We start from the raw sequence: 56,291 nt of genomic DNA, 5'->3' as shown, positions 1-56,291 counted from the left end.
GAGCATTTGGGGTCTTTTTGCAGATTGTGGGTGTGCTGGGCGATCCGGCTGATCAGGATCAGCGGCCGGCCCTGCTCGTCCAGGCAATAAGGAACCACTGAGCCGAACGGGAAACCGGGCATCGCCTTGGAGTGCGTCGAGAGCACTCCGCGGTATTCCTTGAGCAACAATTCTCGGGCATGCTTGGCAGCTTCAACGCTCAATTTATGACTCCTTATATAGAATCCGTCAAAAAAACGGACAGGCACCTGGATCAAAGTTCCAGCAACGCCATCGGGGCAGTTCTCATGTGCAGCCAGGCCACATCAGGTGCAGATCGAGAGGCTCTCTAAAAGGAAACCACTCTGACCTGCCACTGGGGGCATGCGAATGAAACTCACTGACAAAGTAATCATTATCACCGGCGGTTGCCAGGGTTTAGGCCGTTCGATGGCCGAGTATTTCGCCGCCAAGGGCGCAAAACTGGCACTGGTCGATCTCAACCAGGAAAAGCTGGACCAGGCCGTCGCCGCCTGCAAAGCCGCCGGTGTCGAGGCTCGCGCTTACCTGTGCAACGTCGCCAATGAAGAACAGGTGACTCACATGGTCGCCCAGGTTGCCGAAGACTTCGGCGCGATCCATGGTTTGATCAACAACGCCGGGATCCTGCGCGATGGCCTGCTGATCAAGGTCAAGGACGGCGAAATGACCAAAATGAGCCTGGCCCAGTGGCAGGCCGTGATCGACGTCAACCTGACCGGCGTGTTCCTGTGCACCCGTGAAGTGGCGGCGAAAATGATCGAGCTGAAGACCAGCGGCGCGATCGTCAACATCTCCTCGATCTCCCGCGCCGGCAACGTCGGCCAGACCAACTACTCCGCCGCCAAGGCCGGGGTTGCTGCGGCCACCGTGACCTGGGCCAAGGAACTGGCGCGCTACGGCATTCGCGTGGCCGGCATTGCGCCGGGCTTCATCGAAACCGAAATGACCCTGAGCATGAAGCCTGAAGCGCTGGAGAAAATGACCTCCGGGATTCCGCTCAAGCGCATGGGCAAGCCCGAAGAGATCGCCCACTCGGCGGCGTACATCTTCGAGAACGACTATTACACCGGCAGGATCCTGGAGATGGATGGCGGTTTGCGCATTTAAGGTTGGCATAAAGCTAATGTGGGAGCGGGCTTGCTCGCGAAGACTGGTTAACATTCAGCAAAGATGCTGGCAGTTAGACCGCATTCGCGAGCAAGCCCGCACACATTAAATTGCATTTCAAATGAGCGGCTTTGATAGCCGTTCATTGGTTTCACCTCATCAATCGTCGCTGACGGTGATGTTCGGCATCGCTGGCGTGGCGGCTTCCTGCAAGACAATCCGCGCCCCCACGTGACGGGCCAGTTCCTGGTAGACCATGGCGATCTGGCTGTCCGGTTCGGCAATCACTGTTGGCTTGCCGCCGTCAGCCTGCTCGCGGATCAACATCGACAGCGGCAGCGATGCCAGCAGTTCGACGCCATATTGGCTGGCCAGCTTCTCGCCGCCGCCTTCACCGAACAGGTGCTCGGCATGACCGCAGTTGGAGCAGATGTGCACAGCCATGTTTTCCACCACGCCAAGCACTGGAATGTTGACCTTGCGGAACATCTCCACGCCTTTGCGGGCGTCCAGCAATGCCAGATCCTGCGGCGTGGTGACGATCACCGCACCGGCCACCGGGACTTTTTGCGCCAGGGTCAACTGAATGTCGCCGGTGCCCGGCGGCATGTCGATCACCAGATAATCCAGCTCGCTCCAGGCCGTCTGCGTTACCAGTTGCAGCAAGGCGCCGGAAACCATCGGGCCACGCCAGACCATCGGCGTGTTGTCGTCGGTCAAAAACGCCATGGACATGACTTCAACGCCATGCGACTCGATCGGCACGAACCACTTCTGGTCCTTGATTTTAGGTCGGGTGCCTTCCGGGATGCCGAACATGATGCCCTGGCTCGGACCATAGATATCGGCATCGAGGATCCCGACCTTTGCGCCTTCACGGGCCAGCGCCAACGCGAGGTTGGCGGCGGTAGTGGATTTGCCCACACCGCCCTTGCCGGACGCCACGGCGACCACGTTCTTGACGTTGGCCAGGCCCGGGATCTGCGCCTGTGCCTTGTGCGCGGCAATCACGGTGCTGATGTCGACTTTGGCCGAGGTCACGCCCTCCAGGCCTTCGATCGCCATTTGCAGCATTTGCGCCCAACCACTCTTGAACAGGCCGGCGGCGTAGCCCAGTTCCAGCTGAACGCTGACGCGGTCGCCCTGAATGTCGATGCTGCGCAGGCAACCGGCGCTGACCGGATCCTGGTTCAAGTAAGGGTCGGTGTACTGACGAAGGACGGCTTCCACCGCTGCGCGATTGACGGCGCTCATGGGCAACTCCGATAACAAGGCTGGAAAATCAGACGGGTATCCTACGCCGGACACTCATTTGTGGCGAGGGAGCTTGCTCCCGCTCGGGTGCGCAGCAGCCGTAACTTTATCGACGCGGTGATACTGCCAGCTCGGTGTCGCCTGATTTGGGGCGGCTTCGCCACCCAGCGGGAGCAAGCTCCCTCGCCACAGGTTTTCGCAGCCGATGTATCCGGAAACAGGCCTGAAGGGTGAAAAATATGCGCCGGCGCTTTATAGTGGCCGACCTCCGTTTCATCAAGTAGCCGAGCCCCATGTCCGAGCCACGCAAGATCCTCGTCACCAGCGCCCTGCCCTATGCCAATGGTTCAATCCACCTTGGCCATATGCTTGAGTACATCCAGACCGATATGTGGGTGCGCTTCCAGAAGCATCGCGGCAATCAATGCACGTATGTCTGCGCGGACGACGCCCACGGTTCGGCCATCATGCTGCGCGCAGAAAAAGAAGGCATCACCCCGGAACAACTGATCGCCAACGTCCAGGCTGAACACAGCGCCGACTTTGCCGAGTTCCTGGTGGACTTCGACAACTTCCACTCCACTCACGCCGAAGAAAACCGTGAGCTGTCGAGTCAGATCTACCTGAAGCTGCGTGACGCCGGGCACATCGCCACGCGTTCGATCACCCAGTATTTCGACCCGGAAAAGAAAATGTTCCTGGCCGACCGCTTCATCAAGGGCACCTGCCCGAAGTGCGGCACTGAAGACCAGTACGGCGATAACTGCGAAAAATGCGGTGCCACTTATGCACCGACCGACCTGAAAGATCCGAAGTCGGCGATCTCGGGCGCCACGCCGGTGCTCAAGGATTCCCAACACTTCTTCTTCAAGCTGCCGGACTTCCAGCAGATGCTGCAGGAATGGACCCGCAGCGGCACCCTGCAAGACGCAGTCGCGAACAAAATCGCCGAATGGCTGGATGTCGGCCTGCAACAGTGGGATATCTCCCGCGATGCGCCGTATTTCGGTTTCGAAATCCCGGACGAGCCAGGCAAGTACTTCTATGTCTGGCTGGACGCGCCAATCGGCTACATGGCGAGCTTCAAGAACCTCTGCGCACGTCGTCCTGAACTGGACTTCGACGCGTACTGGGCCAAGGACTCCACCGCCGAGCTGTACCACTTCATCGGCAAGGACATCGTCAATTTCCACGCGCTGTTCTGGCCAGCCATGCTCGAAGGCGCGGGCTACCGCAAGCCGACCGGTATCAACGTACACGGCTACCTGACCGTCAATGGCCAGAAAATGTCCAAGTCCCGCGGCACCTTTATCAAGGCCCGGACCTACCTGGACCACCTGTCGCCGGAATACCTGCGTTACTACTACGCTTCCAAACTCGGCCGTGGCGTCGACGACCTGGACCTGAACCTCGAAGACTTCGTGCAGAAGGTCAATTCCGACCTGGTCGGTAAAGTCGTCAACATCGCCAGCCGCTGCGCAGGCTTCATTCACAAAGGCAACGCCGGCGTGCTGGTGGCCGGGAATGCCGCGCCAGAATTGACCGAAGCGTTCCTGGCCGCCGCGCCAAGCATCGCCGAGGCTTACGAGGCTCGCGACTTCGCCCGTGCCATGCGTGAAATCATGGGCCTGGCCGACTGCGCCAACGCCTGGATCGCCGACAAGGCGCCATGGTCGCTGAACAAACAGGAAGGCAAGCAAGACGAAGTCCAGGCGATCTGCGCACTGGGCGTCAACCTGTTCCGCCAACTGGTGATCTTCCTCAAGCCTGTGCTGCCGTTGCTGGCCGCCGACGCCGAGGCGTTCCTCAACGTCGCACCGCTGACCTGGAACGATCACGCGACCCTGCTCAGCAACCATCAGCTGAACGAGTTCAAACCGCTGATGACCCGTATCGACCCGGTCAAGGTGCAAGCCATGACCGACGCTTCGAAAGAAGACCTGGCCGCCAGCCAGACCGACACCGGTGATGCCGCCCCACAAGGGAATGGCGAACTGGCCAAGGATCCGCTGTCGCCAGAGATCGAGTTCGATACCTTTGCCGCAGTTGACCTGCGGGTGGCGCTGATTCTCAAGGCCGAAGCCGTGGAAGGCGCGGACAAGCTGCTGCGCCTGACCCTGGATATCGGTGACGAGCAACGCAACGTGTTCTCCGGCATCAAGAGCGCATATCCAGACCCGGCCAAGCTTGAAGGTCGTCTGACGATGATGATCGCCAACCTCAAGCCACGCAAAATGCGTTTCGGGATCTCCGAAGGCATGGTCATGGCGGCAGGCCCTGGCGGCGAAGAAATCTACCTGTTGAGCCCGGACAGCGGCGCCAAGCCGGGTCAGCGCATCAAGTAAGTTGCCTGACTGAACCGATCCCACCGTCGCGTTGACTCGCGGCGGTGGGATTTTCATATCTGCTTGCCGGATAATGCCTAATCTTTATGCACAGGCCCGTTCGCTCAACCCGGCACGCCCATGACCGATATTCTGCTCACGCTCATCAGCACCGCCCTGATCAATAACTTCATCGTGCACTGGCCGCTGGGTGTCGATCCGTTGATGCAATCGACGCGTGAGCCTGCCATCGAGCGTCGTCAGGTTCATGCCCTGGGCATTGCAACCACCTGCCTGATGTTGCTCAGCGGCGTTCTGGGTTACGCGGCCTATCACTGGTTGCTGATACCGCTTGGGCTGAGGTCCTTGTACCTGTTTGTGTTTTTGCCCTTGAGCGTACTGCTGATTACCCCGGTGCTGAATCTGCTGACGCGTGCCCTGCCGCAGGTACCATTCAACGGCTTGTGGCCGTTGCTGCTGGGCAACGCTGGCGTGTTGGGACTGAGCCTGTTCGGTATGCAGAGCGACAAAGGTTTTGGCTATCACGTAGCGCTGTGTCTCGGCGCCGGGCTGGGTTTCTGGCTGGTGCTGAGTCTGTTCAGCGACCTGCGCCAGCGCACCCTCAATAACGATGTGCCCCTGCCCTTTCGTGGCCTGCCGATCGACCTGATCAGCGCCGGACTGATCGCAGTGGCCTTTCTCGGCTTCAGCGGACTGATCAAAACATGAGTCTGATTCAACGTATCGACGCACTCCTGCCGCAGACCCAATGCGGCAAATGCGGCCACCCCGGATGCAAGCCCTACGCTGAAGGCATCGCCAATGGCGAGGCAATCAACAAGTGCCCGCCGGGCGGCAACGAGACCATTTCAGCGTTGGCCGAACTGCTGAAAATCCCGGTGTTGGAACTGGACACCAGCCGTGGCTCGGCACCGGCGCAAATTGCATTTATCCGTGAAGCCGAATGCATCGGCTGCACCAAGTGCATTCAGGCCTGCCCGATAGACGCGATTGTCGGTGCGGCAAAACTGATGCACACAGTGCTTATCGACGAATGCACCGGCTGCGATCTTTGTGTAGCGCCCTGCCCGGTGGATTGCATCGAAATGCATCCATTGCCCTCGGACAAAGTGCTGCCGATTGTCGGTGGTCTGGCGTTCACGCCCGAAGAACTGCAAGCACGCACCGCCAAACGCGATCACGCAAGGCAGCGCTTCGAACAGCGCAATGCACGCCTGCGTCGTGAGGAAGAGCAAAAGCACGCCGAACGACTGGCCCGCGCGCAAAAAGCCGCACAGCACAGCGATGCCAGCAATACCCCGCTGCAGGACGCCATTGCCCGGGTTCAGGCACAAAAAGCCGCAGCCGCCGATGCCGCGCTGAAAAAAGCCAAGATCGATGTGGCGATGAGCCGCGCACAACTGAACAAATCGCTGAAGGCTTTTGGGCATCCTCCGACCTTCGAACAGCAGTCGCAGCTGATCATTTTGCAGCAGCAATTCGAAGCCGCCGAGCAGGTCCTGGCGCAGCTCGAAAGCACGGTGCCGCCAGCACCTGTGCAACCGACGGCGCCGGCCAACGATGCCGAACTCAAACGCGCGAAAATCCAGCTGGCGATGCGTCGCGCCGAGCTGAAAAAAGCCCAGGCCAGCGAAGCCCCGGCCGAGCAACTGGAAGCGCTCAGCGCAGCCCTGGCTCAAGCGGAGCAGGCGCTGCACGCTGCCGAAGGCGCCAGCGAAAAACCGGCACCCGATCTGGTACGTGTCGAAAAACGTCCCATCGACACTCAACTGCGGCAACTGAAAACCGAACTGGCTTATGCTCGCGCCGATGTCAGCAAGCTCGAGCGGCATCCTGATACACCGGCGGGGCTGCTGGCCAAGGCCCGCGAAAGGCTCTGCGAAGCCGAGCGCCAGGTAAACGCCTATGTCGCCCCTTGAACCGGTCGATGATCGCCTGCAACAGGCGATGAAGCGGGTGTTACTGGCCACCGTGCCAGGCATGCTGGTGTTGTTCTGGTTATCTGGCTGGGGCGTTCTGATCAATCTGCTGCTGGCCTGCGGCAGCGCGTTAGCGGTTGAAGCTCTGGTGTTGCGCCTGCGCAAGTACCCGCTCAAGCCTGCGTTAAGCGACGGCAGCGCATTGGTCAGCGCCACCTTGCTGGCACTGGCGTTACCACCTTACTGTCCATGGTGGCTGACGGTCAGCGCTGCGGCATTCGCGATGTTTTTCGGCAAGCACCTTTATGGTGGCGTTGGCAAAAACCCGTTCAATCCGGCCATGCTCGGTTTTGCGCTGGTGCTGGTGTGTTTCCCGCGACAGATGACCCACTGGCCGACGTCCCACGGGATGAATCTGCTCGCCGGCCTGCAACAGGTTTTCGGTTTCAATTTCAGCGGTGCCGAGCAGCCCGACGCCTGGGTGACGGCCACGGCGCTGGATAGCCTGCGAATCAACAAAAGCCTGACCATGGACGAACTCTTCGCCGGCAACCCGGCGTTTGGCAACGTGGGTGGTAAAGGTATCGAATGGGTGAATCTGGCTTTTCTCGCGGGCGGCGCGTTCCTGTTACAGCAGCGGGTGTTCAGCTGGCATGCGCCGGTCGGCATGCTTGGCAGTCTGTTCGTCATCAGCCTGCTGTGCTGGAACGGCTCGGGTTCGGACTCCCACGGCTCGCCGCTCTTTCACCTGCTGACGGGCGCGAGCATGCTCGGGGCATTCTTTATCGTGACCGAACCGGTGTCCGGAGCGAAGAGCCCCAAAGCCCGCCTGATGTTCGGCGCGGGCGTCGGCCTGCTGACCTACCTGATTCGAACCTGGGGCGGCTATCCCGACGGGGTGGCCTTTGCGGTGCTGCTGATGAATCTCTGCGTACCGGCCCTGGAACGCCTAGCTGCTGCACAACCAGAGCCTCGTACGCCATGAACCGGAATTTCAGTGTGCTGATGCTGGTGGTCGTGGCCGGATTGGGCGCAGGCGCTACATTTTTCCTGCAACACGCCACCGCACCGCAGGTCTCGGCTGAACAGCGCTTGATCGAAAGCCGCAAGCTGTTCGACATGCTGCCCGCCGGCAGCTACGACAATCAGCCATTGGACCAGCCACTCGAACTCAAGGATATCGCGCTGAGCAACAGCACCTTGCTGGGCGGTTACCTGGCCACAGCAGGCGGAAAACCCAGTGCAGTGATATTACGCAGCCAGGTGACGGGTTACGAAAATGCGATCGAACTGCTGATCGTGATCGACATCAACGGCAAGTTGCTGGGGGTCAAAACCCTCAAGCAATCGGAAACACCCGGGCTGGGAGGGAAAATCGCCGACCAGCCCAACCCCTGGCTTCAGGGCTTTTTCGGCAAGTCGCGCAACGACCCTGGTGACAGTGGTTGGGCGCTGAAAAAAGATCAGGGGCAATTCGACCAGTTGATCGGCGCAACCGTCACGTCCAGGGCGGTGATCAGCGCGATCCATGATGCGTTACGCTATTTCGACGAGCATCAGCCACAACTGATCGGGAGCGGACAATGAACCAGTCCTCGATGCTGCAGAACTCGCTGATATTGACCCCGTTGATCGGCGCCAGCGACTCCCTGGTGAACGCCTTGAGCCTGTCGCTGCTGTCGTTGCTGGTCATTGGTGTTTACGGCCTGAAGATGAGCGTATTGCGACTGCGCATCGTCCCGTCCATGCAGTTGATCATCAGCATTGCGCTCGCCGCCACATTGACCAGCCTGGCCACATTGGCATTGCAGGCCTGGGCCTTTGAACTGCACCGGCAACTGGGAATGTATGCCGGACTTATTGCCCTGCAGTGCATTGCGCTGGAGCACAACGGCTTTTTTACCCAGGCAAGCATGAGCGACCGGATTCGCCTGTCCAGCCTGTTTTTCGGGCTGATGGTTGTTCTGGGCGTGTTGCGAGAAGCTCTTGGCAATGGGTCATTCGCCAGCCATGTGTCCTGGTTGAGCGGAATGATTGATTCCACCGGGCAAGGCTGGCTGTTTACCGCTGATGGCGGCATACGACTGGCCGTCCTCGCCCCCGGCGGGTTTATCCTGCTGGGACTGCTCATAGCCGCCAAACAAGCCTGGCCTGGTGCCTCAACCTCACACTGACCGCCTTCAAGGAACTGCTCTACTCATGAATGCCGCAAAACGCCTGGAAATTTTCCGCCGGCTTCACGAAGACAATCCAGAACCGAAAACCGAACTGGCCTACTCGTCGCCCTTCGAATTACTGATCGCCGTGATCCTTTCCGCGCAGTCCACCGACGTGGGCGTCAACAAGGCCACCGCCAAGCTGTTTCCGGTAGCCAATACTCCGGCCGCGATTTATGCGCTGGGTGTAGAAGGATTGTCCGAGTACATCAAGACCATCGGCCTGTACAACAGCAAGGCAAAAAACGTCATCGAAACCTGCCGAATGCTGGTAGAGCTTCATGGCGGTGAAGTACCGCAAACCCGCGAGGAGCTGGAAGCGCTGCCCGGGGTCGGTAGAAAGACCGCGAACGTGGTGCTCAACACGGCTTTTCGTCAGCTGACCATGGCCGTTGACACGCATATTTTCCGGGTCAGCAACCGCACAGGGTTAGCGCCAGGCAAGAATGTCGTCGAGGTGGAAAAGAAACTGATGAAGTTTGTGCCCAAGGAGTATCTGCTCGACTCCCACCACTGGCTGATCCTCCATGGGCGCTACGTTTGCCTGGCTCGCAAGCCCCGCTGTGGCAGCTGCCGTATCGAAGACCTGTGCGAATACAAGCAAAAGACCTCCGACGATTGAGGTTCTATTAACTTTATTGATTTACCGATTGAAAAAATCTTTTTTACCCGCCGGGAGAATGTCGATATAAGAAGCGCCAATGGCAGTCTTAGCCTGGAGTTAACCTTATGAGCACTGGCAAAGAACAACTGGACACAGAAGACGACTTCATCTCCGTTGAGGCCGATGATGCCGAGCCTGTGGTAGAGGTAGCGAAGACCAACCTGAGCAAACGTCGCACCATCGATAATCTCCTGGAGGAGCGCCGCTTGCAAAAGCAACTGGCCGATTACGACTTTGACCTTTAACACCTGAAAGCCTCCCGAAACGGAGGCTTTTCAGCACGCCCTCAACCGCTGGGCAATGCCCTCTGATTCAATGAACCCAGAGCGCCCGGACATAAGGGCAAGCCAACCGGCGACTCAAAATCCAACCAGATGCTGCTTACCTTCAAGCGTCTCCATGCGCAAAACACTGCGCCCCCCCCGAAAAACTCAAACCAGACCATTACGCTGCGCAAGCTCGATCAGGTCTACCAGCGAACGAGCATTGAGCTTTAATAGCAGACGCGTTTTGTAAGTACTGACGGTTTTATTGCTGAGGAACATGCCATCGGCAATTTCCTTGTTGGTCTTGCCTCGGGCCAACTGTTGTAAAACCATCATCTCCCTTCCCGACAGACGATCCACCATGTCTGCTTCACTTGCGTTCCCCAAACTTGAGCGAACCGAGTGCAACGCCTGATTCGGAAAGTAGCTATATCCTGACAATACAGCCTTGATTGCACTGAGCAACTCGGTGAGGTCCTGCTGTTTGCAGACATACCCGGCAGCCCCTGCCTGCATGCAACGCATTGAAAAGTGACCGGGGGCCTGCGATGTCAAGACCAACACTTTCAAAGGCATGGTGGTCGAGGTCAAGCGTGCAATAACTTCCAGGCCATCCAGTTTCGGAATACCGATATCCAGTATCACGATATCCGGCATCTGTTCACGGGCAAGTTGCAAGGCATCGACACCATTGTCCGTTTCGGCAATGACTTCGTAGCCATGACGCTCCATTAGCATACGTACAGCAAGACGAATGACGGGGTGATCATCCACGATCAGCACTTTATTCATGGGCAAGTCCAATTTCGCTGTTCGAATTTTTAGAGCCCGCACAATAGCGTAGTCGTTTCGACCTTGGGATGCTGCCCAGCCCAACCACCTACACCGAGAGACAATCCCTACAAACAACAAGGATTTTCCCTACAGGATTTCATAGAAAACAATGTCGCTTAAAGTTTATTCGAAGCTTTACCCTCCCCCGGTCATCTGTATTTTTTCTGCGGACATCAAAAAAAAAAAAACAGCTGACAATACACACGCCACCCCGGCCATTCATGAAACATGAGTCTATTATCAAAACACCCCGTTTTCACCCGTCTACATTAATCACACTAAAACAAGGCTATTGATCCGTTAAAAATAGTGATAAAACTGCAAAGCAGACCGGCCTACGAAACCTTTACAAAAAGTAATAAATCAATACCCGACAACCACTACCATTTAATATTTTCACCCACAAGGAATTCACTATAGATCACTATTCAACGAGTAATCAAAATGACAAAAACTCAAAAAAAATATCCAACCCAATGACCATAATTGCAATATTCGCGACGCTCTCCGAAACGTCGGCAGCCGTATCGTTGCCTTTTCTTGACAACGAGGAGCGCCAGACTTACATCTGGTTTCTGATCAGTTTCCCTTTTTACCTGATCTTTTTATTTTTTATCACACTCAACTTTAACTACAAATCGCTGTATGCGCCTTCTGATTTTCAAAAGAGCAAGCAGTTTGTAAAAGTCATCGACGATGCTACTCGACCAGAAAAAAACAGAGACACCCCCATCAACGACCCTGTTGAAGAGGACAATCAACCCTACTCAATCAAAGGACGTAAACCCGACTATCTGCTTCAGAGCGCGCCCGCTCCACCCGCCTATATAACCTTCATCGCGAACCTTTCGACCCAACACCCGGTGTCTTTACCTGCGTCAATACACAGCATACGGATCATTGATGCACGATGGATTCGCAAAAAGAAAGATATCGACAGTTTGATGAGCTTGCTCTATTCAAGGAAACACCACCACCGTGAAGTGATCGTCTTTCTAACGAGCGGCGAGTCGGAACATTTGATTAACGAAAGAGCACTCAAAAAATCAGATGCAAAAGCGTTGGAATCCAAAGAGTCTTTTTACATGAGTTATAACTTGAGCACCTTGGCGGTGACCGTCGTCAGCCGGCACTGACACCGACCCAGTACAGTGGACGAGTAAACAGTCTCTGACAGAGACAGAACAGAAAGGGGGGGGTACCGACAATCCAGGAAGTTAAAAAACCAAGTCCTGGCGACACGGATTCAGGAGACAAACAGCCACACACGAATTCTTCGATCACATTGTGGCCCCGTTACAAACGGGGCCACAATCGTCGATCATGCCAACCGCATCAGAACAGCTTGCGGCCTTTGTTTGCGGCGATGCGCATACGCAAAGCGTTCAGCTTGATGAAGCCGGCTGCATCAGCCTGGTTGTAGGCGCCGCCATCTTCTTCGAAGGTAGCAATGTTGGCGTCAAACAACGACTCGTCAGACTTGCGACCGGTAACGATCACGTTGCCTTTGTACAGCTTCAGGCGAACCACGCCATTCACATGCGCCTGGGAAGCATCGATCATCTGTTGCAGCATCAGACGCTCAGGGCTCCACCAGTAACCGGTGTAGATCAGGCTGGCATATTTAGGCATCAGCTCGTCTTTGAGGTGAGCCACTTCGCGGTCCAGAGTGATCGACTCGATCGCCCGGTGAGCACGCAGCATGATGGTGCCGCCCGGGGTTTCGTAGCAGCCACGGGACTTCATGCCGACGTAACGGTTCTCGACGATGTCCAGACGGCCGATACCGTGTTCGCCACCGATACGGTTCAGGGTCGCCAGCACGGTAGCCGGAGTCATTTCGACGCCGTCCAGTGCAACGATGTCGCCGTTGCGGTAGGTCAGCTCCAGGTACTGCGGCTTGTCAGGAGCGTTCTCCGGGGAGACAGTCCAGCGCCACATGTCTTCTTCGTGCTCGGTCCAGGTGTCTTCCAGCACGCCGCCTTCATAGGAGATGTGCAGCAGGTTGGCGTCCATCGAGTACGGGGATTTTTTCTTGCCGTGACGCTCGATCGGGATCGCGTGCTTCGCCGCATAATCCATCAGCTTCTCGCGCGACAGCAGGTCCCACTCACGCCAAGGGGCAATTACTTTCACGCCTGGCTTGAGTGCATAGGCGCCCAGTTCAAAACGAACCTGGTCGTTGCCCTTGCCGGTCGCGCCGTGGGAAATGGCATCTGCGCCGGTTTCGTTGGCGATTTCGATCAGGCGTTTGGCGATCAACGGACGAGCGATGGAAGTACCCAGCAGGTACTCGCCTTCGTAAACGGTGTTGGCGCGGAACATCGGGAAAACGAAATCACGCACGAATTCTTCGCGCAGATCGTCGATGTAGATTTCTTTTACGCCCATGGCTTGTGCCTTGGCACGGGCCGGCTCGACCTCTTCACCCTGACCCAGGTCAGCGGTAAAGGTCACCACTTCACAGTTATAAGTATCCTGCAGCCACTTGAGGATCACCGAAGTGTCCAGGCCGCCGGAATACGCCAGAACGACCTTGTTTACGTCCGCCATGCCATCACTCCACGGGGTTCTACGGAAAGCCGAGAAGTCTACCGCTGCGAGAGGATAAATTACAGAGGCGCGACAGCTTATGATGACGAAGCGACAGATTATGTCGAGCGGGCGACGATTTCAGCCGGTTCAGGAGGTCGTTGCGGCACTGCTTGCCGAGCTGACTTGCGGCGCCGGTTTATCGGTGGGTGCAACGCGCTCAAGGTGAACGTTGACCCGGCGATTCTTCGCCCGATTGGCGGTGTTGGTGTTGGGGGCCAACGGATAACGCTCGCCGTGAAAACGCATCGTGATTTGCGACTCCTGAATGCCATTGGCCTTGAAGAAGTCCATTACCGCCAGCGCTCTGCGCCGGGACAGGTCACGGTTGGTCAGGCGATTGCCACTGTTATCGGAATGACCGTCGAGTTCGATGTGATTGACCGTCGGGTCGGCCTTCATGAAGTTCAGCATGACCTGCAGCTTGGCCTTGGCCTGCGCGTCCAGATCGATACCACCGCCCGGAAAACCAACCACAGCCTGCTTCACCTGCTCGTAATTCATCGGCAGCAACTTGGCGACACACGCCTGATAATCGGCGTAGGCCTTGCTGAAACTGACCGGCAACAAACGGACTTCCGACACTCCGCCATCGCGCGAATAATGACGAATCAGCGGACTGCGACCGTCCATCAAACCGCCGATAAGGCGTCCAGCCTGGAGTTGCGAGCTGTTGAACAGCACATCACCGCTGCCAACCTTGACCGACCCCAGATTGATATCGCCGCGCCCCGGCTGCCAAGGCGCAGCGGCGGCCAGCAACGTCGCCGAACCGCCGGCGATCATCGGGTTGTAGGCCTTCAGACGAAAGGTGGCCTGTTCGCCTGCGCGCCGCACGAACTCGCCCGAGCCGAAATCGGCAATCGGCTGGCTCAGGCGACATTCGAACTTGTCGCCTTCGACCGTCCACTCGATGCTCTCCAGACGCGTCTGGAAAGTGAGCGCCATGGCAGGAAGGCTGGCAAACACGCTGAGCAAGGCTAAATAACGCTGGCGCACGGGAGGCTCCACTGGCTTCTACAACAAAAAGACCGATACACATGATTACGGCATACCTTTGTCATATCGGTTGCTTGCTGCAAAACTTGATAGCGAGTGCCTGGATGAGTCTTTTCCGGTAGCATTCCCTTGAGTTTGACCCGCCTGGAATCCCCAATGTCCGACCGCCTGACCCTGCTGCGTCCCGACGACTGGCATATTCATCTTCGCGATGGTGCTGTGTTGCCCAATACTGTCGCGGATGTCGCGCGCACCTTTGGTCGCGCCATCATCATGCCTAACCTGGTACCACCGGTGCGTAACGCCGCTGAAGCCGACGCCTATCGCCAGCGCATTCTCGCTGCGCGCCCGGCCGGCAGCCGTTTCGAACCGTTGATGGTGCTTTACCTGACCGACCGGACTACACCCGATGAAATTCGCGAGGCCAAGGCCAGCGGTTTCGTTCACGCCGCCAAGCTGTATCCGGCTGGCGCGACCACCAACTCGGATTCCGGTGTTACCAGCATCGACAAGATCTTCCCTGCGATCGAGGCCATGGCCGAGGTCGGGATGCCCTTGCTGATTCACGGTGAAATCACCCGCGGCGACGTCGATGTCTTCGACCGCGAAAAAATCTTCATCGACGAGCACATGCGTCGGGTCGTGGAGCGCTTCCCAACGCTCAAAGTGGTGTTCGAACACATCACCACCCGCGATGCCGTGCAGTTCGTCAACGAGGCTTCGGCCAACGTTGGCGCAACCATCACCGCTCACCACCTGCTGTATAACCGCAACCACATGCTGGTGGGCGGGATTCGTCCGCACTTCTATTGCCTGCCGATTCTCAAGCGCAATACCCATCAGGTCGCCCTGCTTGACGCCGCTACCAGCGGCAGCGAGAAGTTCTTCCTGGGCACAGACTCGGCCCCGCACGCCCAACACGCCAAAGAAGCCGCGTGTGGCTGTGCCGGTTGCTACACCGCTTATGCCGCGATCGAGATGTACGCCGAAGCCTTTGAACAGCGCAATGCGCTGGACAAGCTCGAAGCCTTCGCCAGCCTCAACGGCCCGCGCTTCTACGGCCTGCCGGCGAACACCGACCGCATTACCCTGGTCCGCGAAGAATGGACCGCCCCAACCAGCCTGCCGTTCGGCGAGCTGACTGTCATCCCGCTGCGCGCCGGTGAAAAACTGCGCTGGCGCCTGCTGGAGGAACACGCGTGAGTGAAGACCATTTCGACGACGAACAGGAAAGTTCAGGCGGAGGTGGTTCACGTCACCCGATGGCAGCCAGGTTCCGTGGATACTTGCCGGTTGTCGTCGACGTTGAAACCGGTGGTTTCAACTGTGCCACTGACGCCTTGCTGGAAATTGCCGCCACGACCATCAGCATGGACGAAAAAGGTTTTGTGTACCCCGATCACACCTATTTCTTCCGTGTAGAACCGTTCGAAGGCGCCAACATCGAAGCCGCGGCGCTGGAGTTCACCGGGATCAAGCTCGATCACCCACTGCGCATGGCCGTGAGTGAAGAAGCGGCACTGACCGACATCTTCCGTGGCATACGCAAGGCGCTGAAAGCCAACGGCTGCAAACGGGCGATCCTGGTCGGCCATAACAGCAGCTTCGACCTGGGCTTCCTCAATGCCGCCGTTACGCGCCTGGACATGAAGCGCAATCCGTTTCACCCGTTCTCCAGCTTCGACACCGCGACACTGGCCGGTCTGGCTTACGGTCAAACGGTCCTGGCCAAAGCGTGCCAGGCTGCCGATATCGACTTCGACGGTCGCGAGGCCCACTCGGCTCGCTACGACACCGAGAAGACTGCCGAGCTGTTCTGCGGCATCGTCAATCGCTGGAAACAAATGGGCGGCTGGGAAGATTTCAACGACTGATTCAGTCGCAGGATTTATCCCGCCCATAAAAAAACCGGCCTCAGCGGCCGGTTTTTTTATGCCTGACGCGTGGCTTACAGCTTGCCAGCGTTCTCGGTCAGGTAAGCAGCAACGCCTTCTGGCGAAGCAGTCATGCCCTTGTCGCCTTTTTTCCAGTTGGCCGGGCAAACTTCGCCGTGCTCTTCGTGGAATTGCAGGGCGTCGACCAGACGAATCAGCTCTTCCATGTTACGGCCCAGTGGCAGGTCGTTGACGATTTGCGAGCGAACAACGCCCTTGTCGTCGATCAGGAATGCGCCACGGAAAGCCACGCCGCCTTCGGACTCAACGTCGTAGGCCTTGGCGATGTCGTGCTTCATGTCAGCAGCCATGATGTACTGAACCTGACCGATGCCGCCGGCATTGATCGGGGTGTTGCGCCAGGCGTTGTGGGTGAAGTGCGAGTCGATCGAAACAGCGATCACTTCAACGTTGCGTGCCTTGAAGTCAGCCATGCGGTGGTCCAGAGCGATCAGCTCGGACGGGCAGACGAAGGTGAAGTCCAGTGGGTAGAAGAACACCAGGCCGTATTTGCCTTTGATGGCCGAGGACAGGGTGAAGCTGTCAACGATTTCGCCATTGCCGAGTACGGCCGGTACGGTGAAGTCAGGGGCTTGTTTGCCTACGAGTACGCTCATTGGATATCTCCTGGTGTGGTGGCGTGAAGAACGGCATCGAACCAGTCTGTCGCGAACAAACGACAGGTTCATGACTCGAGTGCCCTTCGCAAAGACCGCACATCATACACCGCGTTTTTCGCCTGTCCTTAGCGCTTTTTACAACGACATCAAAAACCTCGGCGCAGGCTTATTGACACCATCCCGGGCCGCATTATGCCGTTCGTCAGGCAATCGCTGCTCTGGCGTAAAGCCTGCCGAAACCACTTTGACAATCATTCTCGTTAACATTAAGATCCGTCGCAACCGAGCCATAACCCACGACGGTTCTCAATTTATGTATGTCTGCCTTTGCACTGGTGTCACCGACGGAAAAATCCGCGATGCGATCTATGAAGGTTGCTGCAGCTACCGCGAGGTACGCCAGGCCACCGGCGTTGCCGGCCAGTGCGGAAAATGCGCCTGCCTTGCCAAGCAAGTGGTACGCGAAACCTTGGCCGAATTGCAATTGAGCCAGGCGGCGATCCCCTACACCGTAGAATTTTCGGCAGCGTAAATAGTACATTTTAAAGAACCGGACTTAGCGTCCGGTTTTTTTATGCCTGTAATTCAATCGCTTAGCGTTAGGATGCGGAACACAAACATTCTTATTCCGATTAATTTTCATATAGTATTCAATAACTTAGGTTTGACACTAACAACTACCCGGCTCAAACTTCGCCGCCTATAGGGTAATTAAAGGGCAGGACCCCACATGAAAGGCGACATCACGGTTATCCAGCACCTCAACAAGATTCTTGGCAATGAGCTGGTCGCAATCAATCAGTATTTCCTGCATGCACGCATGTATGAAGATTGGGGCCTGAACAAGCTCGGCAAGCACGAGTACCACGAATCCATCGACGAGATGAAACACGCGGACAAGCTGATCAAGCGCATCCTGTTCCTCGAAGGCCTGCCAAACGTCCAGGACCTGGGCAAGCTGCACATCGGCGAGCACACCAAGGAAATGCTTGAGTGCGACCTGCGCATCGAGCGTACTGGCCATGCCGACCTCAAAGTGGCTATCGCTCATTGCGAAACAGTCGGGGACTTCGGCAGCCGTGAACTGCTTGAAGACATTCTCGAATCCGAAGAAGAGCATATCGACTGGCTGGAAACTCAACTGAGCCTGATCGATAAAGTCGGTCTTGAGAACTATCTGCAATCGCAGATGGGCGACGAGTAAGTTCTACGGCACTGATCTCGACTCAATAAAAAAGCCCCGCCCTCTTACGAGAGGCGGGGCTTTTTATTACCAGCAAGAGCGGCCAGACGGCCGCTGCTGCCTATCAATCAGGCTTCGGTCTTGCCAGCAGCAGCTTTGGCCGCAGCGTCTTTGATCAGGGCCTGCAACGAACCGTCAGCGGCCATTTCAGTCATGATGTCGCTACCACCGACCAGCTCACCAGCGACCCACAATTGCGGGAAGGTTGGCCAGTTGGCGTACTTTGGCAGGTTGGCACGGATTTCCGGGTTCTGCAGGATATCCACGTAAGCGAACTTCTCACCACAGCCCATGACGGCCTGAGCGGCTTTCGCGGAGAAGCCACACTGTGGGGCATTCGGCGAGCCTTTCATGTAAAGCAGAATGGTGTTGTTAGCAATCTGCTCTTTAATAGTTTCAATGATATCCATGGAGCACCTCGGCTGAACTTTCCGACTCAGTTGTCGGCACGGTGACGCATTGTAACGGAAAGCCGAGCGCCATGCTCGGTCTCCCCGACAGACACTTACGCTGCCGCGACGGTCACCGGTACACCATTAAGCGCCGCGTTTCCGGACAACTCATCGAGCTGGCGCTCATCAGTCAGGTCATTGGCGCTGGAGCCTGGCTGGCCCATGGCAATGGTCATCTGCACGCCCGGCCGGGCATGGCCCCAACCGTGCGGCAGGCTGACCACACCTTTCATCATCTCGACACTGCTCAGCACTTCGACTTCGATTACCCCGACCCGTGAACTGACCCGCACCCGCTGCCCATCGCTGAGCCCGCGACTGGAAAGATCGTCCGGGTGCATCAGCAACTGATGACGCGGTTTGCCTTTCACCAGACGGTGGTAGTTATGCATCCATGAGTTATTGCTGCGCACATGGCGGCGGCCGATCATCAACAGCTCATCGGCAGCCGGCGCCTGCAATGCGGCAAACCGCGCAAGGTCGGCCAGGATCTCCGGCGGCGCCGCCTGCACGCGCTGGTTGGCGGTTTTCAGACGCGGTGCCAGGTTTGACTGAAGAGCACCAAGGTCGACCCCATGAGGATGATCGAACAAATTAGCCACCGACAGTTTATGCGGCGACGCATCACCATAGCGCCCGGCTCGCAAACCGAGGTCGATCATCTTCGCCGGCGGCATCGTCGGCTTCAGCTCTTTGCCAGTCTTCGCCGCAAAGGCTTGGGCCAGACCGACGAAAATCTCCCAATCGTGCAGCGCACCGTCGGGCTTGGGCAGGATTGCCCGGTTGAAACGGCTGACGTTGCGCACCGCGAACATATTGAACGTGGTGTCGTAATGATCGTTTTCCAGCGCCGAGGTCGACGGCAGAATCAAGTCGGCATAACGCGTGGTCTCGTTGATATACAGGTCGATGCTGAGCATGAACTCCAGCCCGTCCAGCGCCTGCTCCAGTTGCCGGCCATTAGGCGTCGACAACACCGGGTTACCGGCTACGGTGATCAACGCCCGCACCTGCCCTTCGCCTTCGGTGAGCATCTCTTCGGCCAGCGCCGAGACTGGCAACTCACCGGCGTATTCCGGACGGCCAGACACGCGGCTTTGCCAGCGATTGAAATGCCCGCCCGAGGTCGATGCCACCAGGTCAACGGCAGGCTCGGTGCACAGTGCACCGCCGACCCGATCCAGGTTGCCGGTGACCAGATTGATCAGTTGCACCAACCAATGACACAAGGTGCCGAACGCCTGGGTCGAAACGCCCATACGGCCATAGCACACGGCGGTCTTCGCGGCGGCGAAGTCTCGCGCCAACTGACGAATCTGCTCGGCCGGCACGGCGCACAGCGGGCTCATGGCCTCGGCACTAAAGGATGCGACGGCCTGACGAACCTCCTCCAACCCGTCTACCGGCAAATGACTGTCGCGGCTCAAGCCTTCAGCGAATACGGTATTGAGCAACCCGAACAACAGCGCCGCATCACCGCCTGGACGGACAAATATATGTTGATCGGCAATCGCTGCCGTTTCGCTGCGACGCGGATCGACCACCACCACTTTGCCGCCTCGGGCCTGAATCGCCTTCAAGCGCTTTTCGACATCCGGTACGGTCATGATGCTGCCGTTGGAGGCCAGTGGATTACCGCCCAGGATCAGCATGAAATCGGTGTGATCGATGTCCGGTATCGGTAGCAGCAAACCGTGGCCGTACATCAAATGGCTGGTGAGATGCTGAGGCAATTGATCGACCGAGGTTGCAGAGAAACGGTTGCGGGTTTTGAGCAAGCCAAGGAAGTAATTGCTGTGGGTCATCAACCCATAGTTGTGCACGCTGGGATTGCCCTGATAAACCGCCACGGCGTTTTGACCATGGCGCTCCTGAATCGCAGACAGGCGTTCGGCCACTAGTGCAAATGCCTCGTCCCAGGCGATCGCTTGCCACTCGCTGCCGACCCGCAGCATCGGCTGTCGCAGGCGGTCGGGGTCGTTCTGGATATCTTGCAGCGCCACCGCCTTGGGGCAGATATGGCCGCGACTGAAGCTGTCCTGCGGATCACCCTTGATCGAGGTGATTTGCACGCCAGCGTCGTCGGATGCGGTGGTTTCGATGGTCAAGCCGCAAATGGCTTCACACAGGTGGCAGGCACGGTGATGAAGAGTCTTGGTCATGGCCATTCTCTGTTTTATTCGAGGCAACCGGCATCCGGTTGCGGGAACAAAACTATGGGCTGTGACCGAGCGCTGCGCCAGCGACGTTCGTCTTGTGAATCGAGGCCCATCAGGCCCGCCGATATTAGCCTTGGGGAAGGCTGGAGGGCGCTTGAAGCTGGATTTCCTGGATGGTTTCGATCTGCTCCTGGGCAATGTGCACACCCGTGAGTTCGCCGATCAGCCGCCAGTGCTCGTCGAGCCCGGCGCTGACGGTGGCCATGCGGTCGATCATCCGTCGACCTGCAGCCTTGGTTACCTCATCCTCGCTGCGCATCAACTCAAAGGACATTGAGGTCATGGAAGCGGTCAGATGAGTCAGGGTGCGCGCCGTGAGACCCAGCAGTTCCAGCAATTGCTGTTCTTTCGATTCCATTCCAAAGGCTTCCTGTGTCACTCGTGACTTAGTTATAACCCAGCACTTTGCATTAGCAAATGTTTCAAGCGAAGGCAGGCTGGATCCTGCCTGCAACTACCCTGCCCGACAGGTCAGAAACCGACCGAGACTGCGCTTTGCCCGCCCCGCTTGATTGCCAAGGCGCGCGAGGGCAGTGTACAAAGAGGTCGCTGCTGTCAGGAAACAGGCTTCAAAAGCGCTACTGCGGTTATCCCGTAGCCTCTCTGAAATCCCCTAAAAACCGTAGCCCTATTGGTAAGACGCGACATTTAATGTCAATATCGCGTCTTCCCCTATTTCGTCGCCCCGTGCGGCTTTCGCCGCAGGTCTCGCCCGTTTTTCAGTTAAACAAGGCTTTGAGTATCTGCGGTCTGTTGCAAAAAGGTAGTCAATGATGAGCGCAAGGCACTTTCTCTCCCTGATGGATTGCACGCCCGAAGAGCTGGTCAGCGTGATCCGTCGAGGCATTGAGCTCAAAGACCTGCGTAACCGCGGCGTACTGTTCGAGCCGTTGAAAAATCGCGTACTCGGGATGATCTTCGAGAAATCCTCGACGCGCACCCGGCTGTCGTTTGAGGCCGGCATGATCCAGCTTGGCGGCCAGGCGATCTTCCTGTCGCCCCGTGACACCCAACTGGGCCGCGGCGAACCGATCGGCGACTGCGCCATCGTCATGTCGCGCATGCTCGATGCGGTGATGATCCGTACCTTTGCCCACAGCACCCTGACCGAATTCGCCGCCAACTCGCGCGTGCCCGTGATCAACGGCCTGTCCGATGACTTGCACCCGTGTCAGTTGCTGGCCGACATGCAGACCTTCCTCGAACATCGCGGCTCGATCCAGGGCAAGACCGTGGCCTGGATCGGCGACGGCAACAACATGTGCAACAGCTATATAGAAGCCGCCATCCAGTTCGACTTCCAGCTGCGCGTCGCTTGCCCTGAAGGTTACGAGCCAAACCCTGAATTCGTGGCCAAGGCCGGCGATCGGGTGACCATCGTCCGCGATCCTCGGGAAGCAGTACGCGGCGCACATCTGGTCAGCACCGACGTCTGGACCTCCATGGGCCAGGAAGAAGAAACCGCCAAGCGCCTCAAGCTGTTCGCACCGTTCCAGGTTAATCGAGCCTTGCTCGATCTGGCTGCCGAGGACGTGTTGTTCATGCACTGCCTGCCCGCCCACCGCGGTGAAGAAATCAGCCTCGACCTGCTCGACGACCCGCGTTCGGTTGCCTGGGATCAGGCCGAGAACCGTTTGCATGCGCAAAAGGCTCTGCTCGAGTTTCTCGTTGAGCCGGCATATCACCACGCATGAGTCATCCATTACTGCTGAACGTGCGTAATCTGGCCTGCGGTTATCAGGACCAGCGGGTCGTCCAGAACCTCAACCTGCACCTCAATGCCGGTGACATCGGTTGCCTGCTCGGCTCTTCCGGTTGCGGCAAAACCACCACGCTGCGGGCGATTGCAGGCTTTGAGCCGGTTCACGAAGGGGAAATCCAGCTGGCCGGTGAAACCATCTCCAGCGCCGGTTTCACCCTCGCGCCGGAGAAACGTCGGATCGGCATGGTGTTCCAGGACTACGCACTGTTCCCGCACCTGAGCGTGGCCGAGAACATCGCCTTCGGCATTCGCAAGCATCCACAGAAGGATCGCGTCACCGAAGAGATGCTTGAGTTGGTCAACCTGAAGCACCTCGGCAAGCGCTTCCCCCACGAACTTTCTGGCGGCCAGCAACAACGTGTTGCACTGGCCCGGGCGTTGGCACCGGAGCCGCAACTGCTGTTGCTCGACGAACCGTTCTCCAACCTCGATGGCGAACTACGCCGCAAGCTCAGCTATGAAGTCCGGGAGATCCTCAAGGCCCGTGGTACCAGTGCGATTCTGGTGACTCACGACCAGGAAGAAGCCTTTGCCGTCAGCGATCAGGTTGGCGTGTTCAAGGAAGGTCGACTGGAGCAGTGGGACACGCCTTACAACCTCTACCACGAACCGCAAACACCGTTTGTGGCGAGCTTTATCGGTCAGGGCTATTTCATTCGCGGTCAGCTGCAGACCCCGGAATCGGTACAGACCGAACTGGGTGTACTGCGCGGTAATCGTGCGTACACCTGGCCTGCCGGTGGCGCGGTGGATGTGTTGCTGCGCCCGGACGATATCGTTTACGCGCCCGACAGCCCACTGAAGGCACGGATCGTTGGCAAGACCTTTCTGGGTGCATCGACGTTGTATCGCCTGCAGTTGCCGACCGGCAGCCAACTGGAATCGATCTTCCCGAGCCATGCCGATCACCTGGTCGGCGCCGATGTCGGCATTCGCGTGGCCGCCGAGCACCTGGTGCTGTTCCAGGCGGCCGGCAGCACAGCGGCGCATATTCCAGCGGCAGAGTCCGGAGTTCGTCGGTACAGCGCTGCCAGTTGAACACAGCGGACCAATGTGGGAGCGAGCCTGCTCGCGATGGCTGCGCGTCAGTTAACGATGATGTCGACTGATACTCCGCCATCGCGAGCAGGCTCGCTCCCACAGTAGGCCTTCGTCAGCCGAGCATCAACGTCCCGCTGGCCACCAGCGTCGCATGCCCCCCAATCTTCACCCGATCCCCTTCCAGGCGGCAGAACAATGCCCCGCCCCGCGCCGAACACTGATACGCCGTCAGGCTCGATTTATCCAAACGCTGCGCCCAGTACGGAATCAGGCTGCAATGAGTCGAGCCGGTGACCGGGTCTTCGTTGATACCGATGGCCGGTGCGAAGTACCGCGAGACGAAATCATGCCGCGAACCCGGCGCAGTCACGATCGCACCGGGCCAAGGCAGCTTCGCCAGCGCAGCCATGTCCGGCCTGCAATCGAGCACCGCCTGCTCCGACTCCAGCACCACGAACAATTCGTTGGAACCCAGCACATCAACCGCCTGCACACCCAGCGCTCGCTCTACATCAAGGGTCACGCCGACTTCGCGCAGTTCAATCGCCGGAAAGTCCAGCCATAGTCGCTCGCCTTCCCGACTAACACTCAAGGGGCCGGACTTGCTGATGAAGTCCAGGCGCTCGACCGGTTCTTTATAGACCTCGAACAACACATAGGCGCTGGCCAGCGTCGCATGGCCGCACAACGGCACTTCGGTGGTCGGCGTGAACCAGCGGATACGCCAGCCTTGCGCCTCGCGCACCACAAACGCAGTTTCGGCAAGGTTGTGTTCAGCGGCGATTTTTTGCATCAAGTCATCGGCGAGCCAGGCGTCGAGCCGATAGACCATTGCCGGATTGCCACTGAACGGTTGGTCACTGAACGCGTCGACTTGATGAAACGCTAGCTGCATGAGGGTTCTCCTTCTTGTTAGGGTCTGTACGAAAACTCGCCGAACGGCGATCAGGCAAGGCAAAAACAGGCGAGGAAGCGGAGTTTAGGCCCCTAAATGAGCATTCCGAGCCTGTTTTTAACGCAGCCTGGTCGACGTGCAGGCAGTTTTCGTACAGAGCCTAGGCGAAGGCGAGCATGCATCAGCCATTACCCGGCAACCAGAGACAGAACCCGCCGATTTTCACCATACAGCGCGGCAGTCAGGCCCGGCCGATATCGGCGAATTTGGCCTGGGTGTGCTCGGCCAGCACCGTCGCTGCCAACTCGACCTCAAGGCCACGCCGGCCAGCGCTGACGTAAATACTCGCGAAAGGCTGCGCACTGTTATCGATGAACGTGCGCAAACGCTTCTTCTGCCCCAACGGACTGATGCCCCCCAGCAAGTAACCGGTGGCCCGTTGCGCGGCGGCGGGATCAGCCATTTCGACTTTCTTCACCCCGGCGGCATGTGCCAGCGCTTTCAAGTCCAGACTTCCGACGACCGGTACGACGGCCACCAGCAACTCTCCCTTCTCACTCGCGGCCAACAGCGTTTTGAACACTTGCGCCGGATCCAGCCCGAGCTTTTCCGCTGCCTCCAGACCGTAGGACGCAGCCTTCGGATCATGTTCATAACTGTGCACACGATGTTCGGCACGAACTTTTTTCAACAGATCCAATGCGGGGGTCATGGCAGCTCCAAGCCTGGCGATAGCAGAAAAATACTGCGCTGGATTCTAGGCCATCACCGAGCAAAAGGCTCTATTACCGGCCCCTGCCCCCTCAGAAACAGCCAAATGCGGCACAAAGTCCAGCCGCTTCCCCGGGCCATCCAAATGATCATTCACTCGATTAATAGTTTAAATATGACTAATGGTTCACTTTCGACCTTTGACATCAGCATTTCTTGTCTATATTTTTTCGAATCTGAATAATGAATAAACGTTTCTGCGTAGTACCCGGCAGTAGGCCGAGATCAGGATGGGGATCCTGCCTCGGTGAAAATCGCGCTCCGACCATTTCGAGAAGAGCGCCCAACAACAACAAAAACGAGGTTTTCAATGACAACTGCATCGCAACAACCATCGCTCTCGAGCCAATGCATGGCCGAGTTCCTGGGTACTGCCTTATTGATCTTTTTTGGTACAGGCTGCGTTGCCGCGCTCAAAGTCGCGGGTGCCAGCTTTGGGCTATGGGAAATCAGCATCATCTGGGGGATCGGCGTCAGCATGGCGATCTACCTGACCGCGGGCGTTTCCGGCGCTCACCTGAACCCGGCCGTCAGCATCGCGCTGTGCATTTTTGCCGATTTCGAGAAGCGTAAACTGCCGCTCTACATCTTCTCCCAGGTCGCTGGCGCCTTCTGCGCAGCGTTGTTGGTTTACACGCTTTACAGCAACCTGTTCTTCGATTTCGAACAAACTCACCAGATGGTTCGTGGCACACAAGCCAGCCTCGAACTGGCCTCGGTGTTCTCCACGTTCCCGAACCCTGCCCTGTCGACAGCCCAGGCGTTTCTGGTGGAGGTGATCATCACCGCCATCCTGATGGGCGTGATCATGTCCCTGACCGACGACAACAATGGCCTGCCTAAAGGCCCGCTGGCGCCACTGTTGATCGGTCTGCTGATCGCCGTCATCGGCAGCTCGATGGGCCCGCTGACCGGTTTTGCGATGAACCCGGCACGCGACTTCGGTCCTAAACTGATGACTTTCTTCGCTGGCTGGGGTGAAATTTCCTTCACTGGCGGACGTGATATTCCGTACTTCCTGATTCCGGTTTTTGCACCGATCGTTGGTGCCTGCCTCGGCGCGGCAGCGTATCGCGGGCTGATTGCCCGTCACCTGCCAAGCCCCGTAATTGCGATAAAGGATGCAGTACAGGCCATTGACGGCAAAGCATGAATTTCCTGAAAGCGGTAGCGCGTGATCCTGCCCACCATTGAGCACGCGCCCCGACCCACTCCCTTATTTCGTCCAAGGCAATCGACATGACCGACACTCAGAATAAGAACTACATCATTGCCCTCGATCAGGGCACGACCAGCTCCCGGGCGATCATTTTCGACCGTGACGCCAACGTGGTCTGCACTGCACAACGTGAATTCGCCCAGCATTACCCGCAGGCCGGCTGGGTCGAACACGACCCGATGGAAATCTTCGCGACCCAAAGCGCCGTGATGGTCGAGGCCCTGGCACAAGCCGGCCTGCATCACGATCAGGTGGCGGCCATCGGCATCACCAACCAGCGTGAAACCACTGTAGTCTGGGACAAGACCACCGGCCGACCGATCTACAACGCAATCGTTTGGCAATGCCGCCGCAGTACCGAGATCTGCCAGCAACTCAAGCGCGACGGCCACGAGCAATACATCAGCGAAACCACTGGCCTGGTCACCGACCCGTACTTCTCCGGCACCAAACTCAAGTGGATCCTCGACAACGTCGAAGGCAGCCGCGAACGCGCACGCAAAGGCGAGCTGCTGTTCGGCACCGTCGACAGCTGGCTGATCTGGAAATTTACCGGCGGCAAGACCCACGTCACCGACTACACCAACGCCTCGCGCACCATGCTCTTCAACATCCACACCCTGGAGTGGGACGCGAAGATGCTCGAAGTGCTGGACATCCCGCGCGAGATGCTCCCGGAGGTCAAGTCGTCGTCAGAAATCTATGGCCACACCAAGAGCGGCATCGCCATCGGCGGTATTGCCGGTGACCAACAGGCCGCGCTGTTCGGCCAGATGTGCGTTGAACCGGGCCAGGCGAAAAACACCTACGGCACCGGCTGCTTCCTGCTGATGAACACCGGCGACAAAGCGGTTAAATCCCGGCACGGCATGCTCACCACCATCGCCTGTGGTCCGCGCGGCGAAGTCGCCTATGCACTGGAAGGCGCGGTATTCAACGGCGGCTCCACCGTTCAGTGGCTGCGCGACGAGCTGAAGATCATCAACGACGCTCACGACACCGAATACTTCGCCAACAAGGTCAAGGACAGCAACGGCGTGTACCTGGTACCGGCCTTCACCGGCCTCGGCGCCCCGTACTGGGACCCGTATGCCCGTGGCGCACTGTTCGGCCTGACTCGCGGCGTACGCGTCGATCACATCATTCGCGCTGCACTGGAGTCGATTGCCTACCAGACCCGCGACGTACTCGACGCCATGCAACACGACTCCGGCGAACGACTCAAGGCACTGCGTGTAGACGGCGGTGCAGTCGCGAACAACTTCCTGATGCAATTCCAGGCGGACATTCTCGGTACCAAGGTCGAGCGCCCGCAAATGCGTGAAACCACTGCACTCGGTGCTGCCTACCTGGCCGGCCTGGCCTGCGGCTTCTGGGGCAGCCTGGACGAACTGCGCGGCAAGGCGGTGATCGAGCGCGAGTTCGACCCGCAACTGGACGAAACGGCGAAGGAAAAACTCTACGCCGGCTGGAAAAAAGCCGTCAGCCGCACCCGCGACTGGGAACCGCACGAAGGCGCTGAATAAGCCAAGTAGCGGATTCGTATCGGTATGTAACTGGTAGGGAGGTGATTCGTACGGCATCATGGGCAAATTTTGCACGGCAGCCCAAAGGAAGCCCTATGAATCTGCCTCCCCGTCAGCAGCAAATCCTCGAACTGGTCCGCGAACGCGGCTACGTCAGCATCGAGGAAATGGCTCAGCTATTTGTTGTTACACCGCAGACCATCCGCCGCGATATCAATCAATTGGCGGAATTGAATTTGCTGCGTCGCTATCACGGCGGCGCCGCTTACGATTCAAGTGTCGAAAACACCGCCTACGCCATGCGCGCCGATCAGATGCGCGATGAAAAACAGCGCATCGCCGAAGCCATCGCCGCACAAATCCCCGATCACGCCTCGCTGTTCATCAATATCGGTACCACCACCGAATCCATCGCCCGGGCGCTGCTCAATCACAGCCATCTCAAGGTGATCACCAACAACCTGCACGTCGCCTCGATCCTCAGCGCCAAGGATGACTTCGAAGTCCTGCTGGCCGGTGGCAACGTGCGCCGTGATGGCGGCGTAGTCGGCCAGGCCTGCGTCGACTTCATCAACCAGTTCAAGGTCGACTTTGCACTGGTCGGCATCAGCGGTATCGATGAAGACGGCAGCCTGCTCGACTTTGACTACCAGGAAGTGCGGGTCTCCCAGGCGATCATCGCCAACGCCCGGCAAGTCCTGCTGGCAGCAGACTCCAGCAAGTTCGGCCGCAACGCCATGGTCCGCCTGGGGCCGATCAGCCTGATCGACTGCCTGGTGACCGACCACGCGCCAGTTCCGGCATTGGCGCAACTGCTGAGCCAGCACAAAATCTGCACGGACCCTGTGGGAGCGAGCCTGCTCGCGAATACGGCCGCCCATTCTCCATACCTTCCGCGCTCAGCCGAAGACCGTAATGTTCGAAAATTTTCCTTTCCCCACCCTTCGATCAGAATTTTCAATCGAAGCCGGCTGGTTACGCCCGAATTTATGCGCTACTATTTTCGCAAATGAACATAAATGTTCGAATTCAAATATCGAAAGTACCCCGAGGCCAGCCGATGCCCACTTCAACCTTGCCTACGCCCCCTCTTGCCGAGGTCTACGATATCGCCGTCATTGGTGGTGGGATTAACGGTGTGGGGATTGCAGCGGATGCCGCCGGTCGCGGTCTTTCGGTGTTCCTTTGCGAAAAGGACGATCTGGCCAGTCATACCTCGTCCGCCAGCAGCAAGCTGATCCACGGCGGCCTGCGCTACCTCGAACACTACGAATTCCGCCTCGTGCGTGAAGCCCTGGCCGAGCGTGAAGTGCTGCTGGCCAAGGCCCCGCACATCGTCAAGCCAATGCGCTTCGTGTTGCCGCACCGTCCGCACCTGCGCCCGGCGTGGATGATCCGCGCAGGCCTGTTCCTCTATGACCACCTCGGCAAGCGGGAAAAACTCGCCGGCTCCAAAAGCCTGAAGTTCGGTKCCGACAGCGCACTGAAAAGCGAAATCACCAAAGGCTTCGAATACTCCGATTGCTGGGTCGACGATGCCCGCCTGGTGGTGCTCAATGCCATGGCCGCCCGCGAAAAAGGCGCCCACGTTCACACCCAGACCCGCTGTGTCAGCGCCCGTCGCAGCAAAGGCCTGTGGGAACTGAATCTGGAACGTGCCGATGGCCGCCTGTTCTCGATCCGCGCCAAGGCGCTGGTGAACGCCGCTGGCCCATGGGTCGCCAAGTTCATCCGTGATGACCTGAAGATGGAATCGCCTTACGGCATCCGTCTGATTCAGGGCAGCCACCTGATCGTGCCGAAGCTGTACGAAGGCGAACACGCGCATATCTTGCAGAACGAAGACCAGCGCATCGTGTTCACCATCCCATACCTCAATCAATTCACCCTGATTGGCACCACGGACCGCGAGTACACCGGCGATCCCGCGAAAGTCGCCATCACCGAAGGCGAGACCGATTACCTGCTGAAAGTGGTCAACGCGCACTTCAAGAAACAAATCAGCCGAAGCGACATCCTGCATACCTATTCCGGCGTTCGTCCGCTGTGCAACGACGAATCCGATAATCCTTCGGCCGTGACCCGCGATTACACCCTGGCGCTGTCTGGGAGCGCAGAAGAAGCTCCGCTGCTGTCGGTATTCGGTGGCAAGCTGACCACCTACCGCAAACTGGCCGAGTCGGCCATGGCGCAGCTGGCACCGTACTTCAAGGACATGAAGCCGAGCTGGACCGCGCAAGCGACCCTGCCAGGCGGCGAAGACATGACCACGCCACAGGCCTTGAGCGCGTTGATTCGCGACAAGTTCGACTGGCTGCCGACGGAAATTGCCCGACGCTGGGCCACCACCTATGGCAGCCGCACCTGGCGCCTGCTTGAAGGTGTACAGAGCCTGAAGGACATGGGCGAACACCTCGGTGGCGGTCTCTACACCCGCGAAGTCGATTACCTGTGCAGCGAAGAATGGGCCACCAGCGCTCACGACATTCTCTGGCGTCGCAGCAAACTGGGTTTGTTCACCACCCAGGCAGAGCAAGAGAACGTCCAGCTGTACCTGAACAAGCTCAAGCAGAACCGCAGCAAGATCGAAGCGGCCTGATCGGTAATCCGGCTAAACAAAAGCCCCTGAATCTCACGATTCAGGGGCTTTTTTTAGAAGATCTTTCGCCGGCATTACAAAATGTTCGAATAATCCGCTTCGATCCGGTCCAGGCTCAGGTGGTTGAGGAAGTTGGAGAAACACATCCAGGCCGACAAGGCGTTCATGTCACGGAACTGGTCCGGCAGGTACTTGGGTGGTTCCACCAGCCCTTCATCCACCAACTGACGCAGGGTTCGCATGTCTTCCAGGGTGGTCTTGCCGCAAAACAGCAAGGGGATCTGCTCAAGCTTGCCTTTACGCACGGCCAACTGAATGTAGTTGTAAACCATGATAAAGCCCTTGAGGTAGGACAAGTCCTTGGTGAATGGCAGGCCATTGGGTATCGAACCACGGAAAACCCGGCTGGCATTGCTATAGCTTTCAGCCATCTCGAAGCCTTGAGCGCGGAAGAACTCGAAGATCTGCAAGAAGTCCGCGCCCTCCTCGGCCATGTGAATCGCCCGGGTACGATTGGTCAGTTTGCGCAAGCGACTCGGGTAGGACGCAAAGGTGATGATTTCCATCAGGATCGCCAGTCCCTCCTGGGTCACAGTCGACGACGGTGGACCTTTGGAGAGGAAGGTGCAGATCGGCTGGTTCAGACCGTTAAGGGTGGTGCCAACATGCACCAGCCCTTCATGGACTTCCAGGGCGCGCACGTCACGTTCGTTGAACATCGCGTCAGCGCGGATCTTGATGTAGTCGGCACCGGCCGCCGCATCCGCGACAATACCGTCGGACTCGAACACCCGAATGGTTTCCTCGGCTTCGCCAAAGACCTTGTTCAAACGGGTTTGCAGCAGGTGCACGGCCTCTTTGGCGGTGAGAATCTTCGGCTCGTCCTTGAGGTCGCCCCGGCCATCGATGTTGTTCAGGTAGTCGGACATCATCAGGCCAAGGTCGGCCAGGGTCGGGTCGCCGGCGTGGAACGCATCGGACGCGGCGCCGTAAAGCTCCTGGGAGATCAACCCGAAATCTTCGGTGCCACGCGCTTCGAGCATCCGCACCACCATGCGGTATTCCTTGCACATGCGGCGCATGATCTGCCCGACCGGGTTGAACTGACCGAGCTGACGGGTGATGTCGCGCTCGATGTTCTGAAATTCCAGTTTCACTTTGCTGGAGTCAAAGGACAGTGGCCGATTGAGGTAGTAATCGCGGTCCACCGCCGGCATTTCCTTGCCTTTGGCCTTGAGGAAACCCTTGCGGATGTTGTCATCCCACTTGACCGCATCGAGTACCCGAATCGGCGTCTGCGCCAGCACTATGCGATCGGACAAGGTGCGTATCGTCTGCTGGTATTCGTCCACCCGGAACTCCTGTTTAAAGCCGTTCAATGTGGGAGCAAGCCCGCTCCCACAGGGATAGTGCCGATCGTTACACCGATGCCAGCACCAGGTGCATGTATCGCGTCAGAATGCCGAGCATCTCTTGTTCGGCCTCAGGCTCTGCGTCGTTGAGCAGGCCCTGATATTCCATCCGGCCGATAATCGCCGTCAACACTTTGGCATCCTGCTGCGGCTCTCGCGAACCCAATACCTGGAAAAGCTGGCAAGTGCCCTGCAAGAGAATTTGCTGATGCGAGCGCACCAGCAGCGCCAGGCGCGGGTTGAGCAACGCTTCCTGGCGGAAAGCCTGCTCGGCCATCAGGTGCTCGCGGCGGTTGATCAATTGCCGGTGAACGTAGTCCGCCATCAGCCGTGCGATGTCGTCAGCCAACTGTGAGCGGCACTCGGGGCTGCCGTCGCCGCTGATGACCATCTCGCGCAACAAGCCTTCGTTATTGGCCCACAACCTGGCCATGTAGGCGGCGCTACGTTCAACGTATTGAGCGAAGGTATCGGTGAGCAGGTCATCGATATCCTTGAAATAGTAAGTGGTCGCCGACAGCGGCACACCCGCTTCGGCGGCCACGGCGCGGTGACGTACCGCACGAACACCGTCGCGTACGACGATACGCATCGCTGCATCGAGAATTTCCTGTCGACGCTGCTCACTGCCCTGTCGGCTGGCTTTCCGTCCCTGATACTGAACGCTTTCAGCAACTGCAGTGGCAATGCCAGCTGCTCCTTCTTGAGCCAATGCACGATTCACGACAGATATTCCTCTCTAACGTCAAAAGTAACCAATTGATACGTTTGTACCAGACAGGCAATAAAAAGCCGCCTGTTATAGGCGGCTTTTTAATTGAAACATTTACGCTTGCGGCCGCATGTGCGGGAACAGGATCACATCGCGAATCGACGGTGAGTTGGTCAGCAACATCACCAGTCGGTCGATACCGATCCCTTCACCCGCGGTCGGCGGCATGCCGTACTCCAGCGCACGAACGAAGTCGGCGTCGTAGTGCATGGCTTCATCGTCGCCGGCGTCCTTGTCGGCCACCTGGGCCATGAAGCGCTCGGCCTGGTCTTCCGCGTCGTTCAACTCGGAGTAGGCGTTGGCGATTTCGCGGCCACCGATGAACAGCTCGAAACGGTCGGTGACGTTCGGGTTCTCGTCGTTGCGGCGGGCCAGCGGCGACACTTCGAACGGGTACTGGGTGATGAAGTGCGGCTGCTCCAGCTTGTGCTCGACCAGCTCTTCGAAAATCATTACCTGCAGCTTGCCCAGACCTTCGAAGCCCAACACCTTGGCGCCGGCCTTCTTGGCGATGGCGCGAGCCTTGTCGATGTCAGTCAGGTCGTCAGCGGTCAGCTCAGGGTTGTACTTGAGGATCGAGTCGAACACCGAGAGACGCACGAACGGTTCGCCGAAGTGGAACACCTTGTCGCCGTAAGGCACGTCGGTGCTGCCCAGAACCAGCTGCGCCAGTTCGCGGAACAGTTCTTCGGTCAGGTCCATGTTGTCTTCGTAGTCGGCGTGGGCCTGGTAGAACTCCAGCATGGTGAATTCAGGGTTGTGACGAGTCGAAACACCTTCGTTACGGAAGTTGCGGTTGATCTCGAACACTTTCTCGAAACCACCTACCACCAGACGCTTGAGGTACAGCTCCGGCGCGATACGCAAGAACATCTGCATATCCAGCGCATTGTGGTGAGTCTCGAACGGCTTCGCCGCCGCACCGCCAGGGATGGTTTGCAGCATCGGCGTTTCGACTTCCAGGAAGTCGCGCTTCATCAGGAAGCTGCGAATGTGCGCAATCACTTGCGAACGCACGCGGAAGGTCTGGCGCACGTCTTCGTTGACGATCAGGTCAACGTAACGCTGGCGGTAGCGCTGTTCGGTGTCGGACAGGCCATGGTGCTTGTCCGGCAACGGGCGCAGGGATTTGGTCAGCAGACGCACGTTGGTCATTTCAACGTACAGGTCGCCCTTGCCGGAACGGGCCAGGGTGCCTTCGGCGGCGATGATGTCGCCCAGGTCCCAGGTTTTCACGGCAGCCAGGGTTTCTTCGGACAGGGTTTTACGGTTGACGTAAACCTGAATGCGTCCGGACATGTCCTGGATCACCATGAACGAGCCACGGTTGAGCATGAGACGACCGGCAACCTTGACCGGAATCGCAGCCTCTGCCAGCTCTTCCTTGGTCTTGTCGGCGTACTGTTTCTGCAAGTCTTCGCAGTAGGCGTCGCGGCGGAAGTCGTTGGGGAAGGCCTGGCCCTTGGCGCGCTCGGCAGCAAGCTTTTCCTTGCGCAGGGCGATCAGGGAGTTTTCTTCCTGTTGCAGGGCTTGCGAATCGAGTTCTAGGTCGCTCATGTCTTTAAAAATTCCATCACAGGTTCGTTGCCCCCACCGATGGCAGGGGACTTAAGGTCTTGACTGGCGGATTACAAGCCTTGCTTCAGGCTCGCCACCAGGTATTCGTCGATGTCGCCGTCGAGCACCTTGTCGCAGTCGCTGCGTTCGACGTTAGTACGCAAATCCTTGATTCGCGACTGGTCGAGCACATACGAGCGAATCTGGTGACCCCAGCCGATATCCGACTTGGTGTCTTCCAGGGCTTGAGAGGCAGCATTGCGTTTCTGCACTTCCTGCTCGTACAAGCGCGCCCGCAACATTTTCATCGCGGTGTCTTTGTTGGCGTGCTGGGAACGTTCGTTCTGGCAGCTGACCACGGTGTTGGTCGGTACGTGGGTGATACGTACGGCCGAGTCGGTGGTGTTTACGTGTTGACCACCGGCACCCGAGGAGCGGTAGGTGTCGATGCGCAGGTCCGACGGGTTGATGTCGATTTCGATGTTGTCATCGATTTCCGGCGACACGAACACGGCCGAGAACGAGGTGTGACGACGGTTACCGGAGTCATACGGGCTCTTGCGCACCAGACGGTGCACGCCGATCTCGGTCCGCAGCCAGCCAAAGGCGTATTCACCCTTGATGTGCACGGTTGCGCCCTTGATCCCGGCGACTTCACCGGCGGAGAGCTCCATGATGGTCGCGTCGAAACCGCGTTTGTCCGCCCAGCGCAGGTACATGCGCAGCAGGATGTTGGCCCAGTCCTGGGCTTCGGTACCGCCGGAGCCGGCCTGGATGTCCAGGTAGGCGTTGTTGGCGTCCATCTCACCGCTGAACATGCGACGGAATTCGAGTTTTTCCAGGGCCTCGCGCAGACGCTCGACTTCGGCAGCGACGTCATCGACAGCGGCCTGGTCTTCTTCCTCTGCGGACATCAACAGCAGGTCTTTGGCATCGGCAAGGCCGCTGTGCATCTGGTCGAGGGTTTCGACGATCTGCGCCAGCAGGGACCGCTCGCGGCCCAGTTCCTGAGCGTACGACGGGTTGTTCCAGACATTCGGATCTTCAAGCTCGCGATTGACTTCGGTCAGACGCTCATGCTTTTGATCGTAGTCAAAGATACCCCCGAATAGTTTCGGAGCGCTCGGACAGGTCCTTGATGCTGTTAAGGATCGGGTTGATTTCCATGGCGGGCAGCACTCGTTGGCGAACTTTTGAAAGCCGGCGAGTATAACGTAATCACGCTGTCACGGCAGCCCGCCTGGCGGCTTTAACGGCGAATGAACGTGCTGGTTCATTCGATGCCGACCTGATTGCGCCCATTGTTCTTCGCCAGATACAACCCCTTGTCCGCCGCCGAGATCAATTGACGGTAATCACTGCCCGGCTGCGGGGTGATGGTCGAGAGGCCAATGCTGATGGTCAGGCTCGCACCTTCGGCCGGAACAACATGCGGGATGTTCATTCCGGCCACGGTCTGCCGGAGCTTTTCCGCGACCAGCCGCGCCCCGCCCGGCGAGGTATTGGGCAATACCAGGACGAACTCTTCGCCGCCATAGCGCGCCGGCAGATCGGATGGCCGGCTGCTGGCATCGCGGATCGCCGTGGCGACTTTGCGCAGGGCTTCGTCGCCCTCCAGATGGCCGAAGTTGTCGTTGTACAACTTGAAGTGGTCGACATCGATCATCAACAACGACAGTTGCGCCTGGTCACGCATGGCCCGGCGCCATTCCAGCTCGAGGTATTCATCGAAATGGCGGCGATTCGACAGGCCGGTCAGGCCGTCGGAGTTCATCAGTCGTTGCAGCACCAGGTTGGTGTCGAGCAACTGCTGTTGACTGACCCGCAGCGCCCGGTAGGCCGCGTCGCGCTGGATCAGGGTCATGTAGGAGCGCGAGTGATAACGAATGCGCGCGACCAGTTCGATGTTGTCCGGCAGCTTGACCAGGTAATCGTTGGCCCCCGCAGCAAACGCCGCGCTCTTGATCAGCGGGTCTTCCTTGGTCGACAGCACAATGATCGGAATGTCCTTGGTCGCCGGGTGATTGCGGTATTCGCGCACCAGCGACAGGCCGTCCAGACCGGGCATGACCAGGTCCTGCAGGATCACCGTCGGCTTGATGCGAATCGCCTGGGCGATGGCCTGGTGCGGATCGGCGCAGAAATGGAAGTCGATGTTCTCCTCGTTCGCCAGCCCGCGGCGCACGGCTTCGCCGATCATCGCCTGGTCGTCGACCAGCAGCACCATCGCGGCGTTTTCATCGGTCTTAAAGGCGTCGAGCTGTAAATCATCCATGTGCGGGCACCTGAATAAGGCAAGTACAGCTGCAATGATGAGTCATTTTGCAAAGATCTCCAGCAATCGTGGCGCTATCTTGTCCAACGGGTGAATTTCTACAGCGGCGTCGATGGCGGCGGCTGCTTTCGGCATGCCATATACCGCACTGCTGCGCTGATCCTGAGCAATGGTCAGGTAACCTTGCTGGCGCATCGATTTAAGTCCCTGGGCGCCATCGCGCCCCATGCCGGTCAGCAGCACACCCACTGCATCTCCGTTCCAGTAAGTGGCCACGCTTTCAAAGAAAACGTCGATCGAGGGTCGATAGATCTCGTTGACCGGCTCGGCGGTGTAGGCCAGCGTACCGTTCTTCAACAAACGAATGTGGTGATTGGTGCCCGCCAGCAACACCGTCCCGCTTTGTGGCGGCTCGCCTTCCTGAGCCAGGCGCACGTCCAGACCGCTGGCGCTGCCGAGCCATTCAGCCATGCCGGCCGCAAACACCTGGTCAACGTGCTGGACCAGCACGATGGCCGGCGCAAAATCGCGAGGCAGGCCCTTGAGCAAGACTTCCAGCGCCGCCGGCCCACCGGCAGAAGAACCGATCGCCACCAGGCTCTGGCGGTGTCCGGAGATGCGCGGATGGGTTGGTGCTGATTGCACGCGGTTACCGCGCTCGTCGATCAGCCAGCCGATGTTCATGATCTTGCGCAGCAGTGGCGCTGCGGCTTCTTTCGGATCGCCCGCGCCGAGGGCCGGGGTATCGACCACATCCAGCGCGCCGTGGCCCATGGCCTCGAACACGCGATGGACATTCTGCTGCCGGTCCACCGTGACAATGACGATAGCGCATGGGGTCTCGGCCATGATCCGGCGTGTTGCTTCGACGCCATCCATGACCGGCATGATCAGGTCCATCAGGATCAGGTCCGGGGTGAACTCGGCGCAACGTTGCACCGCCTCGGCGCCATTGCGGGCGACCCAGACCACCTCGTGCGCCGGCTCGAATGCCAAGGCTCGACGCAGGGCCTCCACGGCCATGGGCATATCGTTGACGATAGCGATCTTCATGCTCGCGCTCCTCCTATGAGCTCAACCACTGCATCGAGCAGCGCATCATCATGAAAGCTGGCCTTGGCTAGATAGTAGTCGGCTCCAGCGTCCAGTCCACGACGACGGTCTTCTTCGCGATCCTTGTAGGACACCACCATCACCGGCAGCGATTGCAGCCGATTGTCACGTCGCAACAACGAGACCAGCTCGATCCCGTCCATGCGCGGCATATCAATGTCGGTAATCAGCAGATCGAAATCTTCGGCACGCAGCGCGTTCCAGCCGTCCATGCCGTCAACCGCAACGGCCACGTCATAACCCCGATTGAGCAGCAGCTTGCGTTGCAACTCACGCACCGTCAGCGAGTCATCGACCACCAGAATACGTTTGCGCGCAACGATGGCGGTTTGTTGGCTGTGCCGGGCGATCCGCTCCAGGCGACCGGTATTGAGCAGTTTGTCCACCGAGCGGAGCAGGTCTTCGACGTCGACGATCAACACCACCGACCCGTCATCGAGCAAGGCGCCGGCAGAAATGTCCTGAACCTTGCCCAGCCGCTCATCCAGCGGCAGTACCACCAACGTACGCTCGCCGATAAAACGCTCGACGGCCACACCGTACACCGTGTCGCGGTCACGGATGACCACGACTTTAAGGGTCACCGGGCTGTTCTGACTCGCCGGGCGGTTGAGCAACTGGCTGGCCGCGACGAGGCCAACGTGTCGACCTTCGTGCCAGAAGTGCTGACGGCCTTCAATCTGGACGATTTCGTCCGACGCCAAATCGCACATGCGCTCGATGTGCGCCAGTGGAAAGGCATACGCCTCCTCGCCCACTTCCACCACCAAACTGCGCACCACCGACAACGTCAACGGCACCTCAAGCTGGAAGCGACTGCCCTCGCCGGCCTTCTGCTCCAGCACCACGGCGCCGCGTAACTGGCGGACCATGTGCTGGACCGCATCCAGGCCTACGCCACGACCGGACACCTCGGTAACCTTGTCGCGCAGGCTAAAGCCCGGCAGGAAGAGGAATGTCAGCAGCTCTTCTTCGCTGAGCTGCGCCGCGGTCTCGGCCGGTGACAGTTGACGCTCGACGATACTGGCGCGCACTTGTTCCAGGTCCACGCCATGGCCATCGTCGCTCAATTCCAGCAACAGCAGCCCGGCCTGGTTGGACGCGCGCAAGCGAATCAGCCCTTCGGCAGGCTTGCCGGCCAGCAGGCGTTGCTCGGGCGTTTCGATGCCGTGATCCACGGCATTGCGCAACAAATGGGTCAGCGGCGCTTCGAGTTTCTCCAGCACGTCGCGGTCGACCTGGGTCTTTTCACCCTCGATTTCCAGCCGCACCTGTTTGCCCAGGCTACGCCCCAGATCACGAACCATCCGCGCCTGCCCGGTCAGCACATCGGCAAACGGTCGCATGCGACAGGGCAGCGCCGTGTCATACAGCACCTGAGCACGTTGACTCGCCTGCCAGGCAAATTCATCAAGCTCAGCGGTTTTCTCAGCCAGCAATTGTTGCGATTCGGCCAACAGTCGCCGCGCATCACCAAGCGCCTCCAGGGCCTCAAGGCTCAGGTCTTGCCCCTTGAGGTGAACGTTGAGGTTTTCCAGGGCGCGCAGACTGTTGCTCTGCGTGCGTTTGAGACGCTGCATCGTCGCCAGGTAAGGCTTGAGACGCAGGGTTTCCACCAGCGATTTGCTCGACAGATCGAGCAGGCTGTTCAAGCGCTCGGCAGTTACCCGCAACACCCGCTCGCCGCCTTCGGTGACGCGCTTGGCTTTACGCGACGCCTCGACCGAGGCCGCCAGCGACGACTCGAGTTCCGACACCAGGTCCGGTGGCTCGACTTGCGCTGCCGCTGGCTCGGGCGGCAATAAGGGCGGCGCTACGGCTGGTGCTGCAAGCGCCAGGGGATCGAGCAGACGCCCCATCAGCACCACGTAGGCTTCGATGTCGCCCGGTGCCACGTTGGCACTGCCTGGCGTGGCGATGCGCATCAGCAAGTCCGTGCCCTGCAGCAGCGCATCAATGTGGTCGGGGCGCAGAAAAAGTCGACCTTCCTGCGCGCTGACCAGGCAATCTTCCATCACATGGGAAACGCTGACCCCGGCATCCACACCGACGATCCGCGCCGCGCCCTTGAGCGAATGCGCGGCGCGCATGCAGGCTTCCAGCTGATCGGCCTGGGTCGGGTCACGTTCCAACGCCAGCAACCCGGCGCTGAGCACCTGGGTCTGGGCCTCGGCTTCAAGACTGAAGAGTTCCAGCAGTGACGCGTCGCGCATTTGATCGGGGGTCATGTCAGGCTCCGGGTCACGGCGGACAACACCTGCTCTTCATCCAGCCAGCGCAGGCTGCGACCTCTGAATTGCAGGACGCCACGGGTGTATTTGGCGCTGGCCTGCTCGCCTGACCGGGACGCGGCATCGAGAATCCGCTCATCAATGGCGTGAATCCCGTCCACCTCGTCCACCGGCACCACCACCGGGCCGCCGTGAGCAGCAATGATCAACATGCGCGGCATGACCCGCACACCAGAGGCGACACCGGTGGTCGCGTCCAGCCCGAGCAATTCCACCAGCGACAGGCACGCCACCAGCGCGCCACGCACATTCGCCACCCCCAGCAACGCTCGTGAACGCTGATGCGGCAGCGAATGAATCGCCTGCATCGGCGCCACTTCCACCAGGCTGCGGGTGGCCAGGGCGAGCCATTCTTCGCCGAGGCGGAACATCAACAGCGAGCGCGTGACCACATCCGTTTCAACGGCAATGGATGTTTGCGCGCAGTCGTCCTGTTGCAAGGCATAGCGATCCAGCAAACGCGTCGCCGCGGCGGAATACACCGCGCAATTGCGACAGTGAATGTGTTCGATCAGCAGCGGACAGGACTTGTCGCCGTGGACACCGATACGGTTCCAGCAGTCGTCGATAGCTTGGGCATCTTCATGGGTTACGTTCAGCGAAACAGAACCGGTCATCGTTTACGCTCACTGTCAGCGGTGCGCTCATTGCGAGCGGCGCGTTCCTGCAATCGACGGGCGCCGGATGCATCCCCCTGGGACGCCAACAACACCGACAGGTGCATCAGTGCTTCGGGATGCTGCGGTTGCAAATACAGCGCCTTGCGATAAAAACCCTGGGCCTCCGGCACGTTGCCGGCGACATCACTGAGCAACCCCAGCCAGTAAAACACCTGCGCCACCGGCTCATGGTGGCGCAGGTACTCCTCGCAGGCGGCCCGCGCTTCGAGGCTTTTACCTTCGTTGGCCAGGGTTGCAATGCTTGCCAGCAGCGCGGCCGCATCGGTATTCGGTGTTTTCTCCAGGTTCGCACGCTGCACAGGTGCAACGGCGGCAAAAGGTCGGTTGCGCACCGGCGGTGCTGGAACGCTGCGCAGCGGCAAACTCACCGGCAACGGCGGTGCAATAAACACGGGGGGCGGTGCGGGTTCAGGCTCGCTGTGACGGCTGAAAGCGAAGGATTGTGGGATACCGATCGAACGCATCCCCAGGCGGCCCAGTAAACTGCCTTCGGCCGGGCCGATAAACAGCACGCCGTCTATGTGAGTCAGGCGCTTGAGCACCTGGAGAACCTGTTGCTGGGTGGGCTGATCGAAATAGATCAGCAGGTTGCGACAAAACACGAAGTCATAGGCCAGCTCATTGGCCAGCAAGGTCGGGTCCAGCAGGTTGCCCACCTGCAAACGCACCTGTTCGCGAACCCGCTCGCTGACGCGATAGCCATCGTCTTCGGTGCTGAAGTAGCGCTCGCGGAAATCGGTTTGCTGCCCACGAAAGGAGTTCTTGCCGTACAGCGCATGCTTGGCCCGTTCGACCGACAGCGGGCTGACGTCCATCCCGTCGACCTTGAACTGGTGCGGCGCAAGCCCGCCATCAAATAACGCCATGGCAATCGAATACGGTTCTTCGCCAGTCGAGCACGGCAGGCTGAGAATCCGCAGCGCGCGCATCCCCTTGATCTCCGCCAGGCGCTTGAGCGCCAGCCTGGCCAGCGTGGCAAAGGATTCCGGGTAACGGAAAAACCAGGTTTCCGGGACGATCACGGCTTCGATCAGTGCCTGTTGTTCGTCTGCCGAGACTTGCAGCCGCAGCCAGTACTCATCGGCCGTTTTCACCTGCTGCGCGGTTATGCGCTGGCGCACGGCCCGCTCGATGATCGCCGGGCCAACCGAGTTCACGTCCAGGCCGATACGTTCTTTGAGGAAGTCGAAAAAGCGCTGATCGCTGCTCATGGGCGCTCCTCAAGCATCGCCAGGTCCAGCGGCGGCGACGGGAACAGCAGCGCCCGCACCTGGGCATCCAGCAAGTCTGCGACACGAACCCATTGCAGCAGGCCTTGCGCGTCTTCACGCACCGGCCCCAAATACGGTGCCTGGCGGTTATCCAGGCCATAAGGCTGGAAGTCCGACGGGTTGCAACGCAGGGTGTCGGTGGCCTGCTCGAGAATCAGCCCGAGCAATTGCCCGGGCGTGGCGTCATCCGGCTGATATTGCACCAGCACCAATCGGGTGCTGGTGCGCGCCTGGGCCGGCTGACCGAATGCCAGCTCGCCGACATCGATTACCGGCACCACCGCGCCGCGATAGGCAAACACCCCCGCGACCCATGAAGGCGTCCCGGCAATCGGTTTGAGCGGCAGGCGCGGCAGCACTTCGGCCACTTCAATGGCTTGCAATGCATAACGCTCGTCACCGATACGAAACACCAGAAACAATGACTGCCTGGGCGCCATGCCTGCGCCGCGTTTCGCCACGAGTTCGCTCATCAGACTTTAAATCGCGAGACGCCGCTGCGCAGCCCAACGGCAACCTGGCTCAGCTCGTCGATGGCGGAACTGGCCTGACGCAAGGACTCGACCGTCTGGCTGCTGGCATCGCCCAACTGCACCAGCGCGTGGTTGATCTGTTCAGCGCCCGTGGCCTGGGCCTGCATGCCCTCGTTGACCATCAACACCCGCGGCGCCAGCGCCTGAACCTGGTGGATAATCTGCGACAGCTGCTCACCGACCTGCTGCACTTCGGACATGCCACGGCGCACTTCTTCAGAGAACTTGTCCATGCCCATGACGCCGGCCGACACCGCAGACTGGATCTCGCGAACCATCTGCTCGATGTCGTAGGTGGCGACGGCGGTCTGGTCTGCCAGACGTCGAACTTCGGTGGCGACCACGGCAAAACCGCGACCGTATTCACCGGCCTTCTCGGCCTCGATGGCGGCGTTCAGCGACAGCAGGTTGGTCTGGTCCGCGACCTTGACGATGGTCACCACCACCTGATTGATGTTGCCGGCCTTCTCGTTGAGGATCGCCAGTTTGGCATTGACCAGATCGGCTGCGCCCATCACCGAGTGCATGGTCTCTTCCATCCGCGCCAGGCCCTGCTGACCGGAACCGGCCAGCACCGAGGCCTGATCGGCGGCGGTGGAAACCTCAGTCATGGTCCGCACCAGGTCCCGCGAGGTGGCAGCAATTTCGCGCGAGGTGGCGCCGATTTCGGTGGTGGTGGCCGCGGTTTCAGTGGCAGTCGCCTGCTGCTGTTTGGAGGTGGCGGCGATTTCGGTCACCGAGGTGGTGACCTGTACCGAGGAGCGCTGCGCCTGGGACACCAGCGAGGTCAACTCGGTCATCATGTCGTTGAAGCCGGTTTCCACCGCGCCGAATTCGTCTTTGCGATCCAGGTTCAAACGGCTGCTGAGATCGCCGGTGCGCATGATGTCGAGGATCTGCACGATGCGGTTCATCGGCGCCATGATCGCGCGCATCAACAGCAGGCCACAGAGGCCAGCGGCGATGACCGCCACCAGCAAAGACACACCCATGCTGACTTTTGCCGCAGTGACCGCTTGGCGGATGGCCTCGGTGGCGACAGCGGCCTGGTCACGATTGCTATCAATCACAACATTCAACTGCTTGCGGCCATCGACCCACGCAGGCGTCAACTCCTGCTCCAGCGCCAGGCGAGCCTGTTCGTATTGTTTTTGCTGATACAGGCCGACGACTTTAGCCAACGCTTGGTTGTACGTTTGATAACGAGTCTCGAACGCTTCGAAATCGACCCGATCCTCAGTGGTGAAGATCGTCTTCCGATAATTGACCATCTCGTCTTTCAGGTGCGCCTCGGCGCCTTTGTACAGCTCCAGGTCAGCGGCACTCATGTCGCGATGTTCCGAGAGGCCAACGATCCGTTGGGTCAAGACGTAAGTGTCGACCCAGGCGCCGCGAATCATCGAGCTGTAATACAGCCCCGGAACGGCATCCGACTGGACCGTTTCCTCGCTGGACTCAATCTTCAGCAGATTGAAGAACGAGACCATGACCATCAGCAGCATGATGGCGATAATTACCGCAAAGCTCGCCAAAATGCGTTGGCGCAACGTCCAGTTCTTCACAGTCAGTCCTCGGGGCGGTTCAAATGGAGGGGAGTATAGCCGAGGGCTCGTTGCGTTTTATAAGCGGTGCATCTCAAGTAGCAACGAAACACGTGTGGCGAGGGAGCTTGCTCCCGCTGGAGCGCGTAGCGCTCCCAATATTGGCAATGACAATTCTTCAGATGGATCTCATTCGCCGGTTTTGGGGCTGCTACGCAGCCCAGCGGGAGCAAGCTCCCTCGCCACACCGTGGTGCTGCTAAGTCTCTGGCTGATCGAAGTTATCCAGCGCCCGATTCACCGCCAACTCGGCCAGGGAAATCATCTGCTGAATCGCCAGCGCGGTATTGCGTTTGGGGCCTTCAAGCTCAAACGCCAGATCGCTGGCCATGACATTCACCGAGGCGAGGGTTTCGCAGGCGTGGGCCAGCAGGGTTTCGCTGTCGACGTCGGGGGCAATGACGAAAATGCAGCCGGGGCGTCGGTCGGCCAACAACTGCTTGGTCTCGGGCAATACCAGGTAATGGTCGAGCGCACGGTGCGCGGCGGCGTGGAGTTCTTTTGAATCGAGGGAGGCGTAGGGAGAAACCGGATCGGTTTCGGGTGGATTGGGCGTGGCTTTGAACATGCTGATGCTCCTAGAGTCATGGAGCTGCCACGATTCGCTGCGAAGCAAAGGGAGGTGGCAGCTGTACGCGGGTTCGCAGACCGGGACTCTAGAACCGGCAGACCCGAAGGTCTCCCACGCACAACCGCCATAACATGAACTGACAGGCATAGAGGACACCTGCTCACGAACGGGGACGTTGTGCGTCTAGAGATTACCCAGGCTGCGAAACCCGGTCGCTGAATGGGCAGCGACACGGAAACAATAGGAGCCAGGCCCAAGACGCACAAGCCGGCGGATTCTGGCGCAGGTGTAGGCAGCGACGCAAGGCAACGTAGCCTCCGACCGAGGCTTTGGGGAAAGAATAAACAGATCAGAAATTGCGCACTGGTTTGTGCCGAGCGGAGCGTGCCCTCCGTTGGGCTGCGTAACGGTCCAAAAAGATCTTTTTCACATCAAAACCACATCAAGCCCCACAGCTGGCGACCAGAGGCTTACCGAGAGGCAGGCCTTTTTTGTGCAAAAAATCCCCTGATGAAACGTATCAGCTAGCAACAAAAAACCTACAAATCCAAAAAATTGGAATTTTTTCTTGATCTTGAAAATTCACTGACTTACAGTGAAGTCACTGTATGGATATACAGTAATTAACGAAGATTCATTTAAATAAATTCATGGATGAGGTACTCCCTATGAAAAGCAACACTGAAAAACTTGGTCAGCTTCCCCACCAGCCCAGCTTGTGGACCCGCGCCGACGCGCTGAAAGTTCACGCGGATGATCCGACCACTACCCAGCCTCTGGTCAGTGCGGATTTCCCGGTATTGAGCAACGAGGTGTTCATCTGGGACACCATGCCGCTGCGCGATATCGACGGTAACGTGGCTTCTGTCAACGGCTGGTCGGTCATTTTCACCTTGACGGCAGATCGCCACCCGAATGATCCGGAGTACATCGACGAGAACGGTAATTACGACATCATCCGAGACTGGAACGATCGTCATGGTCGGGCAAAGATGTACTACTGGTTTTCCCGCACCGGTAAAGACTGGCAGTTTGGTGGTCGCGTGATGGCGCAAGGTGTGTCTCCAACCACGCGTGAATGGGCTGGCTCCCCGATTCTGTTGAACGACCAGGGCGATGTGGATTTGTATTACACCGCCGTCACGCCGGGCGCCACGATCGTCAAGGTGCGTGGCCGCGTGGTCACTACCGAGCATGGTGTCGAGATGGTGGGCTTCAAAAAGGTTACGTCGCTGTTCGAGGCTGACGGCGAGATCTATCAGACCGAAGCGCAGAATCCGTACTGGGGCTTCCGTGATCCATGGCCATTCCGCGATCCGAAAGACGGCAAGCTGTACATGCTGTTTGAGGGCAACGTGGCCGGTGAGCGTGGTTCGCACAAGGTCGGCGAAGCTGAAATCGGCGACGTACCGCCGGGCTATGAAGATGTCGGTAACTCGCGCTTCCAAACCGCCTGTGTCGGTATCGCCGTAGCGAATGACGAAGATGGCGACGACTGGGAAATGTTGCCCCCACTGCTGACTGCAGTAGGCGTCAATGACCAGACCGAACGTCCACACTTCCTGTTTCAGGACGGCAAATACTATTTGTTCACCATCAGCCATAAATTCACTTATGCCGACGGTGTGACTGGTCCGGACGGGGTGTACGGTTTCGTCGCGGATTCGCTCTTCGGCCCTTACGTGCCACTGAACGGTTCCGGTCTGGTGCTGGGCAACCCCTCTTCCCAGCCATTTCAAACCTATTCACATTACGTGATGCCTAACGGCCTGGTGACTTCGTTCATCGACACCGTACCCACAAAGGAAAGCGACACCGGAATGCAGTACCGGGTCGGCGGCACTGAAGCGCCGACAGTGGGCATCAAGGTGAAAGGGCAGCAGACTTTCGTGGTGGCCGAATATGACTATGGTTACATTCCCCCGATGATTGATGTAACGCTGAAATAGTATCGAAGCAATATAGGGCCTTCAGGCACCGGGTTTGAATTCGATAACAAACACGTTGTGGATATGATCGAGATATCCGCGCCTGACTCATTGCGACTTGATCGGGAGCCGCATTGAACAATGCGTAACATCGACCCTTCGGAACTGGCTGCAAGGATGCAGCCAGTAACGGGTCTTCTCCCTGGCATCAGCCTGTTCAATCGCCACGCCAGGGAGCAAGCATTTGGCAACATATCGCGCACTCCCTCCAGCACCTGCCCCGCTAAGATTTCCTGACACCGCGCGCGCAACTGGTGATTGACTGAAATCTTGGCAGGGCCTAGGGTGTTTACGTCGTTTACAATGTATACACCTTCACAGGAGAGCCGCGATGGCCTCGCCCGTTTTGTCCTTTCGAGTCGAAGAAATTCTTGCCCAGCAACTGGATCAGCTTGCAGCAGCGACCGATCGCGACCGTCAGTACCACCTCAAGCGCGCACTGGTGCGTTATGTAGAAGCCGAATCCTGGCACCTGCAAGCAATCAGCGAAGGTATTGCCGATGCCGATGCTGGAAAATTGACCGATCTGGACGCCGTGAAGGCTAAGTGGGCAAATCGTGCCGAGAGTCGCACTGACCGAGAAAGCTGAGAGTGATCTGGACGCTATTCATGAACACTATTGCGGGCTGATTGGCACAGCCGCTGCCAACGATGTGGTGACAAGCATCCTCAACACCTTTAGCCAACTTGAACTGTTCCCCGGCTCCGGGCGTCCTTCACCGGTACCGGATATACGTGAGCTTGTGCTGAATCAGTTTCCATTTGTTGCACCTTATCGCCTGGTACTCGGCCAAGTGCAGATCCTGCGAATATTGCATGAACGAACCGAGCGTAATCAGGAGTGGTGACACTCTATGCAATCGGGGCTGGTGCACAAGACAAACAGCCCCTCCCATAAGCGAACATGGGAGGGACCGTCACCCGCCTCAAAACCGCGAAACACGGTGCATCGCGTCCGCCAGATAACGCATCGCAATCCGGTCACTCTCCGACAACTGCCGATACTGCTCGACGAGTTTCACCTCCTCCGAGCTGAGCCGGCGCGACCTTCGCGAGAGGCTCAAGCCTGAGAAAACCCCTAAAAACCCGATGACGCCTTGCGCTTTTTCCATGGACGATGTCCCTCTGCACGTGAACTGAAACTTCAGATACCTCATCGCCCTGTTCCTGTTTCAACCATGTATGGCACTTGCGTGAGTCCGGCTGAACGTTCACCGGTCTCAAGGGCAAAGACCGGTCATGAGCCTAAGAATAGGAACAAAAAAACGTTTGCGAGCTGTTTTTAGAGTAATTAGTCAAATAAATGAAAACACTTATTTGAAACACTATGTCGGCTTGAATGACAGCTGAATCTCCTCGGGAGACCCGCTCATGCAGTTGCACGCCTGGCGTTGCGAGTAACACGCAGCCCTGGCACGGCCTGTGGGAATTTTCCATCAAGCGCACACTCACCATTTTCGAGTTATTTCGAACGCTTTATCTTATTGGGCATCTGTTTAGAATCCGACGCGTTTGGCCGAAGGCTTGTCCGAACCTCACATTTTGATCCGAATCGCAGCCAGGAACGCCGCGGGATCGTCCACCACAGGTTGTCCTATGCACCGCAGGAATTTGCTCAAAGCCTCCATGGCCATCGCTGCCTACACCGGCCTTTCGGCCACTGGATTGTTGGCCGCGCGGGCCTGGGCCGGGACGGCCGATGGCGAGGCCCAGACCTTCGACTTCGAGGCGTTGCAGGCCCAAGCCAAGCAACTGGCCAGCAGTGGGTATGCCGACACCAAGCAGGTGTTGCCGCCGACGCTGGCGAACATGACGCCGCAGCAGTTCAACGCGATTCAGTACGACGCCAGACACTCGCTGTGGAATGACCTGAACGGGCAACTCGACGTGCAGTTCTTCCACGTCGGCATGGGTTTCAAACAACCGGTGCGCATGTACAGCGTCGACCCCAAGACCCGTCAGGCGCGGGAAGTGCATTTCCACCCGTCCCTGTTCAATTACCAGAACAGCGGCGTCGATACCGCGCAGCTCAAGGGCGACCTGGGCTTTGCCGGGTTCAAGCTGTTCAAGGCCCCGGAGCTGGATAAACATGACGTGGTGTCGTTCCTTGGCGCCAGCTACTTCCGTGCGGTGGATAACACCGGCCAGTACGGTTTGTCGGCCCGTGGCCTGGCAATCGACACCTATGCGAAGAAACGCGAAGAGTTTCCGGACTTCACCAAGTTCTGGTTTGAAACCCCGGACAAGGACAGCACCCGCTTCGTGGTTTATGCCCTGCTCGACTCGCCAAGTGCCACCGGTGCCTACCGCTTTGACATCGACTGCCAGGCCAATCAGGTGGTGATGGCCATCGACGCACACGTCAATGCGCGCACAGCCATCGAGCAACTCGGTATCGCGCCGATGACCAGCATGTTCAGCTGCGGCACTCACGAGCGGCGCATGTGCGACACCCTTCACCCGCAGATCCACGACTCGGATCGGCTGGCCATGTGGCGCGGCAACGGCGAGTGGATCTGCCGTCCGCTGAATAACCCGGCGACCCTGCAATTCAACGCCTTTGCCGACACGGACCCGAAAGGCTTTGGTCTGGTGCAGACCGACCATGAGTTCGACAGTTATCAGGACACCGTCGATTGGTACAGCAAGCGCCCGAGCCTGTGGGTCGAGCCGACTACCGCCTGGGGCGAAGGCTCTGTCGATTTGTTGGAAATCCCGACCACCGGCGAAACCCTGGACAACATCGTGGCCTTCTGGACCCCGAAAAAACCGGTGGCTGCAGGCGACTCGCTGAACTACGGCTACAAGCTCTACTGGAGCGCCCTGCCACCCGTTGGCACGCCGCTGGCGCGGGTTAATGCCACGCGTTCGGGCATGGGCGGTTTCGTCGAAGGCTGGGCCCCCGGCGAGCACTATCCGAAAGTCTGGGCGCGGCGTTTTGCGGTCGACTTTACCGGCGGCGGACTGGATCGCTTGCCTGAAGGCACCGGCATCGAACCGGTGGTCACGGCGTCGAGCGGCCAGGTCAAGGATTTCAACGTGCTGGCGCTGGATGACATCAAAGGCTATCGAATCACCTTCGACTGGGTCCCGACCGATGACAGCGTGGCGCCGGTAGAACTGCGGTTGTTCATCCGCACTCATGACCGGACGTTGAGCGAGACCTGGCTGTATCAGTATTTCCCGCCTGCGCCGGACAAGCGCAAGTACCCGGATTGGGCGGCCTCTTGAGGTAAGTGGATTCCGAGCCGGCCCCATCGTCGGATCGCCGCCCGGAGCCGGCTCGCTCCCACATTTGAGCGGAGTGAACACTGATTTTGTGTGCACCCAAATCCAATGCGGGAGCGCCCTGGATCCGGGGCTTGCAGCCGGAAAATCAGTCCACCACGTTATGCAAGACCTGATAAATAAGTCCGGTTGCGAGGGTCACCAGGATCAGGTCTGTACCGACTTGCTGCCATTCATAGCCCTCATAGCGAGGCAGCCTTTCCAGCATCCTGCCGTCCAGCTTTTTGGCGATTCCTGGTGGCAGAGGTTTTCCTTGGGCAATCTTCTTTTGAATGCCAGGCGGTAGCGCTGGACCAGGCGACCAATAATCACGACTGTTGCCGACGATGATTCGAACACCGCCTACGTCGACTTGCGGGCCTCCGTATCCACCCCCCTGCTGATAGTTCTGGGATTTGTTGCCTTTGTGCCCGTTACCGTGCGGGTTGCCGTTCCCATTGCCAGGATCTGCGTACAGAGCCGTTGAGCCACACAAAAGTGTGATGCTTGTCAAAAAAGCTACAACTGAACGAGTCGTCATATCCGTAATCCCCTTGTCGTAGTGCCTTCTGTCGGGAGCCTGAGAACTATAGACAGGGATAGGCGTCCTATTTCATACAAACCTACCCTGATCGATGGAAGCAATCATGCTTTTAAAAAAATCGAACCTTTTCGCTGTGATGTCATGCGTCATGATGCTGGCTGCTGCGCCTTTACTCCCCACCAGCTTTGCTTATGCAAAAGACGGGGGAAGCCACGGTAGCGGTGCTGGTGGTGGTGCTGGCGGTGCTGGCAACGGCGCAGGTCACGGCGGCGGCATCGGCAATGGCGGCCGCGCAGAAGGTCATTCTGCTGAAGCTGGCGACAATGGCCGTGCTGAAGGTAAAGAAGCCGATCATGACGGCCGAGCGGTCAGAGATCATGGCCTAAGCGGTCTTAAGGAAGGTCAGGAAACCGATCATGACGGGCGCGCAGTCAGGGACCACGGCATCAAAGGCCATCACACTGGCCTCGCTCGTAATGCCCATAAAGGCCACGGCGTGGCTACGTCCGGGATTGCACATGCCAAAACCACGCACGGCCTGACCAAGGCCACTGCGATCTCAGCCACCACGCCAGGCGATCACAACACAAAGGGCTTGAGTAAGGCGGTCACTTCGAGCACCAAACTGGATCAGTAAACCCGACCCTTTGTCGTCGCGAGAGCCTTTGCGTGCTCTCGTGCGACGCACAAGGCCCACCGCCCACGCGGTGCTGTTCACTGAAGAAAAAACGCCGCTTGTCCCTCAATGGGAAAGCGGCGTTTTTTTATTGGCTTGCACCGTACGGATCAGTCACGTAAATCCGACTCATGGATCGGCTGATCGCGGCTCGTTGCCCGTTGGTACTGCGCCGGCCAGATGGCCTTGCGTCCGCCCAGGTCATCGTCGGCGTGCAACGGCCAGTACGGGTCACGCAATAGCTCACGAGCCAGCAGGATAATGTCGGCCTGACAGGTGCGCAGAATGTGTTCGGCTTGCGCAGGCTCGGTAATCAATCCGACGGTGCCGGTGGCAATCCCTGACTCCTTGCGCACACGCTCGGCAAACCGCGTCTGATAACCCGGCCCGGTCGGGATCTCCGCATTCGCCGCAGTGCCGCCGGACGACACGTCGACCAGATCGACCCCCAACGCTTTCAAGCGCCGCGCCAGCTCCACGGTTTCATCCGGGTTCCAGCCATCTTCAACCCAATCGGTGGCCGATACGCGAACGAACAAGGGCAACTCTTCAGGCCAGACCGCGCGTACCGCCTCGGTCACTTCCAGCACCAGCCGAATGCGGTTTTCGAAAGACCCGCCGTACTGATCACGGCGCTGATTGCTCAACGGCGACAGAAACTGATGCAGCAGATAGCCATGAGCCGCGTGCACTTCAACCACTTTGAAGCCTGCGGTCAGTGCACGTTTGGCCGACTCGACGAACGCCTGAATCACCTCGGCGATCTGCACCTCGGTCAGTGGTGTGGGGGGCGTGTGCTGAGGGTCGAAGGCTATCGGCGAGGGGCCGACCGGGGTCCAGCCGCCATCCGCGGGTTTGACACTGCCATGTTTGCCCAGCCACGGCCGGTGAGTGCTGGCCTTGCGTCCGGCATGCGCCAGTTGAATTCCGGCAACGGCGCCTTGGGCGGTGATAAAGCGGGTGATGCGTTGCAGTGGTTCGATCTGTTCATCGTTCCACAGGCCCAGGTCCTGAGCGGTGATCCGCCCCTCGGCGGTGACTGCCGTGGCTTCGGTAAATACCAGGCCGGCCCCGCCCACGGCACGGCTGCCGAGGTGGACCAGATGCCAGTCATTGGCCAGTCCGTCGACGCTGGAGTATTGGCACATCGGCGATACCGCGATGCGGTTGAGCAGGGTCAATTGACGAAGGGTATACGGTTCAAGCAGCAGACTCATGGGGCACCTCTCAAATCAGTGGGCAGGCTCCAGGGTTCTGTTTGAATAGTCGACGAGTGACAGGAAAGGATGCGGCACCCGCCCCCGCGGGTAAAAAAATGGACAAAACGTCACAAGGCCAATCAAGCAGTGATTAGAGCCTAGTCGACATCGGGGGATCAGGGAGGGTTCAAGAAATGAAAGCGCATAGTCTGAGTGCAACATCAAACCTGTGGCGAGGGAGCTTGCTCCCGCTGGGGCGCGGAGCGGCCCCAAATGCGTTTTGCCTGACGCATGTCGGTAAATGGTTTTACGACTGCTGCGCCCGAGCGCGGACCGGCCGGCGGGAGCAAGCTCCCTCGCCACAAAGGCCCCGTTGAATTTTCTGCTGGAACCGGGCTCAGCGCGGTTCGATATGGGCAATCATCAGCTGAACGGTTTCCTGGCCGCGGAATTCGTTGACGTCGAGTTTGTAGGCCAGCTCGACCCAGCGAATGGTCGGATTCGGCCAGACGTCGCGGTCGATGCCAAACGCAATGCCGTCGAGCTTCACCGAACCGCATTCGCTTTTCAGCACCACCTTGAGGTGGCGTTCACCGACCACGCGCTGCTCGACCAACTGGAACACCCCGTGAAACAGCGGCTCCGGGAAGTGTTGGCCCCAGGGACCGGCATGGCGCAGGGCGCGGGCCAGTTCCAGATGAAACTCTTCGACCGCCAGGGTGCCGTCCGATAGCAATCGCCCGGTCAGGTCCTCTTCACGCATTTGCCGGCGAACTTCAGCGTCGAAGGCCTCGGCGAACAATGGAAAATTCGCTTCCGGTAACGTCAGGCCCGCCGCCATGGCGTGACCACCGTACTTGCTGATCAGTGTCGGATGTTGCGCCGCCACCACACTCAAGGCGTCACGAATATGAAAACCCTGCACGGAGCGCCCCGAGCCCTTGAGCATGCCGTCGCCTGCATCGGCAAAGGCGATGGTCGGACGGAAATAGCGCTCTTTCATACGCGAAGCGAGGATCCCGATGACACCCTGGTGCCACTCGGGGTCGAACAGGCACAGGCCAAACGGCATCGACTCCAGCGGCAAGTCCTTGAGCTGGGCCAACGCTTCGCGCTGCATGCCCTGCTCGATGGATTTGCGGTCCTGATTCATCCCGTCGAGCTGCGCGGCCATCTCACGGGCCAGCGCCACGTCTTCGGTCAGCAGGCATTCGATGCCCAGGCTCATGTCGTCCAGACGTCCCGCCGCGTTCAGGCGCGGGCCGAGGATGAACCCCAGGTCGGTCGAGGTGATACGCGAGTGATCACGCTTGGCCACCTCTAGAATGGCCTTGATGCCCGGCCGAGCCCGACCGGCGCGAATCCGCTCCAGGCCCTGATGCACCAGGATCCGGTTGTTGGCATCCAGTGGCACCACGTCGGCGACGCTGCCGAGCGCCACCAGATCCAGCAACTCACCGATGTTCGGCTGCGGCCTGCTCTCGTACCAGCCCAGGCTGCGCAAGCGTGCACGCAACGCCATCAGCACATAGAAAATCACCCCGACCCCGGCCAGCGCCTTGCTCGGGAATTCACAACCTGGCTGGTTCGGATTGACGATGGCATCGGCCAACGGCAGTTCGTCACCGGGCAAGTGGTGATCGGTGACCAGCACCTTGAGCCCGGCCTTTTTCGCCGCCGTCACGCCCTCGACGCTGGATATGCCGTTGTCCACGGTGATCAGCAACTGTGGTTGACGTTCCAGCGCCACCGCGACGATTTCCGGGGTCAGGCCGTAGCCGTATTCAAAGCGGTTGGGCACCAGATAATCGACATGGGCCGCGCCCAGCAGACGCAGTCCCAACAGGCCAACGGTGCTCGCTGTAGCACCATCGGCATCGAAATCGCCAACGATCAGAATCCGTTGACGCTGCTCCAGCGCCACCACCAGCAAGTCCACCGCAGCCTCGATGCCCTTGAGCTGTTGATACGGGATCAAGCGCGCCAGGCTCTTGTCCAGCTCCGCCTCCGACTGCACACCCCGCGCCGCGTATAAACGGGTCAACAGGGGTGGAATATCACCGAGGAATGGCAGGGTGTCGGGCAATAGGCGAGGTTCGATGCGCATGGGGTGACAGGTGCTTCTCTTGAATACGTAGGATAAAACCGGGTGATGCGATCCTGCGGCGAAAAATCAGCCGCGCTCGCCGGCCAACCATTGCAGCTGGACTTCGTGTTGACCACGGTCGTCGGTGACGAAGATCGTCCCTTCGCTGATCATCACGTCCCACTTGATAACGCGGGGCATGTCCTTGGCCAGGGTTTCCAGGACTTCCTGAGGCACCGCAGCGATGTTGACGTTTTTCAGGTTTTTTACCGCCGGAACCACCTTGGTTTCCCAAACGCGCAAGCTGCCATAGGCCAACAGGCTGGTGCGTTCGGTACGACGCGAGCACCAGGTCAGGCGATCGGCGTCTGGCTGGCCGACTTCGATCCAGTGCAGAACGCGGTCATCCAGGCTCTTTTCCCACAGGGCTGGCTCGTCCACTTCCGACAGACCACGGCCAAAGGACAGCTGCTCGTTGTACCAGAGGGCGTAGGCCAACAGCCGCACAGTCATGCGCTCTTCGGTTTCCGAAGGGTGGCGGGCGATGGTCTGCTTGACGCTCTCGTACACGCTGCGGTCGAGGTCGGTAAGGTTCAGTTCAAACTTGTAGGTCGTGGACGGCTGGGCCATGAACGGGCTTCTTGATACGAGGAAAGGCGGCAAGTCTAACCGATGCCGGGTCAATCAACGAAACATGACCGCCATCAAGCTCGGGCGATGAGGCTCGGGCTATGCTAAAACGCTGTATTGATTCAGTCTTTGTCCTACAGGATTACCCATGCCGCTCACTGCCAAACCCCTTGCCGGCCTGAAAGTCATCGAGCTCGGCACCTTGATCGCCGGCCCTTTCRCCTCGCGTATTTGTGCCGAGTTCGGCGCCGAAGTAATCAAGATCGAATCTCCGGATGGCGGTGATCCGTTGCGCAAGTGGCGCAAACTCTACGAGGGCACTTCGCTGTGGTGGTTCGTCCAGGCGCGCAACAAGAAGTCCCTGACGCTGAACCTCAAGCACCCCGACGGCCTGGCAATCCTCAAGCAGTTGCTCAGCGAAGCCGACATCCTGATCGAAAATTTCCGCCCCGGCGTGCTGGAAAAACTCGGCCTGGGCTGGGAAGTGCTGCATGCGCTGAACCCAAAACTGGTGATGGTCCGTCTGTCCGGCTTTGGCCAAACAGGGCCGATGAAGGATCAACCGGGCTTCGGCGCGGTGGGCGAGTCCATGGGCGGTTTGCGTTACATCACCGGCTTCGAGGACCGACCGCCGGTGCGCACCGGGATTTCCATCGGTGACTCGATTGCCGCGCTCTGGGGCGTGATCGGCGCGCTGATGGCCTTGCGTCACCGCGAGGTCAACGGTGGTCAGGGGCAAGTGGTGGACGTGGCGCTGTACGAAGCGATCTTCGCCATGATGGAAAGCATGGTCCCGGAATTCGATGTGTTCGGGTTTATCCGCGAGCGCACCGGCAACATCATGCCCGGCATCACGCCCTCCTCCATCCACACCAGCGCCGACGGCAAGCACGTGCAGATCGGTGCCAATGGCGATGCGATCTTCAAGCGCTTCATGCAGACCATTGGCCGCGACGACCTGGCCAACGATCCAGCGCTTGCCAGCAACGATGGCCGCGATAGCCGTCGTGATGAACTGTATGGGGTCATTGATCGCTGGGTCAGTTCGTTGCCGCTGGATGCGGTGATCGAGCAGTTGAACCAGGCCGAAGTGCCAGCCAGCCGGATCTTCAGCGCCGAAGACATGTTCAGCGACCCGCAATTTCTCGCGCGGGAAATGTTCCTGCAAGCCAAGCTGCCCGATGGAAAAGACTTCAAGATGCCAGGCATCGTGCCGAAACTCTCGGAAACACCGGGCGCTTGCGAATGGGTTGGAGCGGAGCTGGGTGAACATAACGTGCAGGTGTTGAGCGAGCTTGGCTATGACGTGGAACAGATCGCGCAACTGC

General features: G+C 58.8%; 54 protein-coding genes and 1 pseudogene (3 of these 55 running past the window's edge). 27 read left to right on the top strand and 28 right to left on the bottom strand.

Features of this window, described 5'->3' with window-relative positions; translation table 11 throughout:
* On the bottom strand, positions 1-203 hold the 5' portion of the coding sequence (locus AC1DIH_RS24915; RefSeq protein ID WP_477773652.1) for a HugZ family pyridoxamine 5'-phosphate oxidase. 529 nt of this gene lie to the left of the window's left edge; the window shows 203 of its 732 coding nt (coding positions 1-203); its start codon is at positions 201-203; its stop codon lies off the left edge, out of view.
* Between the two features lie 166 nt (positions 204-369).
* On the opposite strand from AC1DIH_RS24915, the gene AC1DIH_RS24910 reads away from it, so the two are divergent.
* Positions 370-1,128 carry an SDR family oxidoreductase gene (locus AC1DIH_RS24910; RefSeq protein WP_216744736.1) on the top strand — a complete coding sequence of 253 codons (759 nt, stop codon included), beginning with the start codon at positions 370-372 and terminating at the stop codon, positions 1,126-1,128.
* 159 nt (positions 1,129-1,287) lie between these two features.
* Here AC1DIH_RS24910 and apbC read toward each other — a convergent pair whose 3' ends face one another.
* Positions 1,288-2,382, bottom strand: coding sequence for an iron-sulfur cluster carrier protein ApbC (gene apbC / locus AC1DIH_RS24905; RefSeq protein ID WP_477773651.1), 1,095 nt, complete (start codon positions 2,380-2,382; stop codon positions 1,288-1,290).
* A gap of 293 nt (positions 2,383-2,675) precedes the next feature.
* On the opposite strand from apbC, the gene metG reads away from it, so the two are divergent.
* From metG to AC1DIH_RS24865, 8 genes are all read left to right on the top strand, one after another.
* A complete protein-coding gene (metG, locus tag AC1DIH_RS24900; protein WP_477773650.1) occupies positions 2,676-4,727 on the top strand; it encodes a methionine--tRNA ligase in 2,052 nt (683 codons plus the stop codon).
* Between the two features lie 120 nt (positions 4,728-4,847).
* A complete protein-coding gene (locus AC1DIH_RS24895) occupies positions 4,848-5,435 on the top strand; it encodes an Rnf-Nqr domain containing protein (protein ID WP_477773649.1) in 588 nt (195 codons plus the stop codon).
* Entirely contained in the window at positions 5,432-6,646 is a 1,215-nt protein-coding gene (rsxB, locus tag AC1DIH_RS24890) for an electron transport complex subunit RsxB (RefSeq protein WP_477773648.1), read from the top strand. The genes AC1DIH_RS24895 and rsxB overlap by 4 nt, the downstream gene beginning before the upstream one ends.
* Entirely contained in the window at positions 6,633-7,631 is a 999-nt protein-coding gene (locus tag AC1DIH_RS24885; RefSeq protein WP_477773647.1) for an RnfABCDGE type electron transport complex subunit D, read from the top strand. Before rsxB ends, AC1DIH_RS24885 begins: the two co-directional genes overlap by 14 nt.
* Complete coding sequence (locus tag AC1DIH_RS24880) at positions 7,628-8,233, top strand: RnfABCDGE type electron transport complex subunit G (RefSeq protein WP_477773646.1); 606 nt, start codon at positions 7,628-7,630, stop codon at positions 8,231-8,233. Before AC1DIH_RS24885 ends, AC1DIH_RS24880 begins: the two co-directional genes overlap by 4 nt.
* A complete protein-coding gene (locus AC1DIH_RS24875) occupies positions 8,230-8,820 on the top strand; it encodes an Rnf-Nqr domain containing protein (protein WP_477773645.1) in 591 nt (196 codons plus the stop codon). The genes AC1DIH_RS24880 and AC1DIH_RS24875 overlap by 4 nt, the downstream gene beginning before the upstream one ends.
* Before the next feature lie 25 nt (positions 8,821-8,845).
* Entirely contained in the window at positions 8,846-9,484 is a 639-nt protein-coding gene (nth, locus tag AC1DIH_RS24870) for an endonuclease III (protein ID WP_427532975.1), read from the top strand.
* 107 nt (positions 9,485-9,591) lie between these two features.
* Positions 9,592-9,771 (top strand): PA3496 family putative envelope integrity protein, encoded by a 180-nt coding sequence (locus AC1DIH_RS24865; RefSeq protein WP_019693351.1) that lies wholly within the window; start codon positions 9,592-9,594, stop codon positions 9,769-9,771.
* A gap of 186 nt (positions 9,772-9,957) precedes the next feature.
* Here the strand turns inward: AC1DIH_RS24865 and AC1DIH_RS24860 are convergent, their stop codons facing one another.
* Positions 9,958-10,584: a response regulator transcription factor gene (locus AC1DIH_RS24860; RefSeq protein ID WP_054593803.1), complete on the bottom strand. Its 627-nt coding sequence runs from the start codon at positions 10,582-10,584 to the stop codon at positions 9,958-9,960.
* A gap of 518 nt (positions 10,585-11,102) precedes the next feature.
* Here AC1DIH_RS24860 and AC1DIH_RS24855 point away from each other — a divergent pair.
* A complete protein-coding gene (locus AC1DIH_RS24855; RefSeq protein WP_477773644.1) occupies positions 11,103-11,762 on the top strand; it encodes a hypothetical protein in 660 nt (219 codons plus the stop codon).
* A gap of 199 nt (positions 11,763-11,961) precedes the next feature.
* Here AC1DIH_RS24855 and AC1DIH_RS24850 read toward each other — a convergent pair whose 3' ends face one another.
* Together AC1DIH_RS24850 and AC1DIH_RS24845 are read right to left on the bottom strand one after the other, a co-directional pair.
* On the bottom strand, positions 11,962-13,179 hold the full coding sequence (locus AC1DIH_RS24850) for an argininosuccinate synthase (RefSeq protein ID WP_019693354.1): 1,218 nt from the start codon (positions 13,177-13,179) through the stop codon (positions 11,962-11,964).
* A 129-nt stretch (positions 13,180-13,308) separates the two neighbouring features.
* Positions 13,309-14,217: a flagellar protein MotY gene (locus AC1DIH_RS24845; RefSeq protein WP_477773643.1), complete on the bottom strand. Its 909-nt coding sequence runs from the start codon at positions 14,215-14,217 to the stop codon at positions 13,309-13,311.
* Between the two features lie 156 nt (positions 14,218-14,373).
* Between AC1DIH_RS24845 and pyrC the strand changes: the two genes are divergently transcribed.
* Positions 14,374-15,420, top strand: coding sequence for a dihydroorotase (pyrC, locus tag AC1DIH_RS24840; RefSeq protein WP_123584130.1), 1,047 nt, complete (start codon positions 14,374-14,376; stop codon positions 15,418-15,420).
* Positions 15,417-16,091: a ribonuclease T gene (gene rnt / locus AC1DIH_RS24835; RefSeq protein WP_103315097.1), complete on the top strand. Its 675-nt coding sequence runs from the start codon at positions 15,417-15,419 to the stop codon at positions 16,089-16,091. Before pyrC ends, rnt begins: the two co-directional genes overlap by 4 nt.
* A gap of 74 nt (positions 16,092-16,165) precedes the next feature.
* On the opposite strand, the gene AC1DIH_RS24830 is transcribed toward rnt, so the two are convergent.
* Entirely contained in the window at positions 16,166-16,768 is a 603-nt protein-coding gene (locus AC1DIH_RS24830; protein WP_019693358.1) for a peroxiredoxin, read from the bottom strand.
* Positions 16,769-17,084: 316 nt separating this feature from the next.
* Between AC1DIH_RS24830 and AC1DIH_RS24825 the strand changes: the two genes are divergently transcribed.
* The gene (locus AC1DIH_RS24825) at positions 17,085-17,303 is read left to right on the top strand and encodes a bacterioferritin-associated ferredoxin (RefSeq protein ID WP_477773658.1); all 219 of its coding nucleotides are present in this window, start codon (positions 17,085-17,087) and stop codon (positions 17,301-17,303) included.
* Positions 17,304-17,501: 198 nt separating this feature from the next.
* On the top strand, positions 17,502-17,975 hold the full coding sequence (gene bfr / locus AC1DIH_RS24820) for a bacterioferritin (RefSeq protein WP_019693360.1): 474 nt from the start codon (positions 17,502-17,504) through the stop codon (positions 17,973-17,975).
* Between the two features lie 107 nt (positions 17,976-18,082).
* Here bfr and grxD read toward each other — a convergent pair whose 3' ends face one another.
* The 3 genes from grxD to AC1DIH_RS24805 all read right to left on the bottom strand — a co-directional run bounded on the left by grxD (position 18,083) and on the right by AC1DIH_RS24805 (position 21,043).
* Positions 18,083-18,424 carry a Grx4 family monothiol glutaredoxin gene (gene grxD / locus AC1DIH_RS24815; RefSeq protein ID WP_019693361.1) on the bottom strand — a complete coding sequence of 114 codons (342 nt, stop codon included), beginning with the start codon at positions 18,422-18,424 and terminating at the stop codon, positions 18,083-18,085.
* Positions 18,425-18,519: 95 nt separating this feature from the next.
* Positions 18,520-20,628, bottom strand: coding sequence for a molybdopterin oxidoreductase family protein (locus tag AC1DIH_RS24810; protein WP_477773642.1), 2,109 nt, complete (start codon positions 20,626-20,628; stop codon positions 18,520-18,522).
* Between the two features lie 124 nt (positions 20,629-20,752).
* Complete coding sequence (locus AC1DIH_RS24805) at positions 20,753-21,043, bottom strand: hypothetical protein (protein ID WP_477773641.1); 291 nt, start codon at positions 21,041-21,043, stop codon at positions 20,753-20,755.
* A 415-nt stretch (positions 21,044-21,458) separates the two neighbouring features.
* Here AC1DIH_RS24805 and argF point away from each other — a divergent pair, with 415 nt between their 5' ends.
* Together argF and AC1DIH_RS24795 are read left to right on the top strand one after the other, a co-directional pair.
* Positions 21,459-22,379 carry an ornithine carbamoyltransferase gene (gene argF, locus AC1DIH_RS24800; RefSeq protein WP_477773640.1) on the top strand — a complete coding sequence of 307 codons (921 nt, stop codon included), beginning with the start codon at positions 21,459-21,461 and terminating at the stop codon, positions 22,377-22,379.
* A complete protein-coding gene (locus tag AC1DIH_RS24795) occupies positions 22,376-23,485 on the top strand; it encodes an ABC transporter ATP-binding protein (RefSeq protein ID WP_477773639.1) in 1,110 nt (369 codons plus the stop codon). The genes argF and AC1DIH_RS24795 overlap by 4 nt, the downstream gene beginning before the upstream one ends.
* Before the next feature lie 115 nt (positions 23,486-23,600).
* On the opposite strand, the gene AC1DIH_RS24790 is transcribed toward AC1DIH_RS24795, so the two are convergent.
* Positions 23,601-24,383 (bottom strand): PhzF family phenazine biosynthesis protein, encoded by a 783-nt coding sequence (locus tag AC1DIH_RS24790; protein WP_477773638.1) that lies wholly within the window; start codon positions 24,381-24,383, stop codon positions 23,601-23,603.
* Positions 24,384-24,624: 241 nt separating this feature from the next.
* Entirely contained in the window at positions 24,625-25,095 is a 471-nt protein-coding gene (ybaK, locus tag AC1DIH_RS24785; protein WP_054593814.1) for a Cys-tRNA(Pro) deacylase, read from the bottom strand.
* Between the two features lie 369 nt (positions 25,096-25,464).
* Between ybaK and AC1DIH_RS24780 the strand changes: the two genes are divergently transcribed.
* The 4 genes and pseudogenes from AC1DIH_RS24780 (at position 25,465) to glpD (ending at position 30,498) form a co-directional block, all read left to right on the top strand.
* Positions 25,465-26,307, top strand: coding sequence for an MIP/aquaporin family protein (locus AC1DIH_RS24780; RefSeq protein ID WP_477773637.1), 843 nt, complete (start codon positions 25,465-25,467; stop codon positions 26,305-26,307).
* A gap of 86 nt (positions 26,308-26,393) precedes the next feature.
* Complete coding sequence (gene glpK / locus AC1DIH_RS24775) at positions 26,394-27,899, top strand: glycerol kinase GlpK (RefSeq protein ID WP_427536262.1); 1,506 nt, start codon at positions 26,394-26,396, stop codon at positions 27,897-27,899.
* A gap of 95 nt (positions 27,900-27,994) precedes the next feature.
* Positions 27,995-28,747: pseudogene (locus tag AC1DIH_RS24770) on the top strand (DeoR family transcriptional regulator); the annotation flags it as partial.
* 212 nt (positions 28,748-28,959) lie between these two features.
* The gene (glpD, locus tag AC1DIH_RS24765) at positions 28,960-30,498 is read left to right on the top strand and encodes a glycerol-3-phosphate dehydrogenase (protein WP_477773636.1); all 1,539 of its coding nucleotides are present in this window, start codon (positions 28,960-28,962) and stop codon (positions 30,496-30,498) included.
* Between the two features lie 74 nt (positions 30,499-30,572).
* Here glpD and AC1DIH_RS24760 read toward each other — a convergent pair whose 3' ends face one another.
* The 12 genes from AC1DIH_RS24760 to AC1DIH_RS24705 form a co-directional block, all read right to left on the bottom strand.
* Complete coding sequence (locus AC1DIH_RS24760; protein ID WP_019692051.1) at positions 30,573-31,850, bottom strand: flavohemoglobin expression-modulating QEGLA motif protein; 1,278 nt, start codon at positions 31,848-31,850, stop codon at positions 30,573-30,575.
* Between the two features lie 67 nt (positions 31,851-31,917).
* A complete protein-coding gene (locus AC1DIH_RS24755) occupies positions 31,918-32,622 on the bottom strand; it encodes a TetR/AcrR family transcriptional regulator (protein ID WP_103319614.1) in 705 nt (234 codons plus the stop codon).
* Positions 32,623-32,736: 114 nt separating this feature from the next.
* Positions 32,737-34,239, bottom strand: a complete 1,503-nt coding sequence (lysS, locus tag AC1DIH_RS24750; protein ID WP_477773635.1) for a lysine--tRNA ligase — start codon at positions 34,237-34,239, stop codon at positions 32,737-32,739.
* A gap of 71 nt (positions 34,240-34,310) precedes the next feature.
* A protein-coding gene (gene prfB / locus AC1DIH_RS24745) for a peptide chain release factor 2 (RefSeq protein WP_102667242.1) occupies positions 34,311-35,406 on the bottom strand; the annotation gives its coding sequence in 2 pieces (ribosomal slippage) (positions 34,311-35,333 and positions 35,335-35,406; 1,095 coding nt in all).
* A 106-nt stretch (positions 35,407-35,512) separates the two neighbouring features.
* A complete protein-coding gene (locus AC1DIH_RS24740; RefSeq protein WP_216744758.1) occupies positions 35,513-36,514 on the bottom strand; it encodes a response regulator in 1,002 nt (333 codons plus the stop codon).
* A gap of 42 nt (positions 36,515-36,556) precedes the next feature.
* Complete coding sequence (cheB, locus tag AC1DIH_RS24735; RefSeq protein WP_477773634.1) at positions 36,557-37,567, bottom strand: chemotaxis-specific protein-glutamate methyltransferase CheB; 1,011 nt, start codon at positions 37,565-37,567, stop codon at positions 36,557-36,559.
* Entirely contained in the window at positions 37,564-39,855 is a 2,292-nt protein-coding gene (locus AC1DIH_RS24730) for a response regulator (protein WP_477773633.1), read from the bottom strand. Before AC1DIH_RS24730 ends, cheB begins: the two co-directional genes overlap by 4 nt.
* Entirely contained in the window at positions 39,852-40,535 is a 684-nt protein-coding gene (locus AC1DIH_RS24725; protein WP_477773632.1) for a chemotaxis protein CheW, read from the bottom strand. The genes AC1DIH_RS24730 and AC1DIH_RS24725 overlap by 4 nt, the downstream gene beginning before the upstream one ends.
* Positions 40,532-41,809 (bottom strand): CheR family methyltransferase, encoded by a 1,278-nt coding sequence (locus AC1DIH_RS24720; RefSeq protein WP_477773631.1) that lies wholly within the window; start codon positions 41,807-41,809, stop codon positions 40,532-40,534. Before AC1DIH_RS24720 ends, AC1DIH_RS24725 begins: the two co-directional genes overlap by 4 nt.
* Positions 41,806-42,342, bottom strand: coding sequence for a chemotaxis protein CheW (locus tag AC1DIH_RS24715; RefSeq protein ID WP_477773630.1), 537 nt, complete (start codon positions 42,340-42,342; stop codon positions 41,806-41,808). The genes AC1DIH_RS24720 and AC1DIH_RS24715 overlap by 4 nt, the downstream gene beginning before the upstream one ends.
* The gene (locus tag AC1DIH_RS24710; protein ID WP_477773629.1) at positions 42,342-43,964 is read right to left on the bottom strand and encodes a methyl-accepting chemotaxis protein; all 1,623 of its coding nucleotides are present in this window, start codon (positions 43,962-43,964) and stop codon (positions 42,342-42,344) included. Before AC1DIH_RS24710 ends, AC1DIH_RS24715 begins: the two co-directional genes overlap by 1 nt.
* Before the next feature lie 237 nt (positions 43,965-44,201).
* Positions 44,202-44,570, bottom strand: a complete 369-nt coding sequence (locus AC1DIH_RS24705) for a DUF6124 family protein (RefSeq protein WP_477773628.1) — start codon at positions 44,568-44,570, stop codon at positions 44,202-44,204.
* A gap of 671 nt (positions 44,571-45,241) precedes the next feature.
* On the opposite strand from AC1DIH_RS24705, the gene AC1DIH_RS24700 reads away from it, so the two are divergent.
* The 3 genes from AC1DIH_RS24700 to AC1DIH_RS24690 all read left to right on the top strand — a co-directional run bounded on the left by AC1DIH_RS24700 (position 45,242) and on the right by AC1DIH_RS24690 (position 47,409).
* Complete coding sequence (locus AC1DIH_RS24700) at positions 45,242-46,522, top strand: glycoside hydrolase family 68 protein (RefSeq protein ID WP_427532996.1); 1,281 nt, start codon at positions 45,242-45,244, stop codon at positions 46,520-46,522.
* A gap of 370 nt (positions 46,523-46,892) precedes the next feature.
* Entirely contained in the window at positions 46,893-47,150 is a 258-nt protein-coding gene (locus AC1DIH_RS24695; RefSeq protein WP_477769089.1) for a CopG family ribbon-helix-helix protein, read from the top strand.
* A complete protein-coding gene (locus AC1DIH_RS24690; RefSeq protein WP_477773627.1) occupies positions 47,119-47,409 on the top strand; it encodes a type II toxin-antitoxin system RelE/ParE family toxin in 291 nt (96 codons plus the stop codon). Before AC1DIH_RS24695 ends, AC1DIH_RS24690 begins: the two co-directional genes overlap by 32 nt.
* A gap of 78 nt (positions 47,410-47,487) precedes the next feature.
* On the opposite strand, the gene AC1DIH_RS24685 is transcribed toward AC1DIH_RS24690, so the two are convergent.
* The gene (locus AC1DIH_RS24685) at positions 47,488-47,673 is read right to left on the bottom strand and encodes a hypothetical protein (protein ID WP_477773626.1); all 186 of its coding nucleotides are present in this window, start codon (positions 47,671-47,673) and stop codon (positions 47,488-47,490) included.
* A gap of 484 nt (positions 47,674-48,157) precedes the next feature.
* Here AC1DIH_RS24685 and AC1DIH_RS24680 point away from each other — a divergent pair, with 484 nt between their 5' ends.
* The gene (locus AC1DIH_RS24680; protein WP_477773625.1) at positions 48,158-49,792 is read left to right on the top strand and encodes a glucan biosynthesis protein D; all 1,635 of its coding nucleotides are present in this window, start codon (positions 48,158-48,160) and stop codon (positions 49,790-49,792) included.
* Positions 49,793-49,937: 145 nt separating this feature from the next.
* Here AC1DIH_RS24680 and AC1DIH_RS24675 read toward each other — a convergent pair whose 3' ends face one another.
* Complete coding sequence (locus AC1DIH_RS24675; protein ID WP_477773624.1) at positions 49,938-50,369, bottom strand: anti-virulence regulator CigR family protein; 432 nt, start codon at positions 50,367-50,369, stop codon at positions 49,938-49,940.
* 106 nt (positions 50,370-50,475) lie between these two features.
* Between AC1DIH_RS24675 and AC1DIH_RS24670 the strand changes: the two genes are divergently transcribed.
* Positions 50,476-51,009: a hypothetical protein gene (locus tag AC1DIH_RS24670; protein WP_477773623.1), complete on the top strand. Its 534-nt coding sequence runs from the start codon at positions 50,476-50,478 to the stop codon at positions 51,007-51,009.
* A 149-nt stretch (positions 51,010-51,158) separates the two neighbouring features.
* On the opposite strand, the gene AC1DIH_RS24665 is transcribed toward AC1DIH_RS24670, so the two are convergent.
* The 3 genes from AC1DIH_RS24665 to AC1DIH_RS24655 form a co-directional block, all read right to left on the bottom strand.
* Entirely contained in the window at positions 51,159-52,265 is a 1,107-nt protein-coding gene (locus AC1DIH_RS24665; protein ID WP_477773622.1) for an NADH:flavin oxidoreductase/NADH oxidase, read from the bottom strand.
* A 379-nt stretch (positions 52,266-52,644) separates the two neighbouring features.
* Positions 52,645-54,354, bottom strand: a complete 1,710-nt coding sequence (gene recJ / locus AC1DIH_RS24660; protein ID WP_477773621.1) for a single-stranded-DNA-specific exonuclease RecJ — start codon at positions 54,352-54,354, stop codon at positions 52,645-52,647.
* Positions 54,355-54,420: 66 nt separating this feature from the next.
* A complete protein-coding gene (locus AC1DIH_RS24655; RefSeq protein ID WP_019692025.1) occupies positions 54,421-54,963 on the bottom strand; it encodes a YaeQ family protein in 543 nt (180 codons plus the stop codon).
* A gap of 148 nt (positions 54,964-55,111) precedes the next feature.
* Between AC1DIH_RS24655 and AC1DIH_RS24650 the strand changes: the two genes are divergently transcribed.
* On the top strand, positions 55,112-56,291 hold the 5' portion of the coding sequence (locus AC1DIH_RS24650; RefSeq protein WP_477773620.1) for a CaiB/BaiF CoA transferase family protein. The gene runs 20 nt beyond the window's last position; the window shows 1,180 of its 1,200 coding nt (coding positions 1-1,180); it begins with the start codon at positions 55,112-55,114; its stop codon lies beyond the right edge, outside the window.
* On the top strand, positions 56,265-56,291 hold the 5' portion of the coding sequence (locus tag AC1DIH_RS24645; protein WP_477773619.1) for a TIGR02285 family protein. The gene runs 927 nt beyond the window's last position; the window shows 27 of its 954 coding nt (coding positions 1-27); the start codon lies at positions 56,265-56,267; the stop codon falls past the right edge of the window. Before AC1DIH_RS24650 ends, AC1DIH_RS24645 begins: the two co-directional genes overlap by 47 nt.

The sequence above is a fragment of the Pseudomonas sp. 05N36 genome (assembly GCF_056397385.1).
The sequence above is the reverse complement of the archived record's forward strand: the minus strand, read 5'-3'. Positions and strand labels throughout refer to the sequence as shown.

Excerpts from the sequence above, each read along its gene's own strand:
- AC1DIH_RS24715 (WP_477773630.1), bottom strand. The coding sequence starts at position 42,342 with ATGAGCGAACTCGTGGCGAAACGCGGCGCAGGCATGGCGCCCAGGCAG.
- AC1DIH_RS24725 (WP_477773632.1), bottom strand. The coding sequence starts at position 40,535 with ATGACCGGTTCTGTTTCGCTGAACGTAACCCATGAAGATGCCCAAGCT.
- AC1DIH_RS24910 (WP_216744736.1), top strand. The coding sequence starts at position 370 with ATGAAACTCACTGACAAAGTAATCATTATCACCGGCGGTTGCCAGGGT.
- AC1DIH_RS24825 (WP_477773658.1), top strand. The coding sequence starts at position 17,085 with ATGTATGTCTGCCTTTGCACTGGTGTCACCGACGGAAAAATCCGCGAT.
- AC1DIH_RS24680 (WP_477773625.1), top strand. The coding sequence starts at position 48,158 with ATGCACCGCAGGAATTTGCTCAAAGCCTCCATGGCCATCGCTGCCTAC.
- cheB (WP_477773634.1), bottom strand. The coding sequence starts at position 37,567 with ATGAAGATCGCTATCGTCAACGATATGCCCATGGCCGTGGAGGCCCTG.
- glpK (WP_427536262.1), top strand. The coding sequence starts at position 26,394 with ATGACCGACACTCAGAATAAGAACTACATCATTGCCCTCGATCAGGGC.
- AC1DIH_RS24720 (WP_477773631.1), bottom strand. The coding sequence starts at position 41,809 with ATGAGCAGCGATCAGCGCTTTTTCGACTTCCTCAAAGAACGTATCGGC.
- recJ (WP_477773621.1), bottom strand. The coding sequence starts at position 54,354 with ATGCGCATCGAACCTCGCCTATTGCCCGACACCCTGCCATTCCTCGGT.
- AC1DIH_RS24700 (WP_427532996.1), top strand. The coding sequence starts at position 45,242 with ATGAAAAGCAACACTGAAAAACTTGGTCAGCTTCCCCACCAGCCCAGC.
- AC1DIH_RS24805 (WP_477773641.1), bottom strand. The coding sequence starts at position 21,043 with ATGGAATCGAAAGAACAGCAATTGCTGGAACTGCTGGGTCTCACGGCG.
- argF (WP_477773640.1), top strand. The coding sequence starts at position 21,459 with ATGAGCGCAAGGCACTTTCTCTCCCTGATGGATTGCACGCCCGAAGAG.
- AC1DIH_RS24810 (WP_477773642.1), bottom strand. The coding sequence starts at position 20,628 with ATGACCAAGACTCTTCATCACCGTGCCTGCCACCTGTGTGAAGCCATT.
- nth (WP_427532975.1), top strand. The coding sequence starts at position 8,846 with ATGAATGCCGCAAAACGCCTGGAAATTTTCCGCCGGCTTCACGAAGAC.
- pyrC (WP_123584130.1), top strand. The coding sequence starts at position 14,374 with ATGTCCGACCGCCTGACCCTGCTGCGTCCCGACGACTGGCATATTCAT.
- AC1DIH_RS24685 (WP_477773626.1), bottom strand. The coding sequence starts at position 47,673 with ATGGAAAAAGCGCAAGGCGTCATCGGGTTTTTAGGGGTTTTCTCAGGC.
- AC1DIH_RS24675 (WP_477773624.1), bottom strand. The coding sequence starts at position 50,369 with ATGACGACTCGTTCAGTTGTAGCTTTTTTGACAAGCATCACACTTTTG.
- apbC (WP_477773651.1), bottom strand. The coding sequence starts at position 2,382 with ATGAGCGCCGTCAATCGCGCAGCGGTGGAAGCCGTCCTTCGTCAGTAC.
- AC1DIH_RS24860 (WP_054593803.1), bottom strand. The coding sequence starts at position 10,584 with ATGAATAAAGTGCTGATCGTGGATGATCACCCCGTCATTCGTCTTGCT.
- AC1DIH_RS24895 (WP_477773649.1), top strand. The coding sequence starts at position 4,848 with ATGACCGATATTCTGCTCACGCTCATCAGCACCGCCCTGATCAATAAC.
- AC1DIH_RS24695 (WP_477769089.1), top strand. The coding sequence starts at position 46,893 with ATGGCCTCGCCCGTTTTGTCCTTTCGAGTCGAAGAAATTCTTGCCCAG.
- AC1DIH_RS24655 (WP_019692025.1), bottom strand. The coding sequence starts at position 54,963 with ATGGCCCAGCCGTCCACGACCTACAAGTTTGAACTGAACCTTACCGAC.
- AC1DIH_RS24670 (WP_477773623.1), top strand. The coding sequence starts at position 50,476 with ATGCTTTTAAAAAAATCGAACCTTTTCGCTGTGATGTCATGCGTCATG.
- AC1DIH_RS24855 (WP_477773644.1), top strand. The coding sequence starts at position 11,103 with ATGACCATAATTGCAATATTCGCGACGCTCTCCGAAACGTCGGCAGCC.
- AC1DIH_RS24875 (WP_477773645.1), top strand. The coding sequence starts at position 8,230 with ATGAACCAGTCCTCGATGCTGCAGAACTCGCTGATATTGACCCCGTTG.
- grxD (WP_019693361.1), bottom strand. The coding sequence starts at position 18,424 with ATGGATATCATTGAAACTATTAAAGAGCAGATTGCTAACAACACCATT.
- AC1DIH_RS24665 (WP_477773622.1), bottom strand. The coding sequence starts at position 52,265 with ATGAGTCTGCTGCTTGAACCGTATACCCTTCGTCAATTGACCCTGCTC.
- AC1DIH_RS24730 (WP_477773633.1), bottom strand. The coding sequence starts at position 39,855 with ATGACCCCCGATCAAATGCGCGACGCGTCACTGCTGGAACTCTTCAGT.
- AC1DIH_RS24740 (WP_216744758.1), bottom strand. The coding sequence starts at position 36,514 with ATGGATGATTTACAGCTCGACGCCTTTAAGACCGATGAAAACGCCGCG.
- bfr (WP_019693360.1), top strand. The coding sequence starts at position 17,502 with ATGAAAGGCGACATCACGGTTATCCAGCACCTCAACAAGATTCTTGGC.
- AC1DIH_RS24830 (WP_019693358.1), bottom strand. The coding sequence starts at position 16,768 with ATGAGCGTACTCGTAGGCAAACAAGCCCCTGACTTCACCGTACCGGCC.
- AC1DIH_RS24885 (WP_477773647.1), top strand. The coding sequence starts at position 6,633 with ATGTCGCCCCTTGAACCGGTCGATGATCGCCTGCAACAGGCGATGAAG.
- AC1DIH_RS24850 (WP_019693354.1), bottom strand. The coding sequence starts at position 13,179 with ATGGCGGACGTAAACAAGGTCGTTCTGGCGTATTCCGGCGGCCTGGAC.
- AC1DIH_RS24705 (WP_477773628.1), bottom strand. The coding sequence starts at position 44,570 with ATGTTCAAAGCCACGCCCAATCCACCCGAAACCGATCCGGTTTCTCCC.
- metG (WP_477773650.1), top strand. The coding sequence starts at position 2,676 with ATGTCCGAGCCACGCAAGATCCTCGTCACCAGCGCCCTGCCCTATGCC.
- lysS (WP_477773635.1), bottom strand. The coding sequence starts at position 34,239 with ATGAGCGACCTAGAACTCGATTCGCAAGCCCTGCAACAGGAAGAAAAC.
- AC1DIH_RS24880 (WP_477773646.1), top strand. The coding sequence starts at position 7,628 with ATGAACCGGAATTTCAGTGTGCTGATGCTGGTGGTCGTGGCCGGATTG.
- AC1DIH_RS24780 (WP_477773637.1), top strand. The coding sequence starts at position 25,465 with ATGACAACTGCATCGCAACAACCATCGCTCTCGAGCCAATGCATGGCC.
- AC1DIH_RS24865 (WP_019693351.1), top strand. The coding sequence starts at position 9,592 with ATGAGCACTGGCAAAGAACAACTGGACACAGAAGACGACTTCATCTCC.
- ybaK (WP_054593814.1), bottom strand. The coding sequence starts at position 25,095 with ATGACCCCCGCATTGGATCTGTTGAAAAAAGTTCGTGCCGAACATCGT.
- rsxB (WP_477773648.1), top strand. The coding sequence starts at position 5,432 with ATGAGTCTGATTCAACGTATCGACGCACTCCTGCCGCAGACCCAATGC.
- AC1DIH_RS24790 (WP_477773638.1), bottom strand. The coding sequence starts at position 24,383 with ATGCAGCTAGCGTTTCATCAAGTCGACGCGTTCAGTGACCAACCGTTC.
- AC1DIH_RS24795 (WP_477773639.1), top strand. The coding sequence starts at position 22,376 with ATGAGTCATCCATTACTGCTGAACGTGCGTAATCTGGCCTGCGGTTAT.